Here is a 52,506-nt window from a genome sequence, read left to right on the forward strand (position 1 = left end):
GGTGCTGCACGCGGAGGCTTTGTCGGCCGAGACGGAGGCCGCGTTTGCTCGTGAGTGCGCTTTGCTCGGCGTTGCCCACGTCCCGATCCGCAGCACAACTCGGATGGAGCGCGGCAAGGCGAAGCAACAGGTGAAGCTCAACACGGCGGGCTCGGAGCGGGTGGGAGACGTGTTGAGCGAGGGCGAGTTGCGAGCGTTGGCGTTGGCGACGTTCATGGCGGAGGTGTCGATGGTGCCGGGGCATGGCGCGGTCATTTTTGACGATCCGATGTCGTCATTGGATCACTCGCGCCGAGAGCGGGTCGCCAAACGCCTCGTGTCAGAGGCTGGAACGCGCCAGGTCATCGTCTTCACGCACGACCTCGCATTCGCGAATCATCTGGCCGACGAGGCGGCCCGCCAATCGGTCGACGCCACTGCGATGAGCGTGCGTCGCCAAACGGATAGAGCGGGGGTGATATTTCCCGAGTTGCCGTTTGCGGGGCTGAAGGTTGTCGAGCGCCTTGAACGGATTAAGGCGATGGCCACGGAGGCTGACCGTGCCGCGAGCGCGGGTGAAATCGAGAAGAGCGAAACGATAGTCCGAACGGCTTATGGACGGCTGAGAGAGACGTGGGAGCGCGGAGTTGAAGAAAGCGTGCTCAACGAAACAGTCGTCCGGTTTCGCCCCGGGGTGTCAACCCAACGCTTGCGCGCTGTCGTCGTCGAAGACGCACACTACGAGACCATTCACGAAGCCATGGCGCGATGCTCGCACTTCTCCGCGCATGATACTTCCTCGGACGCGAACACTGCGACGCCGACGAGCGATGAGCTTCGGGCCGACATCGAGGTTGCGAGGAGCTTCTTCGCAGCGAGACGCAAGCTTAACGACGAAACCGACAGGCGCCGCCGAGAGACTATGGAGAGGTCGCCGGCATTCAAGCAACAGTGACTGCGATGCATCTAGGCGTGGATCGCGCCGCGACCCGACAAGTTGTCGCTGTTCCCGGTCATTGCGATAGGGCTGGGACATCCTCGAGCCCTGCGAGATAACGGCGAAACATGGAAATGTCTTCTCTTTTCGTTAAGAGGGCGGAGAGAGGAGCGAGATTGTCGACTGCCAGCAACGCCAGCCCCGCCTGAACAGAAGCCGTCGCTTTGTCCAATTGCAGATCGACGGTGCCGATCCATTTTGCCCATTGATTCAGCTTCGCATGCGAAAGCGTATCGATGTCGAGATCGGAAAACGCCTTGAGGTTCGTGTCCAGATCGATAACTAGAATTTCGCGGAGATCGTTTTCAGTCAGCAGGGCGTCCAGACGTGCGACACGGCCAGCGCTTTCCTGAATATAGTGCGGGCGAGGCAAGCGGCGGCCGGCCAGAGCATCCGCGCGCTCGGCTTCCTCCTTCGTCGCTTCGCGCTGCATCAGCACATCGTTGGAGCCAGTCTTGAGCAACTCGCGGACACGCCAAACTACCGCGTCGGGGCAGCCTTGATTCATGGTCACGAGAGGGCGCGACATTTTGTGAACCCAATCGGCCCCGCGAGCGCCGTTTTCGCCTTTGCGAATTCGTGCGATCGAGCGCGCGATCTCGTCCGTTTTGAACGAAAAGCGCCAGAGCCTTTCGCGGTTTTCCTTCGCCGCGATGTCCTTGTCGAACTGCCTGGACATGGTTTCAAAATCGACACCGAAATAGACGCGACCGCAATCCTTGCCGATATTTGTCAGCCGCCCGTCCTTCGTTGCCACGAGATAACCGCGGCCGTGCAACGTGCGGCAGCTCGACAGTCCGCATGGAATCTTGTCGGCAAAAACGTAGCTTCCAATGATCGCATCAAGCTCATGATCGACTGGGTTAAGTCGTCCGTCGAAGCCGGGCCGCGATTCAACGTCCCCCCAGTTTTCGACCCGAATGAGTTCCTTCTCGCCATTGATGGTAATCACGATGCCTCGCTGCCGGTTTTGGCAATGGATGTGGCGGCGTGTTTCCGGTTAGTAGGCCACCAAACCCAGCTCGTTCAACCGGATTCCCATCGCCGTCGGCGACAGCCCAAAGAAGCGAGCAAGGGAATCGAAGTGTCTGCCATTGAACGCCGTCGCTCGTGCCACAGCGATGGGGAACGCTAGCGAACCGGGCTTGGATGCCATCAAATCCGTCGCCCCTTTGTATCCGGCAACGTGGAAGGCGACGTTTTCGTTGAGGGCAAGAGGAATATTCCCGAACCGCTCTTGGAAGTAATGCTGCACCGTAGGGCCGGGCGCCAACCACACGGCGGCAAAGTAGTCCGCTTCCTCCTCCACCGGATCGCGCGGCCCTCTGTGTTCTCCCGTAACCGGGCGATCGCGATGCTGTCTCATGGTTGGAAGCGATTCGTGAAGAACGAGGTGTCCAAGTTCGTGAGCGGCCGTGAAGCGCTGAGTTTCGAATTGCATGGCGCTTGAGATCATCACGATCTTTTGTTCGGTGTCGATCATCCCGGCCGTTTGAAACTGGCGCCCAGAAAGAGCGCCGGGCATGGATTCTCGGATCTCATACGCATAGCCGTATTTTTCGATCGCGACATCGGGCGAGAACAACTGCGGATACGGCGGCAGCCCACAACGGTACCGAAGCTTCGCGCTTTGAATGATTTCTCGATGCATGCCGCGGACGATCTTTTCGATCTCGGCGCGCCTTTGGGGAGTAGTCATGGGAACCCCGACCTTGAAAGTCGATATGCGTTAGGAGATTAGCATCATCCCAATACTTGGTGTCAACTTTTTATTTGTGCACAACATGTTGTGGTGTCCGCCATCGGGGTCGCAATAAAATATCTGAGATCGCGATCATGCTTCCTGCAAATCCATACACACGCTCAGCGTCCGGCAACGGCCCGCCGAAGCAAATGCGCGGCGCCTGGCTGGGGGCCGCCGCGCCCGCCCAGCGCTGCGCTTGGGGCGTTCACGCCGGCCGCTTCTTGCCTGGCGCCGCGAATCGCCGGTACCCCATTCAGAAGCCGCCGTGAGCGGCTTTGTTCATGCCCACGTCAGGTCTCTCAGCGATTGCGAAGAGACCTGACGTGGGCATCAGCGAGCAAAGCCGGCAAGAGCCGGTTTTTGCGTTTCTTCCCCGCGGCGCCGACCCGGCGGGGGCGCGAGCTTGCCCATAGTCAAGGACGCTTCGCGCTCGGGCTCCCTCGACAGCGACGAGCTCGCCGCGAAAATCCATCGAAACAAACGTTCTAGACCCGAGTGTCGACGTTGGTTTCGGTTTTTATTCGTGGCTATCGAAAAAACGTGTTCGGGTGCGGGCTTCGGCTTTCGAGTTTCGATTCATCGCCGTCTCGCTCCTTTTGTGCTGAGAATGACGACGGTGGGCCGAGGGCAACGGTATTCGGTCGAATATACGGCGCGGCCAGCGTCCGGCGAGATCGTCCGAATGGCTCATCCTTCCACAGCGGGAAGGGGACGGAATGCAGCACTGGCGGTTGCGCGGGTGTTCGAAACGAAGCCGGAAAAACAAGGCCTACATTCTAGGGGAGATGCGGACGATTATTCCGGTTCCACCATATGGGGTGACATCATCGAGGGTTGGCACGGGTAGCCCACTAGTCGTTTCCGCTCGAAGGACCAGAAGTCATCTAAGTCACTTCGAGTCGTAGCGACATGAGCTGCTAAGGTTGATGATTGGCCCTCGCGCATGGATCGGTGATAATCAGCACCTGTCTCGACGCGACCCAGTATTCAAAAAGAAGAAGGAACGAGATGCCGATCCAATGCACATTCAGCTTGAACGGAAAAGAAACATCGCTGTTGTCCTGCCCCGGCGTTGGCGCTATTGCAGCGTTCTCCGGAAGGGGCGTTGGCCGCGACAATCCGGCAGCGGTGGCCAAGGAAGATGTTGGTCCCATTCCGAAGGGGACTTATTACATCATCGATCGCCAGTCCGGCGGACGGCTCGGCGCGCTCCGTGATTTTTGGAACGCCTACGGTGTGGGAACGACAGACCATAAAAAGTGGTTCATGCTCTGGAATTCGCAGACTGGTGACTCGACGATGGTCGACGGGATCAAGCGTGGTTCGTTCCGGCTCCATCCAATGGGCCCAATGGGGCTGAGCGAAGGATGCATCACCGTGGTCAACGGCGATCAATTCAACCGGCTTGCGGACTACTTGCGCTCGCGCGCCCCCGACCTGCCGGTCCCGGGCTCCGGATTCAAGGCCTATGGCACGGTGCAAGTGCAATGAAAAAGGCGGCTTACATCTTGGCCAATGTTCTCGTCGCACTGGTCGGCGGTTGGTGGCTTGCGCACGTCGTCGGCACCTTGCCCTACGAAATGCCATCGTGGCTTGATTCCGCGATCCGTGGAGGCATCCGTCTCTCGGGGAGCGCGCAGTTAGACAACACCGATGACATCGAAACGATTGCGGCCCTCTTGATCTTCGTGGCGTGCACTGCGTTCATCGGGGTTCTGCTCGCGCTCGCAACTTTCGCCGGCCGCCGCTTTTGGACTCGTAGGCATAGGGCGTCCTAGCGGGTTACGCCGAGATCGCAATCTGACCTGATAGCTCGGCCGACGATTCGGCTGCCCGCGATTATTCCCCGATCATCGCGCGTATGTCCACGCGGCGCGCATTGACCGTGCTGCGCCGTTTGGCCAGCCCAATCATCGTGCAGACGAACGTGCCGAACGTCACGATAATCCACTGCACCGGCATATTGGCGCGCAACAGCAGCGCATAAGCGCCGAGCATGAACAGCACCGCGAGGTTTTGGTTGAAGTTCTGCACGGCGATCGAATGGCCCGCCGTGATCAGCGTCGCGCCTCGGTGTTGCAACAGCGCATTCATCGGCACGATGAAATAACCGGCCAGGCCGCCCAGCGCGATCATGATCGGGTAGGCCATGACGATGTACGCCGCGATGAACTGATCGGCGATGCGAATCCCGGCCGCGGGCGGAAACAGCCACTTGCCGTAGAACGCCATCGCACCCGCGACGATGCCCGCGGCGATGCCGACGGGCAGTACCTTCAGCGAGCGCGCGAGCGGCACGAGCGCGGCCGCGGCCGCCGCGCCGAGCGCGATGCCGATGCCCGTTGCCCCTTGCATCAGCGCGGCCTTCGAGAGCGTGAGCCCCAAGTTGACGTTGGCCCACTTGAGCACGAGCAACTGCAGCGTCACCGCGGTGCCCCACATGAGCGTCGTCACCCATAGCGCGATCTGAGCGAGTTCGTCGCGCCAGAGCAAGTTGAAGCAATCGACGAATTCGCCCACAAGCCGCTGCGGCTCGCGCAGGCGGTTCGCATAGCGCGCGCCGGTGTCGGGAATGCCCACGTTGATCAGCGCCGCGAGCGCATAGACGAGCATCACCGCGAACATCGCGAAATAGGGCGCGTCATGCACCAACGGCCAATGTCGCGCGCTCACGAAACGCTGCACGAAAGGGCTGATTAGAGCGCCCCCGAGCGCGGTGCCGGCAATCGTCGAAAGCACGGTCGCGGACTCGAGCCACGCATTGGCCGCGACGAGCCGCGACGCGGGCAGCAACTCGGTCAAGATGCCGTACTTGGCCGGCGAGTACGCGGCCGCGCCGATACCGACGACGCCATAAGCCAGCATGGGGTGAACGTTCGCGAGCATCATCGCGCAGCCGAGCGCCTTCAACGCATTGGCCGCGAACATCACATGGCGCTTTTGGATGGCATCCGCGAAGGCGCCCGCAAACGGCGCCAACACCACGTACGACGTCGTGAACAAAATCTGCAGCAGCGGTGTGAACCAACTGGCCGCATGCATTGCGCCGAGCAGTGCGATCGCGGCGATCAAGAGCGCGTTGTCGGCCAGCGACGAAACGAACTGCGCGGCGATGATCGTGTAAAAGCCTTTTTTCATCCGACGGGTCGAGCCGTGAGCGCGCTCGGAGAAAAGGAACACTCGTAAGGAAAAAGGCGGCCCGAGCCGCCTTTCGTCGTGCGCCGCGCCGCGCGTTGTTTACGCAAACGCGCGGCGGGCGTGGGCCGAGCCCGCTTAGTCCTTCTGTGCGGTGCGGCTGTAGGCGCTCAGAATCGGCACCATCTGCGCATAGATTTTCGGATTGCCGGCGACGATTTCGCCGATTTCCAAAAATTCCGAATCGCCCGTGTAGTTGCCGACGAGGCCGCCCGCCTCGGTGATCAGCAAGCTTCCCGCCGCCATGTCCCAGGGGCTCAAGCCCTGCTCGAAAAAGCCGTCGAGACGGCCGGCCGCGACGTTGGCCAGATCGAGCGCCGCGGCGCCGGGGCGGCGCAGGCCCGTGCACGCGCGCGTCATCTCGGCGAACAGGCGGCAGTAAGCTTCGATCCGATCGTCTTCACGGAAGGGAAAGCCCGTGCCGATCAGCGCGTCGCTGAGGCGATCGCGGCGGCCCACGCGAATGCGGCGGTCGTTCAGATACGCGCCGCGGCCGCGCGAGGCGGTAAACAGATCGTTGCTGTTCGGATCGTAGACGACGGCTTGCGTGACGACGCCGCGGTGCGCCAGCGCGATCGAGACGCCGTAGTAGGGCAGGCCGTGGATGAAGTTGGTCGTGCCGTCGAGCGGATCGATGATCCAGACGTAATCGGATTCGTTTTCGGAGCGGCCCGATTCCTCCGCCAGGATGGCGTGATCGGGATAGGCGGTTTTGAGCGTATCGATGATGGCCGCTTCGGCCGCTTTGTCGACTTCCGTGACGAAATCGTTGTGCTGCTTCTCGCTGACTTGGACGAGTTCCAAGTCGAGCGAGGCGCGATTGATGATTTGTCCGGCGCGGCGGGCGGCCTTGACGGCAATGTTGAGCATCGGGTGCATAAAACGGATTCCTTGTACCGCGGCGGTGCGAGCGCTGCGACGGGTGGGCCAAACCGCCCGGAATGCGCGGGCATTCCGTCGACGAAAGCGAATTGAAGAAGAGCAATGTGCATGCGCGCGGTGGAAATCCACTCGCCCACATGGCACGAATACCGGGATTTTACCCGAGTCCGGGGCTGCTCGGCTCGACCCTCGCGCTGTCGGTATGCTCGCACCGCGCGGCCGGCCCTCGGTCGCCCTCGGCGCCGCGCCGCGAAGAGCGCCGTTCGCATCGGGACGGCAAGCGCGATACCATACCGGCAGATTGCAGTACGTCATTGCTCGTTTCCGTTTTTCATCTAGTTAGTCATCTTGAATCGCTCAACATCGCATTCGCCGTCGGCCACCGTGCATACCTGCGCGTCGGGTCCCCAGGGCGGTTTCACCTCGACGCGGTTCGTGCTCGTCGAGCCCAGCCATCCCGGCAATGTCGGCGCGGCCGCCCGTGCGCTCAAAACGATGGGTTTTTCGCGGCTCGTGCTCGTCGCGCCGCGCCTCGCGCATGTCCAAACCGATCCGGAGGCGATCGCCATGGCGAGCGGCGCGGAAGACGTGTTGGCCTCCGCCCGTATCGTCCCGACGATCGCGGATGCGCTCGCCGGCGTGACATGGTCCGTGGCACTGACGGCGCGCATGCGCGAATACGGACCGCCGCAGCTCGCGCCGCGCGAGGCGGCGAGCGAGGCCCGCCAGTACGCGCAGGGCGGCGACATCGCGTTCGTCTTCGGCAATGAGCGTACCGGGCTGTCTAATGAGCACGTCGAGCGCTGCAGCGCGCTTGCTCACATCCCGGCCAATCCCGCCTACAGCTCGCTCAATCTCGCTCAGGCGGTGCAAGTGCTCGCCTACGAGTTGCGGATCGCCTATCTGGCGGCGGAAGCCTCAGCGGCGATGGGGCAGGCCGCCGAAGCGGACGAATTGGGCAGCACTCGCGCGCCGAACGACGACATCGAACGGATGTACGTTCACCTCGAAAACGCGCTGATCGCGCTCGAATTCCTCGATCCGGCCAATCCGAAGAAACTGATGTCGCGCTTGCGCCGCCTGTTCGCCCGATCCGGCCTCGAGCGAGAGGAAGTCAACATCGTCCGCGGCATCGCCAAGCACATCTTGCTTAAGACGCATGCCCGCGATCGGTCGTCTCCGTCCTGACCCGCCTTCCGGCTGAAAACCACTGGAACTTGGCGCATGCCGCCGCCAATGTCCCTGCTGCGTGCAGGGTGGATCGCTATCCATTCTGCACACTTTCCGTCTTGCTCCTACAATCGAACGGCGCTTCATAAGTAAATCGCGCAACGTCATAACGATCTGCCCGCTGCCCGCGTTCATCCACCGGCCCCTTCATCGAGCGAGCCCCAACATGTTCAAGAGACTTCGCGAAGACATTGCCACCATCCGTGAGCGCGATCCCGCCGCTCGCAGTGCCTGGGAAGTGCTCACCTGTTATCCGGGGCTGCATGCGCTGGTGGCGCACCGGCTGGCGCACGCATGTTGGCGTGCGCGCCGGCGCTGGCTGGCGCGATTCATCTCGCAAGTGGCGCGGTTTCTGACGGGCATCGAAATCCACCCGGGCGCAACGGTCGGGCGGCGCGTGTTCATCGATCACGGCATGGGCGTCGTGGTGGGGGAAACGGCCGAAATAGGCGACGACTGCACGATCTACCAGGGCGTGACGCTCGGCGGAACGCTGCTCACGCGCGGTGCCAAGCGGCATCCGACGCTCGAGCGCGGCGTCATCGTGGGCGCGGGCGCCAAGGTGCTCGGCGGCTTCACGATCGGCGAAAACGCCAAGATCGGGTCGAACGCGGTCGTCGTCAAACCGGTGCCCGCGGGCGCCACGGCGGTCGGCAATCCGGCACGCGTCATCCAACCCGCCGATCGCAAGCGCTCGCCCGAGCACGCGGCGTTTTGCGCCTATGGGATTACGCCGAATGCGGAAGACCCAGTCTCGCTCGCGTTGCACGGTTTGATCGACCATGCCGCGAACGAAAAGCAACGCGTCGATGAGATCGTCGCGGCGCTCGAACGCCTCGGCGCCCGAATCGAGGCGCTGCAAGGCGCCGGTGCGTCGGGCATCGATTTGCAGCGCCTATCGGCGGCAATTCAGGGCGCGGCTCAGACGAGCACCGACGCTCGCGCGGACGTCAGCATGGAAGGACAGGACGTCGTTTAAGCAGGGGAAGTGGAGGGCAACGCAGTCTAGTGTTGCCCTCGATGGGCGACGCCTCAATCGAGCGGAAAAGCGTGGATGCCTTCGGCATCGATACGCAGATAGCCGCCGCGGCGCGCGCCATGATCGAGGTCCCAATCGGGCAACACCCAGCGCGTACCGCTCGTCTCCAGGTGACGGGCGGGCTTGTGCGTGTGCCCGTGGATCATCGTCGTCGTGTGACTCGTGCGAAATAGCGCCTCGACGCCCTGATGCGTTACATCGTAAAGCGGCGACGGCGGCCGTGTGCGGCCTTCCTCGCTCGAGGCGCGCATGCGTTCGGCGAGCGCATGACGCCACCGGAACGGCCAGGCGAGAAACAGCAGTTGCGCGGCGCGCCAGCGTGCAACGCGTCTAAACGTTTGATATTTTCGATCGGCCGTGCATAGCGCATCGCCGTGCGCGAGCACGATGCGCGCGCCGAACGCGGTCATCACGAACGGATCGGGCAGCCAAATCGCGCCGGCTGCCCTCATGAAGCGTTTGCCGAGCAGGAAGTCGCGATTGCCGTGCATCACATACAAGGCGATGCCGCGCTCTGACAACGTATGCAAAATCGACGCGATGCGCGCCGCGAACGGATCGGCCTTCAACATATCGTCGCCGATCCAATATTCGAATAGATCGCCGAGAATGAAGACCGAGTCGGCGCTGTCGGCCGTGACGCGGATGAAATGCTCGAACGCGTCGACCGTACGCGGAATCGACGTGCTCAGATGTAAATCGGAGATGAGCAAGAGCGGCCGCGGCGCGTGAGGGCGCGTGCGGCCATGCTCGTGCGGCACGCTGGCCTCGACGTTGCGAGGCCCCGCGTCCTGCCGCGCCGAGATGCCGGCATCTCGGATGACGCTCGTGTTCAATCGACCACGACCGCTTTCTCGATGACGACGTCATCGAGCGGCACGTCCTGATGAAAGCCCTTCGAACCCGTGCGGACCTTCTTGATCTTCTCGACGACATCGAGCCCTTCGACGACGTTGCCGAACACGGCGTAACCCCAGCCTTGCGGCGTCGGCGACGTGTGATTGAGGAAGTCGTTGTCGTTCACGTTGATGAAGAATTGCGCCGTTGCCGAATGCGGATCGTTCGTGCGTGCCATGGCCACCGAGCCCTTGACGTTCTTCAGGCCGTTGTTCGCCTCGTTGTCGATCGGAGCGTCCGTCGGCTTTTGCTTCATGCCGGGCTCGAAACCGCCGCCTTGGATCATGAAGCCGTCGATCACACGGTGAAATACGGTGTTGTCGTAGTGACCTTTCTTGACGTAGTTGAGGAAATTTTCGACCGTCTTCGGCGCCTTCTCGGCGTCGAGTGCAATCTTGATGACGCCGTGATTCGTATGCAGTTCAACCATGATGAATTCCTTTCCTTTCTAACTTCAAACGACTAAAGGGTCCGGCCAGGCGCCGGAGCGGGTTATTTCGAAACGACGGCGGCCGATTCGATGACGATCGGCTGCTGAGGCACATCGCCCATCGGGCCGCGCGACGTGGTGGGCGTCGCCTCGATCTTCTTTACAACGTCCATGCCCGACACGACCTTGCCGAACACGGCATAACCGTTGCCGTCCGGATTCGGATAGTCGAGCCCGGGGTTGTCGACCGTATTGATGAAGAACTGAGCCGTCGCCGAGTTCGGATCGCTCGTGCGCGCCATCGCGATCGTGCCCAGCGCGTTCTTCAGGCCGTTGCGGCTTTCGAGCGGAATCGGCGCGCGCGTCGGCTTCTCGGCGTAGCTCGCCGTGTAACCGCCCCCTTGAATCATGAAGCCCTTGATCACGCGATGAAAGATCGTGCCGCTGTATTGGCCGGATTTCACGTAGTCGAGGAAATTCGCGACCGTTTTCGGCGCTTGCTCCGGGTAGAGCTCGAGCTTGATATCGCCGTCCGTCGTTTTCAGCAGCACTTGCGGATGCGCGCCAGCAGCGTTCGTTTGCGCGAAAGCCGGTGCGTTCGCGATGAGAGCGGCGCTGCCGAGCGCCAACCAAAAGCTTTTCATGGGTGTCCTCAACGTGGATGAGATCGGAGCGAAAACGCGCTAGTTCGACGGCGCGATGTAAGGCTGAGCGGGGAACGGACCGTTCGAACCGCCGAATTCGACGGCCGGCGAGGTCGCGGGCGGCACGATCGCACCGGGCTGGGGCACGGCCGCCCTCGGCGCGGGAGCCGCACTCGTGCCGGAGCCCGTCGCGGCCGGCGAGACGATTTTCTCGATTTGGGCCACGCGCTGCGCGGCGGCCGGGCTCGCTTGGCCGAGGCTTTGCGCGCGGCGGTACGATTGCTCGGCCAGATGCAGGTACAAGTCGCCCAGATTCTCATAGGCGAGCCCGTAGCTCGGGTTGGCTTGCAGGGCCGTTTCGAGCGCGCCGCGCGCTTCCTGGTAGCGCCCGTGTTTCGCGTAGAGCGTGGCGAGATTGTTATACGGTTCGGGCAGCTCGGGGTAGAGTTCAGTGAGCTCCGTAAACTGACGGATCGCCTCGTCGTCCCGGTTCAACCGGGCGAGTACCGTGCCGCGCTTGAACTTCGCCTGGATATCGCGGGGGTGCGAGGCGATGCGCGCGTCGAGTTCGACGAGCGCCGCGCTCCAGTTTTGCGAGGCGATCGATGCGTCGATTTGCGGCGTGCCGTCGGCCACCGCCGGCGTGGTCTCGGCGCGCGCCCCGACGCTCGCGAAAGCCCCGAGCGTAAGGCTCAAAACGGAGGCGGCGAGGAGGGCCGCGCTGCGGTGCGTGCGGCCGCTGGAAGGTTTCATAGGCTCGTGTCTGGGTGTTATACTCCGGCCCATTCTAACAAAACGTTTGCTGGTTTCCTCCAACGGCAAACGGTCCTCCGCCCGTCGTGGTCGCCTTTCGCGCCGCTCGCTCGAAGCATTCGTCGCGCGAAGACATTCGCACCGCGCAAGCCGTTTGCGCTTCATCGCGAAAGTGCTGCGAAGCGCGCGTCGCCGAGTGCGGATTGCTCAAGGCTCACCCATCGTCTCTATGGAATCACTGCGCATCTACAACACGCTCGCGCGTGACAAGCAATCGTTCGTGCCGCGCCGTGCAGGCGAGGTGCGGATGTACGTCTGCGGGATCACTGTCTACGACTACTGCCACATCGGGCATGCGCGGCTGCTCGTGGTATTCGATCTGGTGCAGCGTTGGCTGCGCGCGCTCGGTTACCGTGTGACGTACGTGCGCAATATTACCGACGTCGATGACAAAATCATTCGGCGCGCCGTTCAAAACGGCGAGACGATCAAAGCCGTCACCGATCGCTATATCGCGGCGATGTACGAAGACGCGGATGCGCTCGGCGTGACGCGCCCCGATATCGAGCCGCGCGCAACGGACTACATTCCCCAAATGCTGGGCATGATCGACAAGCTCGTGGCGAACGGCTACGCGTATCAATCGAAGGACGGCGACGTCAACTACGCCGTGCGCAAATTCGCGCGCTACGGCGCGCTGTCCGGCAAGTCGCTCGAAGATTTGCGCGCGGGCGAGCGCGTCGCGGCAAACGACGCCAAGCAAGATCCGCTCGATTTCGTCTTGTGGAAGCATGCGAAAGAGGGCGAACCGCCCGAGTGCACGTGGGACTCCAATTACGGGCCGGGCCGTCCGGGCTGGCACATCGAGTGTTCGGCGATGGGCTGCGCGTTACTCGGCGAGCATTTCGATCTGCACGGCGGCGGGCAAGATTTGCAGTTTCCGCACCATGAGAACGAGATTGCCCAAAGCGAGGGCGCGACGGGGCAGACGTTCGTCAACTATTGGATGCACAACGGCTTCGTGCAGATCGATAACGAGAAGATGTCGAAATCGCTCGGCAACTTCTTCACGATTCGCGAGGTGCTCGCGAAATACGACCCCGAAGTCGTTCGGTTTTTCCTCGTGCGCGCGCATTATCGTTCGCCGATCAACTATAGCGACGTCCATCTGGACGACGCGCGCGCCGCGCTCACGCGGCTTTATACGTCGCTCAAGGACGTCGTGCCCGATAGCGCGCCGCTCGATTGGAGCGAAGCGCACGCGCGGCGTTTTAGCGAAGCGATGAACGACGACTTCAATACGCCCGTGGCCGTCGCGGTGCTGTTCGAGCTCGCGACCGAGGTCAATCGCACGCGCGATCCGAGCTTGGCACGGCAACTGCGCGCGCTGGCCGGGACATTGGGTTTGCTGGGCCGCGAGCCGCGCGAATTTCTGCACAGGGGAGCGGGCTCGCTCGATGCCGAAGGGCTCGATGCGGCCGCGATCGAAGCGCGGATCGCCGCGCGCGTGGCCGCCAAGCAAGCGAAGAACTACGCCGAGGCAGACCGGATTCGGGCCGAGTTGCTCGATGCCGGTGTTGCGCTTGAAGACAAACCGGGCGGGCTGACCGAATGGCGCCGCGTATGACGATCGTGCATCGCACGTCGCGCTGATCGACTCGCCAGGCAGGAGGCAAGATGGCAACGGCCAGGAAGGCGCCCGCACGCGCCAGTCGCAAGGGCGACACGCGCGCAACCGTGGCGTCGGCACAGATTGACCCCACCGAGAAGGCGGCCGCCAAGCGCGCGGCCGGCACGAAGAAAGAGACCGCGGTCAAGCCGAACGGCGCCGCGGCGCCCGTTCAGATGGGCGCGCTGGAGCCCGCGGTCACTCGACCCGCGTATTGGGACCGCGCGTGCGCGGATCTCGTCAAGCGCGATCGGATCTTAAAGCGGCTCATCCCGAAGTTCGGGCCCGTGCACCTCGTGAACGGCAACGATCCTTTCGTGACGCTCGCGCGCTCGGTCGTGGGGCAGCAGGTATCGGTTCAGGTCGCGCAAGCGGTGTGGGAGCGTATCGAATCGGCTTGCCCGAAACTCTCGCCGCAGCAATTCAAAAAGCTGGGACAGGAGAAGCTCGCCGCGTGCGGGTTGTCCAAGCGCAAGTCCGACTACTTGCTCGACCTCGCGGAGCATTTTTTGTCGGGCGCGCTGCACGTCGACAAATGGATGTCGATGGACGACGAGGCCGTGATCGCCGAGCTCACGCAGATCCGCGGCATCGGCCGTTGGACCGCCGAGATGTTTTTGATTTTCAACTTGTCGCGGCCCGACGTGCTTCCGCTCGACGATTTGGGTTTGATCCGCGCCATCAGCGTGAACTACTTTAGCGGCGAGCCCGTGACGCGCAGCGAAGCGCGCGAAGTCGCGGCCAACTGGGAGCCGTGGCGCACTGTGGCGACGTGGTACATGTGGCGCAGCCTCGACGGGTTGGCTGAATAGCTATCGGTTTGGATTATCGATAGTTTTGCGCGATTCAGAATGCGGCGCGCGCGGTTAGAATACGCGCTGCCGCAGGTTTCTAGGAACGAACATATGAAAACGACCTTTCTGGATTTCGAACAGCCCATCGCGGAGCTCGAAGCGAAAATCGAAGAATTGCGCTTCGTGCAAGACGACTCGGCGGTCGATATTTCGGAAGAGATCGAGCGGTTGTCGAAGAAGAGCCAACAGCTCACCAAAGACCTTTATGCGAATCTGTCCCCGTGGCAGGTATCGCAAATCGCGCGACATCCGCAGCGCCCGTACACGCTCGATTACGTCAATGAGCTGTTCACCGATTTTCACGAGTTGCACGGCGATCGCTCGTTTGCCGACGACTTGTCGATCGTTGGCGGCCTAGCCCGATTCAACGGGCATCCCTGCATGGTCATCGGCCACCAAAAGGGCCGCGACACGAAGGAACGCGCGGCGCGCAACTTCGGCATGCCGCGTCCGGAAGGCTATCGCAAGGCGGAGCGCCTGATGCGCCTCGCCGAGAAGTTCGGCCTGCCGATCTTCACGTTCATCGATACGCCGGGCGCGTACCCCGGCGTCGGCGCCGAGGAGCGCGGGCAGTCGGAGGCCATCGGCCGCAATCTGTACGTCATGGCCGAACTGAAGACGCCCATTATCGCGACGGTGATCGGCGAGGGCGGTTCGGGTGGTGCGCTCGCGATCGCGGTGGCCGATAGTGTGTTGATGCTGCAGTTCTCCACGTACTCGGTGATTTCGCCCGAGGGTTGTGCGTCGATCCTTTGGAAGAGCGCGACGAAGGCGCCGGAGGCGGCCGAGGCGCTCGGTTTGACGGCGCACCGATTGAAGGCGCTTGGCCTCATCGACAAGATCGTCAACGAACCGCTCGGCGGTGCGCATCGCGACGTGAAGGGCATGGCGGCGTTGCTGCGCCGTGCGCTGGCCGACACGCTGCGCCAGTTCCAGGGCATGAGCGTGACCGATTTGCGGCAGCGCCGCTTCGACCGCCTGATGAGCTATGGCAAGTACAAGGAATCTTTCCCGGGGGCGTAAGCCGAGCCCGGGGCCGCGTCCCGCCTGCATGGCGGGGCATCGGTTCCACGCCTGAGCGCTGACGTGACCGTCTCCGTCGATATCGCCGCCGAGCGCATCGTTCTCGATGCCCTCGGCGGTTTGCTTTCCACCGTTGCGCCTGGCGCGACGATCGCCATTGCCTACAGCGGCGGGCTCGACTCCACGGTGCTGCTCGACGCCGCGGTGCGAGTCGCCGGGGCGGCGCGCTGCGTCGCCTTGCACGTGCACCACGGGCTCAGTCCGAATGCCGACCGGTGGCTTTCCCATTGCGAGGCGTCGGCCGCCTCGCTGGGCGTGCGCCTCGATGCCGAGCACGTCCGCGTGCGGCGGGATCACGGCGAGAGCCTCGAGGCCGCGGCGCGCGAAGCACGCTATCGCGCGCTCGACGCGATGTGCGCCCGAAACGGCGCCGCGATGCTTTGGCTGGCCCATCATGCCGACGATCAAGCCGAGACGGTATTGCTTCAACTCCTGCGTGGCGCCGGTGTGGCGGGGCTCGCGGCGATGGCGCCGCAGCGCGTCGACGAGTCGTCCGCCGTGCGGCGCGTGCGTCCCTTTTTGCCCTTGCTACGGGCGCAGCTTCATCGTTACGCGCTGGTGCGCGGCTTGCGCTGGATCGAGGACGAATCGAACGCCGATACGCGATATGCGCGCAATGCGTTGCGTCACGAGGTGATGCCGGCGTTGAGCACGCGCTTCCCCGGTTTTCGCGATGCGCTTGCGCGTACCGCTCGCCATGCCGCCACGGCGCAACGCCTGCTCGACGATTTGGCTCGGATCGACCTGCGCACGGTCGGACGTGACGAGGGCGCCGCGCTCTCGCGCAAAGCGTTGACCGCGCTCGACGATGCGCGCGCAACCAACGTCATGCGCGTCTGGATCCGGTCGGCGGGTTTGCCGGCGCCGTCGGCCGCGCGCTTGGCCGATATGCTGCGTCAGTTGCGGCAGGCGCGCGACGGACACGGACTCAGCGTCATGCACGCCGGAGCTTGCCTGCGGATGTATCGGGACAATATCTATTGGGAGAAGCGCGCGGCCGAGCGCGTGTTGCGTCCTGGGAGACGCGGCGAGCATCGGGGGCGGCGCGCGGGCGAGGGCGAGGGTGATATGCCGCCGCATGCGGCGTCCGAAGGGTTGCCCGATATGAGGGAAGGGGATAAACGCATCGAGCGTCTGGCATGGAGCGGGCAGCAAGTCTGGCACCTGCCGCAATGGCGCGGATCGATCGTTTTCGTGCCGGCGCTCGATGACGATACCGGCCCCGATACGGTGCCCGAGGCGCTGCTCGCGAGCGCGCCGCTCAGCGCGCGTGCGCGCATGGGGGGCGAGCGTGTGCAGCGTACGCCCGGTGGGGCGGCGCGGACGTTGAAGAACTTATTCCAAGAGCTTGGCGTGCCCGCGTGGGAGCGCGATGTGCCGCTTATCTACTTGGGAGAGGCGTTGCTGTTCGTGCCGCGCGTCGGCGTGAACGGCGCCGTCGAGCAATCGGCCTCGCCGTCGCGGCGTCGCGGCGCGCGTTGGCGGCTCGAATGGCGCGAGGATTTGTTGATCGCCTAGGGTTAGGGGCGCCGTCCTGGCGAAGCGGCGCCTCGGCGTCGCGCCCGATTGACGCCGGCGGTTCCCCGCGCTTGTCTTTTCGGCCTCGATCAAGTACGCTCGAAGGCTCGCCCGATCCGCTTTCGCAGCCGTTTGCGCGCGTCTTGCGCATCCGCCGCTCATTTGCCGCGCTACCCGCACCGGCGATGGGCCTTAGCAGCAAGCGCTTCGCATCTGGGCAATCCGCGCACGCTGCGCTCATGCTTTCGCAGCCATCCTTCGTCGTCGTAGTGCTCACGAGGCCGCGAGACCGAACGGCAGTCTTGCGGTTCTGCTCTTGGCGCATCGGCGCGGTTTCTCCTCCAGTTCAGAACGACAATGGCACTCATCGTACATAAATACGGCGGCACCTCGATGGGCTCGGTCGAGCGCATCAAGAACGTCGCCAAGCGCGTCGCGAAATGGCATCAGGCCGGGCACAAGATGGTCGTCGTGCCTTCCGCGATGTCGGGCGAAACCAATCGCTTGCTCGGGCTCGCCAAAGAGATTTCGAGCCAACCGAGCCCGCGCGAACTCGACATGATTGCGTCGACGGGCGAACAAGTCAGCGTTGGATTGCTGTCGATCGCGCTGCAAGAATTCGGCGTCCAGGCCGTGAGTTACGCCGGCTGGCAAGTGCCGATCAAAACCGACAGCGCGTTCACCAAAGCGCGCATCAGCGAGATCGACGACGAGCGCGTGATGCGCGATCTCGACGCCGGCAAGGTCGTGGTCATTACGGGCTTCCAGGGCGTCGATCCCGAAGGGCATATCACGACGCTGGGCCGCGGCGGCTCCGATACGTCGGCGGTGGCCGTGGCCGCCGCGCTCGAAGCGGACGAATGTTTGATTTTCACCGACGTCGACGGCGTCTATACGACCGATCCGCGCGTCGTGGAAGAAGCGCGCCGGCTCGATCGCGTCACGTTCGAGGAGATGCTGGAAATGGCCAGCCTCGGCTCGAAAGTGCTGCAGATCCGCTCGGTCGAATTCGCGGGCAAATACCGTGTGAAAACGCGCGTGCTGTCGAGCCTGACCGACCCGATGATTCCGGTCGAGGAAGAAATGAAATCGGGTACGCTGATCACCTTTGAAGAAGACGAGACCATGGAAAAAGCAGTCATCTCCGGCATCGCGTTCCAACGCGACGAAGCGCGCATCGCCGTGCGCGGCGTGCCCGACAAGCCGGGCATCGCCTACCAGATCCTCGGCCCGGTTGCCGACGCGAATATCGACGTCGACATGATCATCCAAAACCAGAGCGTGCACGGCAAGACCGATTTCACGTTCACGGTGGGCCGCGGCGACTACCAGCGCGCGATGGACATCCTCGTCAATCACGTCAAGGGTCACGTCAACGCCGAGGAAGTGGTGGGCGATCCCCGCGTGTCGAAGGTATCGGTGGTCGGCGTGGGCATGCGTTCGCACGTCGGCATCGCGAGCAAGATGTTCCGGACGTTGTCGGAAGAGGGCATCAACATCCAGATGATCTCGACCTCGGAAATCAAGATCTCGGTGCTGATCGACGAAAAGTACATGGAGCTGGCCGTGCGCGCGCTGCATAAGGCGTTCGAGCTCGAGCAGGCGTAAGACGGTGACCCTGCGGGGGCAAATCGGCGGAGCGGCAAAAAAATGCGCCGCATCATTTGACCTACGTAATCATTCCCGTTAATATCTTGGTCTCGTTGCACTGCCTCCCGGTGCAACGGCGATTTTGGGAGACGTGGCCGAGAGGTCGAAGGCACTCCCCTGCTAAGGGAGCATCTGGGCCAAAACCTGGATCGAGGGTTCGAATCCCTCCGTCTCCGCCAGTAGGCGGTGACAAAGCCCCGCGAGTTCTAGGACTCGTGGGGCTTTTTCTATTGCAGCGCTGTCGGGTGATTCATTAGTGAACCTGGCCGTGCGAATCAGCGGGTGCACAAGAACGTTACGCGTCCGCGAAAGGTCCTGTTGGCTGAGCCTAAGCGGCTAGGTCACGACTCTATCCTGACCGCGAACCTCGATAAGTAGATGGGGCTAAGAGGTCGAAGGCACTCCCCTGCTAAGCGAGATTTCCTTCGCGAGGACGGTTGTCACGACATCCACCGCGGCCTTGGTTGCCGCGTAGGGACCATAGGCCGATGGGAGCGTCGCCGTCGATCCAGACGAAAGATTGATATTCGGCCACCCGGCCGTATGCGTCTGGCCGCCTCACGCAGCGTGTTGAAAACGCCCTTCAGATTGATGGCAATCATGCGGTCGAACGCCGAATCCGTCATTTCGGCCAATGGCGCAAGATTTTGGATGCCGGCGTTATTGACGAGTACGTCGATCCCGCCGAAGCGCGCTTGGACAGCGTCGAACATGCCGCGGACCGCAACCGGATCGCTGACATCAGCCTGTATCGGAAAAAAGCGCCGAATTTCGGTGATCCATCTTGTGCGCTCGCAAGCGCAATACGAGGAAATCCGAGGGCTGGGTCTTGAACACGTCATAACGACGGATGACGAACGGCTCGAGGGCACGCTGGGACGGTTGGCCGAAACTTTAGGAGCCACAGCGGTGTTGGACGGGCTGGGCGGCGCCCTGATTAACCGCATTGCTCCGCATGTGCCGATGAATACCTCGGTCTACATCTATGGAACGCTGGATGGTTCGGTGCCGGTGACGATTCCGTCGCGGCTTTTGCTAAGCAGAAATTTGGCCGTGAGACGATTCAGCAATTTCAACAGCGCAACGGCCAAAGACCCGGCGCGAGTGGCGGCGGCGATGGCGGACCTGCACGATGTCATCGCAGATCCCTTGTTCCGCACCAGCATCGCCAGGGCTTTTCGTTTCGAGGAGATCGATGTCGCTATGGCCTATCGAGGAGCATCCAATGCGAGGGCTGTTCTTGTACCTCCCACGGTTCCGTTGACGCAGTGAGCATCGGATGTACTCGCAAGCTCACGGCGCATCAGAAGCATCCCGGTCCCGATAACGAAACGATCATACGTCGTGCTGTTCGGCTCGACGCATCGCCCACGTGCCTCCAATCAGTGCGGTGAAGGCGAGCACCAGTGCAAACGACGTCCCGGCGGATGCCAATCCCACGTGGTCGATCAGATAGCCGGTCGCGACCGGCAGTAGGCCTGCGGGGATATAGCCACCGATGTTGAGCACGGCATTGGCCTGCGCTCGGTGGGTATCGGGCACGTGCAGGCCGATCAGCGTCAATCCACCCAATTGCCCGAGCCCCTGGCCGGCGCCGGCAAGCAATGCGGATGCGATCAATGCCGGAACCAGCGAAGCGTGAATCGCCAGCACAAGGCACATCATCGACAAGATCGTGGCCACAGCACTCGCGGCAAAGACGCGCGCGACTGGCCATTTCCGTACGGCGAACTGCACGCCGACCGCGGTAAAGAACATCGCGCAGGCCATGCCGCCGGCCAGCAAAGGACTGCGCATTTCGAGCAGCCGGGCAAGCAACGACGGTCCCAATGCCAGCACGAACGACGTCCCGGTGATGCCCGGACCGAACGTGGCGATGCCACCCAGGACGTGGCGGCGGTTCGATACGGCCACGTACGGCAAACGCAAACGAAGCGGACTATCTGCCTCGCGGCGCGCCGGCAAACGCGACGCCACCGCCAGCGCACTGAACAGGACGAGCGCCTCCACAGCGAAGATGGGCGGCACGGGGTGCGCCAGCCACTGGGCTGCTGCGCCCGCGCACAGCGGTCCGAGACCGGCGCCCAGCACCATGGCGATCGAGGCTAACAAGGCGGCCTTCGACTTGCGCTCGGGGCCGCCTGCGTCGGCGACCGCGGCCATGCCCGCCGAGACGATGACCCCCACCGAGACACCCGCCAGCAGTCGACCCACCGCGAGCATGGCGATCGAGCCGGCGCTGGCGAACAGGCCGCAGGCAACGAGCGCGGCCAGCAAGCCGGGCAGCAGCACCGGTCTGCGCCCGTAGTGATCCGACAACTGTCCGGCAACCAGCAGGGTGCCTAGCAAGCCGACTATATAGAGCGCGAAGATCACGGTCAGCATGCCCGACGAAAACCTCAACCGCTCCTGCCAATGGACGTAAAGCGGCGTGGTCGAATTCGACAACATGAAAACGGCTGTGATCATCCAGGCCACTGGCCACATGCGTGCTGGGGATTGAGCGGCAACGCAGGATGAGCGTGCGCAAGCGGAAGCGGAAGCGGAAGAATGCGGCATGACGATCCTCTTGTACGAGTTTTTTCGAACTATACATCAGTTCGAAAAAACTCGTACTAGTGCTATAGTGTGACGCACCATGAGGAAAGAAATCACGAAGGTCCGAGCAGGGACGCCGCCTGTCACGTCGGCCGAACTACCGCCCCCGCTGGACGAGCCGGCCGTCGAAGATCTGCGGCTCGAGAACGTTTTGGCTGCGCTGGCCGATCCGCTGCGACTGTTCATCGTCCACAAGCTGATGGTCGCGTCCGATGCCTACGATCATCCTTGCGGCTGGTTCGGGCTCGATCGACCCAAGTCTTCGTTGACCCACCATTTCAAGGCGCTGCGGGAAGCAGGGGTCATCCGGCAGCGGCAATACGGGCTCGAACGGAGGAGCCGGCTGCGCCGCGAAGATCTCGACGCGCGCTTTCCGGGGTTATTGTTGCTAGTGGAAAACTGGCAGCCGCCCGCCGATGCCTACATGCATCGAGTCATTACCGGGAGCGTCCCGGACGCTTGAATTTCTTGCGCGCTTGTTCGACCTTGCTTCGAATGACGCACTCCGCGACGTGATCGTTGATGAGCCCCATTGCTTGCATGAAGGCGTAGACGGTCGTAGGTCCGACGAACTTCCAGCCGAGCTTCTTGAGCTCCTTCGAAAGCGCAACGGCCTCGGGTGACGTGGTTACCGTTTGCGGATCCGCGAGCTTCGTCGGATGAGGCTCGAACCGCCAAACGAATGCGGCTAGCGAGCCTTCGCGCGCAACGAGTTCCTGTGCGCGTTTCGCGTTGTTGATAACCGCTTCGATTTTGCCGCGATGACGAACGATGCCCTCGTTCTTCAGCAGCCGCTCGACGTCGGGCTCGCCAAAACCGGCAATCTTGTCGAAGTCGAAGCCATGAAAAGCGGCGCGGAAGTTCTCGCGCTTGTCGAGAATCGTGCGCCAACTGAGCCCGGATTGAAACCCTTCGAGGCACAGCTTCTCGAAAAGGCGATGATCGTCCGACACCGGCTGTCCCCACTCGGTGTCGTGATAGGCGAGGAACGAGGGTGCCGCGCTACACCAGCCACAACGCGGTTTGCCGTCCAATGCTACTGCGCTCGCGCTCATCCTTCGCTGTCCAATAATGTCGTGAAGAAAATACGGCGTGCGAACCGTGCTCGCCACGCCAAATCGGGAGACGAGGGCGCTCAGCCGACGAGGAACGCGAGCCGTTGATCGGCCTTCGAAGGCGTCATTTCGATGATCTGCGCCTCGACCACGCGCGCTTTGATGAACGGATCGTCATCCACGCGCTCTTCTAGCTCGGACTTAGACAGACCGTGCGCGAGAATGCCGCCGCCTAGGCCCGGTTGAAGGCTGCCGGCGAGCAGAAACACACCGTCGTCGAAGCCGCGCTTGAGCCACGCGTTGTGTCCGTCCATCCAATCCTTCGCGCTGGATTTATTCTCCGCAAACTTGAGCAGCACGATAAACATGGCGCTTGTTCTCCATTTTTTTGTGTCCATTCGCGTGGGTCGGTGCCGTGGCAGGTGCAATGTCTAGCCGACGCTGCCTACGGCGCGATTCATCTGCGAGGTCAACCAGTCCGACATCAGCTCGACTTCTCGCTTAATGAATTTGTCGTCGTGAAAGGCGTTCGCGAGCGAGGCGATGCCTTGGCTGCGTGCAAGGACATGCATCGCAAGTTCATCGGCTTCGGCCTCGAAGCCGAGCTCATTGAACTGCTCGCGCAACCACGACCGGAAAAGCAGGAACAACTCGTTCGCCCGGCCCCGCGCGGAATGATGCATCTTCGCCAACTCCGCGCATAACGAGCCGACGGGGCAGCCGTACCGCATGATGTCCGGCTGATTCGCGAGCAGGATGCCGATAAAGCTTCTGATTCGGCCGGCCGGTGTTCCGGCTTTCGACTCCCAGGCGTCCAACAGCTTGCGCGTGTGCCTTAGGCGCGCGTCGATGACGGCCTCCAAAATCTCATCTTTCGATTTGAAGTGGTAATAGAAATTACCTCGCGAAATTTTGACGGCGTCGGCAATGTCCGAGAACGATGTGTGTTCATAGCCGCGTTGATAAAACAACCGGTCCGCTGCTTCGACAATTAGCTCGCGCGTTGACTTATCGCTCATAAAGTACCTATCCGATCGATCGCGCTGCGAGCCTGCCCACGCGTTAAGACGCTCCGTTTGCCTCTCCTCGGAGGCAAAACGGATGCCCACCTAGGACAAGTGTCCTATCGAGCGGTGATATTAGGATGGCTGTCCTACGCCGTCAAGCAGGCGCGAGCCGTCTTCCTTATTCAAGACCACCTGGGATATTTGCCGGTTAACGCTCGTCGACGATACGCCGCCAACTCACGGCGCATACCCCACGCGCTCGAACGCCTTCGTGCGCGCGCGCTCGATGCCGTGCACGATCGCGCCGAGCAAGACGGCATCGGTGCCTGTCGTCGAAACGGCGAATCGCGGAAGATCGATCGGCAGCCAGTGCGTCAAATGCTCGGTGACCGCCGGTAGCAAAAGCGATGCGCTGCGGCCGATACCGCCGCCGAACACGACGAGCGCCGGGTCCAGTACAGGAATGATCGAGGCGAGCCCCCAAGCGATTTGCCGCGCTTCCTCGGCAACGCAGGCCAGCGCCGTCGCGTCTCCCGCCTTGGCGGCCGTAAAAACGGCTTCGGACGTATCCACCGTGAGCCCCAGCGCTCGAGCCGATGCCACGATACCTTTCGCGGCGGCCGATGCCTCGAAGTTAGCGGGCGTGGGATCCTTCGACCGACCGTCGCGCGGCGGGGCAGGGGGCATGATCGCTATCTCGCCCGCGAAGCCGCGCGCGCCGCGATAGAGGCGGCCATTGGCGACGATGCCGAGGCCGATGCCCGTACCCACCGACATAAAAACGAAGTTTTGCACGTCACGCCCGACACCATGCGTCTGCTCGCCAAGCGTGGCGAGATTGATATCGTTCTCGAAAACGAGATCCGCGCCGAGCGCCTCGCGCAGCGACCCAATCAGATCGGACCGTTCCCAGTTCGGCAGGTTGGGAGCAAGCCGCAAGCGATTGCTCGCGGCGTCCAGCACCCCGGGCGAGCCCAGCACGGTGACGAGTACGTCATGGCGGGGCGCGCCGGTCTCCGCCAGCGCCGACTCGACGAGTTCGACGATCTTGCCCACCAACTGCGCGGCTCGCGCAGGCGTTCTGCGTTCGACGCGCGCGACGATCGCCGCGGTGAGATCGGCCACCGCAACGCGAATCCACTCGGCGCCCACGTCGACCGCAACGACGAATCCGGCGCGCGCCCGCGGCGCGTAGAGTCGCGGCGAACGGCCGGCATTGCCCGCACGCACGCCCGTTTGTTCGACGAGCCCTAGACGTTCCATGTTGCCGAGCGCCGCGGTCACGGTGACCTTCGACAAGCCGGTGCTTTGCGCGAGTTGGGGGCTCGAAGCAGGGGCGAGCGACAAAAGGTGCCGATAGATCGCCCACTCATTGCCTTGCCGCACGTACGCGGGGCCGCGCGTGACGGTGGCGTAACGAAGGTCGGGCCTGCTCGGGTCGTTCATGCGCGGTGGAGAAACATCGTGGGCTCGACGGAATTTTGACAGAGATTTGTATTCGTAAAGAATCTTTCCTATCATTCGTCTCCAACGGCGGCGCGCAGATCGCCGAAGCCCCAAGCATTCCATCGATGAGCACGCGGCACCGGCCGCATGGAGACATGACATGAGTGACCCCGCACTGACGAATGGGGCGGACGACGTGGGCTCGCGCGCGGCCGGCGCGGACAGCGCCGCCCACTTTCGCCGCTCGATCGGCCTAGCCCCGGCGATCGCGATCAACATGATTCAGATTTGCGGGGTGGGGCCGTTCCTGACCATCCCGACCATCGTTGCCGTGATGAACGGGCCGCTCGCCGTTATCGGTTGGATCCTCGGCGCGGTGCTGGCCATGGCCGATGGTCTCGTGTGGGCCGAACTCGGCGCCGCGATGCCAGGCGCGGGCGGCACCTACCTCTATTTGCGCGAAGCGTTCCAATACCGCACCGGCAAACTCATGCCGTTTCTGTTCGTGTGGACCGCGATGCTCTCGATTCCGCTCATCATGAGCACCGGCATCATCGGCTTCGTTCAATACCTCGGGTTCTTCTTCCCGGGCTTGACCACGCTGCAGACGCATCTGATCGGGCTCGTCGCCGTCGCGTTGGTCGTGCTCGCGCTGTACCGGCGCATCGAGTCGATTCGCGCGCTTAGTACCGTTCTATGGATCGTGATGGTGCTCGCGGTCGGGCTCACGACAGCGGCGGCCTATTCCGACTATCACCTCGATCTAGCGATGTCGCTGCCCGCGCAATCGGGCGGCATCGGCAAGTTCTTCACCGGGCTCGGCGCCGGGCTCATCATCGCGATCTACGACTACGCCGGCTACAACACGACGGCCTACATGGGCGACGAACTAAAGAACCCGGGCCGCGTCATGCCGCGCTCGATCATCGTTTCGATCCTAGCGATGATGGTGTTCTATCTGGCGATGAACATCGGCGTGATCGGCACGGTGCCATGGCAGGAGGTGGCGAAGTCGACGTCCGTCGCATCGCTCGTGGTGTCGCGCAACTGGGGGCACACGGCTGCCTCGATCGTCACCGCGCTCATCTTGGTAGCCGCGTTCGCATCGGTGTTCGCGGGGCTGCTCGGCGGCTCGCGCGTGCCGTTCTATGCGGCGCGCGACGGCGTATTCCTATCGGCGTTCGGCAAGCTGCACCCGAAACATAATTTTCCGCACGTCGCGTTGTTGGCGATGGGACTCGTCACCGCCGCGGGCACGTTCTTCGATCTGACGACCGTGATCAATATGCTCGTGGCCGTTTCGGTGCTGCTGCAATCGGTCGCGCAGATCGCGGCGCTGACGGTCTTGCGCAGGCGTCAACCGAGGCTCGCTCGGCCCTATCGTCAATGGCTCTATCCGGTACCGAGCTTGATTGCGCTGGTCGGGTGGCTCTACGTGTTGTATGCCACGGACCGGCAATCGCAACTGTTGTCGAGCGCATGGCTGGCGCTCGGACTCGCGGCGTTTGTTCTCTGGGCGCGTGTCCAGCGTCAATGGCCGTTCGGCCCGAGGGAGATTCGCGAGGTTTTCGTCGAACGCCAAGATGCGAGTCAACGTTAAGGCCGATGCGGACGATGGATCGATTCGAACTTCGACCGTCTCCCGACGCCGAGCGGGCCGGCGCCGGCTCGAATGGATGTTTGCTCGCGATCGATTTCGGCGGCACGAAGATCGCCATGGCAACTGCGAATCTGGCCGGCGACGTGCTCCTTGAGTCGCAGATCCCAACCCACGCGCACGAGGGAGCGGACGCCGTCATCTCGCGGATGTTCGACGCCGCTCGCGCACTGATCTCGAAGACGGTAGCCCAAACCGGCGCACCGCTCGTCTCGGTAGCGGCCGTTACGCCGGGGATCGTCGAGGCGCAGGGCATCAAGCTCGCGCCGAACAATCCGGGATGGGAGCGACTGCCGCTGGCCGATGTGCTGCGCCAGGGATTCGATGTGCGCTGCATCTGCGTGGAGACCGACGTGAAGGCCGCCGCGTTGGCGGAAGCGCGCAAGGGCGCGCTGGCCGGCGTCGATTGCGGGCTCTATCTGAATCTGGGAACGGGCCTAGCCGCCGCAGCCGTGCTCGATGGCAAGGTGCTTCGCGGCGCGCACGGCGCCGCGGGCGAGATCGCGTATCAATTGCGCGGCACAGCGGGGGAGGTGCCGTTCGCGCAAGGAGGCGCGCCCTTCGAGGATTTGGCATCGGGCCGCGCGATCGGCGATCGGGCGAGCGCGATGCTCGGCCGGCCCGTCACCACGGCCGAGGCGTTCGAGCTCGGTCTCGACGACGCGCGCATCGCCGCGCTCATCGACGAAACACTGGCCTACCTCGGCGTTCAGGTGGCGAATATGGCGCTGTTGCTCGACCCCTCGCGCATCGTGATCGGCGGGGGCATGTCGCATATCGCGCGTATCCACGGAGCTATTCGTTCGACGCTGGCCGAGGCGGTGCCGTATCCCCCCGAAGTGCGGCGCTCCAGCTTCGGTCCTGGCGCCGCCTTGCAAGGCGCGCTGATTCTCGCCGGCGAACGGTGGGGGCGCGGCGTGTATTCAAGCGGCGAATAGGGGCATCGCAACAATCGATTTTATTCATAGCGGTTGTAACGGTAAGGTGAACGCACGTTCGAATCAATCGAGCGTTGCCAACCACCAATTGCCGATGCTATGAAAACGAACTCGGATCGAGTTGACCCAACGACGCCCTCGCGCGCGGGCCCTACCTCGCCACGCGGCGGAGAAGCGCCGGCGGCGGGCGGGCGCCTGCCGGCCACGCTGATGGGCCCGATCGTGCTCGGCACGCTGCTCAACGCGCTGAACTCGTCGATGATCGCGCTCGCGCTCGTGAGCATCCAGCAAACGTTCGTCGCGCGGGGGGCCGCGCATGAACGCATCGATACGATGTGGCTCGTCTCGGGCCTCTACCTCGCGACGGCCGTGGGTCAGCCGACGATGGGACGGCTCGCCGATCACTTCGGGGCCAAGCGGATCTTCTGCATCGGTCTTGCGATCGTGCTGGTCTCGTCGGCGCTCGCGCCGTTCGCGCCGTCGCTCGGGTGGCTGATCGCGTCGCGCATCGTACTGGGCATCGGTACCTCGGCCGCGTATCCGGCCGGCATGGCAATGATCCGTGCCTGGTCACAGCAGCACGCGAATGGTAGGACGCCGACGGGCGGCCTCGGCGCCATTTCGATCGCGGCGCAGGTGGCCGTTGCGTTCGGCCCGCCGCTCGGCGGCGCCCTCGTGCAGTTCGCCGGCTGGCGCGCCATCTTCTGGATCAACGTGCCGATCGTGCTGACGGCGCTCCTGTTCGCATGGCTCTGGATTCCGGCCGACGCAGCCGACGCGGTCGATGGCGGCGCAGCCCGCCGCACGTCGCGCGATACGCTAAAGCAACTCGACCTGCCGGGCGTCGCGTTGTTCGTGCTGACGCTTGCCAACTTGCTGCTGTTCATGCAATCGGTGTCCCGCGAACCCGACTGGTTGCTGCTGGCCGCGACGCTCGTGCTCGCCGCGCTGCTGATCCGTCGCGAGCGGCTGGCCGCCACGCCGCTGATCGACATTCGCATGCTTGCCGAGAATCATCCGCTGCTCGGGACTTATCTGCGCTGCATCGCGACCTATGCGGTCTTCTACGCGATCTTTTACGCGCTGCCGATTTGGCTGCAGGAGGCTAGGGGCCTCTCGGCGGCCGATGCGGGCCTCGTGATGCTGCCGGTCGCCGGCATCGGCACGGTCACTACGATGCTTGCGACCCGCATTGCACACCGTCGCGGCGCGCGCCCGGTACTCGTCATCGGCTCCGTGATGCTGTGCGTCGGCAGCCTCGTGATGAGCCTGATGACGAGCAGCTTGCCGATCGCGGCGATCGTGATGCTCTCGATCGTCTTCGGCGTGCCCAACGGTTTCAACAATCTCGGCAACCAGGCCACGCTTTATCAGAACGCGCCCCACGACCGGATCGGCACGGCCGCGGGGCTGTACCGCACCGCGCAGTACGTCGGGGGCAGCCTGTCGTTCGCGCTGGTCGGTCTCGCGCTCGGGCATCCGGCAAGCGACCGCGGGTTGCGCGAGCTTGCCTTCGTCCTGACGATCGTCAGCGCCGCGCTGTTGCTCAACGCCGTCTCGAGCCGGCACCTCGCTGCCGCCGTCGCTCCCGTTCCACAACGAAAGTGAGGGTGATATCCATGTCCATTCCGACGCTCAATCGTACCGCCGCGCTGGTTGCCATCGATCTGCAGAACGGCATCGTCTCGCTGCCTGTCGTGCCTTTTACGGGCGCGCAGGTCGTCGCGAAGACGGTCGAGCTCGCGGCTGCGTTCCGCGCGCTCGGGCTGCCCGTGATCTATGTGCACACGAGCTACCAGCCTGACGGCGGCGTTGCGCTGAAGGTTAAGACGGACGTGCCGTCGCCGCCGCCGAATCTCGATCCCGAATGGAGCGCGTTCGCCCAAGCGCTCGGCGTGCAATCGTCCGACATCGTCGTAACGAAGCACCAGTGGGGCGCGTTCACCGGCACCGACTTGGACGTGCAACTGCGCCGCCGCGGGATCACCGACGTGGTGCTGACCGGCATCGCAACGAATATCGGCGTCGAATCGACGGCGCGCCAAGCGTATGAGAACGACTACAACGTCATCGTCGTGAGCGATGCGGTCAGCACGTTCTCGGCCGATGCGCAGACGTTCGCGCTGACCCAGATCTTCCCGAGGCTCGGGCAGGTCGCCGTGGCGGCCGACGTGGAGGAGGCACTGGAGCAAGGCGAGTCGCGCCGGGGTGGAGCGCACGCATGAGCGCGCCCGCCTCGATTGACGCACCGGCCACCGCGGGCAAGGGCGCGCCGCCGGACGGCATTGTCGGGGCGCTCGGCCGCTTCGCTGCGACTGCGCGCGCCGAGGGCCTCGCGCGCACGCTGCGCGTCGAGGCGGCCGGCCGCGTGCTCGACTTGATCGGCAACAGCCTGATCGCGCATGCCGAACCCGTCGCGCAATCCGTGCTGCAGGTCGCTCGCCGCTGGGCAGGGACCGGCCGCGCGAGCGTGATCGGCGCCCCCGACCGTTTGCCGGCCACGAGTGCCGCGTTGGTCAACGGCACGCTCGCGCATGCGATGGATTTCGACGATTCGCACATGCTGTCGGTGCTGCATCCGAGCGCGTCGGTGATTCCCGCGGCGCTGGCTGCCGCGCAGGCGAGCGGCGCATCGGGCACGGCCTTGCTCGATGCGATCACGGTCGGCACCGAAATTTGCATTCGGCTTGGCGTAGCCGCCTACAACGAGCGCATCGGCAATTCGGTGTTCTTCGACCGAGGCCAGCATGCGACCTCGATCTGCGGAACGGTAGGCGCGGCGGCGGCCGCGGCGATGTTGTTCGGGCTCGACGACGCCCGGATCGCCGCCGCGCTCGGGATCGCCGCCAGCATGGGCGCCGGCCTGCTCGAAGCGAATCGTACCGGCGGCTCGGTGAAGCGTATCCACTGCGGCTGGGCCGCCCATGCGGGCGTGAGCGCGGCCGAACTGGCGAGCGCGGGTGTGACGGCGCCGCCCACCGCGCTCGAAGGCCGCTTCGGCTTCTTCCACGCGTGGTGCGGCGAGCTGGCCGACGCGGACGCAGTGCTGCGCAACCTCGGCGAGAACTGGGAGACGAGCCGGATCATCTTTAAGCCGTATCCGTGCAATCACTTCACGCATCCGGGCATCGACGCGGCGTTGCAGTTGAAGGCACAAGGCGTAACGGCCGACGACGTGGAGTCCGCGGAGCTGCGCGTGGCAAGCTCGACGCTGCGCACGATCGGAGAGCCGGCGGCGCTGAAAGCCAATCCGCCGAATGGCTATGCGGCCGCGTTCTCGGGGCCGTACACGGTCGCGGCGGCGCTGCTTGGCGGCGGCGGGCTGGGGCTTTGGTTCGACGATTTCGACGATGCGCTCGTCCATGAACCGGCTCGTCGCGCGCTCGCCGCGAAGATACGTTGCGTCGCCGATCCATGGTGCGACGAGCGATTCCCGCGCTTGCTGCCCGCCATCCTGCGCGTGCGGTTACGCGACGGGCAAGTGCGCGAGGCGCGGATCGAGTCCAGCAAGGGTACCAATGCGCGGCCCCTGACCGAGCAAGAACTCGTCGTGAAGTTCGTGATGGGGGCGAGTTCGATCATCGGCATGCCGAACGCGCAAGCGCTGCGCGGCGCGATTGACGCTCTCGTCGACAACGCACCGCTCGATGCGCTCGCGGCGCTGACATCGGGGGCGCATCCGAACTCGAAAGGAGGGTATTCATCTTGAACGCGCGACGCTGGAGTAAGCGCCCGCCCGGCTCGAACTGGGGCGATTTCGGTCCCGACGACCAGAAGGGAAGGCTGAACTGGCTGACCCCGGACAAGGTGCGGCAAGGTGCCGCCGAGGTGCGGGAAGGTCTGTCGTTCTCGCTGAGTCTGCCGCTCGACGTGCCGCGCGGCGGCGGGCTGAACGCGCGGCGCCGTCCGCCGGCGGTCATGCCGGCGCTGCTGGGCGGCAAGCCGTATTTCGGCTACCGGGCCGACGAACAAGTTGCGAATGCAACCGACGTGGTCTGCGACGATTCGTTCTGCATGCATTCGCAGTTCTCGACGCAATGGGACGCTCTTGCGCATGTCGGCGGCGTATTCGATGCGAACGGCGACGGCGTGCCCGAAGTCGTGTTCTATAACGGCTTCCGCATGGGCGAGCATCTACGCGTGCCGCAGGAGGGCGACGCCATCGGCGGCGCGCGTGCGCTCGGCATCGAGGTCATGGCGCAGACCGGCGTGCAAGGGCGTGGCGTGCTGATCGATTTGCGTCACCACTTCGGCGACGCCCGCACGAAAGTCGGCTACTCACAACTCATGCGTGTCATGGAGGACGACGGGGTGAAGGTCGAGCGGGGCGACATCGTTTGCCTCCATACGGGCTTCGCCGATCTGCTGTTGAACGACGAGACCGGATCGCCGGCCACCGTCGCGAGCGCGTGCGTGCTCGACAGCGGCGATACCCGGCTGCTGCGGTGGATCGACGAGTCGGGGCTCGCGGCGCTGGTCGCCGACAACCACGCGATCGAGGAGCGGCCGCAAAATGCGCAGGCGCTCGCACAACCGGGCGCGCTGATGCCGCTGCACGAGCTGTGCCTGTTCAAGCTCGGCATTCATCTGGGCGAGCTGTGGCATCTGACGCCGCTCGCGAACTGGCTGCGTGCTCATCGGCGCAACAGGTTCTTCTTGACCGCGCCGCCGTTGCATATCCGGGGCTTGGTCGGTGCGCCGGTGAATCCTGTCGCAACGGTCTGAACGCGCGCACGGCGGCGGGTCAACCCACGACGAGCAGCGGCGGCAGCGTCGCGACGTCTGATTGATCGTCGAGCCGCCAGAGGTAATCGAGTGCGGCGCGCATCCGCGTCGCGCTCCAGTGCTGCCGGCAATTCTTCATGAACTTCGCTTCGAAGTCGTCGCGCTGCATCGGTTGCGCCGGCGAACCGGGTAGATCGTCCACCTCTTTCCTATAAATCGCACCGTCCTCGCAGACGGCGGTGACGCGATTCGCCGCGTGCGCGGGATAGCGCGCCGTCAGCGCCGGATCCGCGCTGACGGTGATTTTGCCGATCAGCGCGTGCAATGCCGGGTCGCTCAGCGCGGCGCTCGAGTAGCTTGCGGTCGTGATGTCGCCGTCGAGCATGGCCCGCGCGACGATGTAGGGCAGGCTGTGGTCGGCGGTCTCGTGCGTCGAGGGCGCCCACTTCTCGGGATCCCGGCCGGCCGTTACGTAGCCGGTCTCGGTGGTATGGATCTCGATGCGACGGATGCGTCGCAGGTCGCCGACCTGCGCGGCAACCGCGAGCGCGGCGGGAATCGCCGTTTGCGTCAGCCCTTGTGCCGGATAGAACTTCACGAAGCACTTGTTGATCCTGAACGAGCCGCCGCGGCCGCCGAATCCGGCGGTGTCGATGTCGAACGGTCCCGATACCTGCGCGAAGAATCCGGCTGTTCCCTCGAAGATCGGCGCCGGGCCGGTGAGTCCGGCGCGGGCGAGTTCGGTCGAGAAGACCGCGTTGCGCGCGGCGTCCGCGTCGGCGAGCGCCTTCCAGTTGGACAACTGCTGCACCCGCGTCTGGTTTACCGCGAGATGGCTGTTGATCGACAGGTTGACGGCTTGCACGAGTTGCGTCGTAGGCAGGCGCATCAGTTTGCCGGCGGCGAGCGCGACGGCGGGTAGGCTGTAGCACGTATGGTCCCAGCCACGCGGGCTGATCGCGGCGGCGTCCATCAACCGGCACGCGATTTCGTACGCGATCGCGATCGATAGGATCAGGTCGCGGCCGCTCGCGTGCTGCGCTTCGGCGACGGCGAGACATGCGGACACGTTATCGCTCGGATGACCGGTCTCCTTGCCTGCATACGCATCGTTGAAATCGAAGTAGCGCAGGGCGGTGCCCGTCGCGAACGTGGCGAGGTCGGCCCGCGTGCGCACGTTCGTCCCGATCACGGTGGCGACGCCGCCGGGCGAGGCGAGCGCGGCATCGCGCGCGATGCGCACTGGCGGCTCCTCATACGCGGCGATCGCGCAGCCCAGTGCGTCGATCAGATGCGCCTTGATCGTCTCGACGGTTGCGGTGTCCAGATCGCGATACTGCAAAGCGGCCGCATAGTCGGCGAGCTGCCGGGCGAGTTCGGGCTGGCCGGCATCGCCTGTTTCCACCGGTGCGGCGGTGCCCGCCGCGAGCGCCACGGCGGCGCTGGCGCGACCGAGCGGCAACGCGACGGCGGCGCCCGTCAAAGCGGAAAGGAAGATGCGTCGATTCATGGGGTCGTCTCCTGGTTTGTGATTTTGATTCGCCATGCGCGCCCTGCGGTTCGGGCGGCGCGGCGCCGCTATCCGGGGCGGACGGCAAACGGGCAATGCCGTGTCGGTTCATCGACCGGGTGGGGAGACGAGATCATCGGCTTCGCTAAAAAATGAAAGTAGGTTTCATTTTCGTGATCAATGGGGGCATTCGTCAAGATTATGGTTAACGCCTACATTCGTGGAATGTCGATAAGAGACGGGTAGATGAGGTCTGAGGGTTCATGCTGATGTCATAGGTTTTCGTTGTAAAACGAAAACGAATTTCATTTTGGTTGCCGTTCGCCGCGATGAAGCCGCGGCGAACGGCGGAGCACTAGACTTGGCTTAGCGGGCCAGCGCTGCGGCTTGAATGGCACCGCCTAGTGCGGCGTTGTCGTAGGCTTGTCCTCCGATGCCCCAAGCGCCGTCGGCGGCATAAACGACATTGACCCACACGCGTTCGGGCACAATTCGGCCACCGGACGCCTGCGCGACGATCCGTGTCGCCCGTTCGACGAACCGGCGTTTCGAATCGGGCGACGCGAGGGCTACGGCGGGCAGCTTCAGCTCGACAAATGCCGCGAGCGCGGCAGCCCCGCCCGAGAAGATCCGGTTACGAGGCAGGGTGTGCAACGTTCCGACGACATTGGGGACCATGAACGCGTTATCTTGCAGCCCCTCGATGTCAAGCAAGGCATCCGTCAGTTCGGCAAATACCTTCGCCTCGGCCGCGGGATCGAGAATATTTTCGGGAACGGTGAGCGTGATCGGCATGGCAATACCTCCAGTTGGGTTGACTGAGACATGTTATAAATAGCGATCGCTCTCTATAAGATACATACCGATTGCTCTCTATTCAATAGAGAGCATGTACTCCGTAAGGTTTTTCATGCGCTATTCGATCGAACACAAGCACGAGACCCGCGAGCGGATTTTGGATGCCGCCGCCCGGCTGTTTCGCCGCGAGGGCTATGGCGGAGCCGGCATAGGCCCGTTGACGAAGGAGGCCGGTGTCACCAACGGCGCGTTCTATAGCCACTTCAAGTCGAAGAGCGAGGCGTTTCGCGCCGTGGTGCTATCGGGTATGGCGCAGTTGAAAGACGCGATCGTGTCGCTCAAAGCGGAGCAGGGCGCGCGCTGGCGGCGTTCGTTCGTGAGCTTCTATCTCGGCCAGCGGCGCACCTGCGAGCTTGGCGAGAGTTGCGCGCTGCAGAGTTTGACGCCCGAGGTGATGCGAGCCGACGATGAGACGCGCGAGGCCTATGAGAAAATATTGTCGGCGGTCATCGACGAAGTTTCATCGGGACTGAGCGACCTTCCCGGCGCCGATCATGGCGACCGCGCCATCGCGCTCCTTTCGTTGCTCGCGGGCGGAGTGACGCTCGCGCGGGCCGTGCGCGATCCGGCGGTGTCCGAGCGCATTGCGAATGCGGTTAGCCGTTACGCCACGGCTTTGGTCGACGCGCCGCCGCGTCGTGACTGACGCGGCGAGGCACCACGGCTTTCACTCCCTATCACGACTACGAGAACAAAAAGAAAGCGCTATGAAACGATCGCTCTGCATCCTTCTAAGCCTGCTCACCTCCTGCGTGGCCGGCGCGGTGCTCGGCGCGCCGGCCCTATCGTCGGATGTTGCGTTGGATGTGTCGCAGCCCTTCAGCGCACGCGCCATCGCTGCTGTCGGCGCTGAGCAGTATTGCGTGACGGGCGCTGTTTATCACGATGAGATCCCGAACGACAGCGCGATGGCTATGCTCGTCGATAGCCGGCGGCATCGCGTTTTATGGAAGGCGGACATCCCTTTTGCGAAGGATCATTTCGAGAACGTCGCGACAGCGTGTTTGCGCGATGGGGATGCCTACTATGTGCTTACCGAGGAACACACGGATTCCGTCGCGAACCGCAACCGAACCGAACTCGTCGTGAATCAGCTCTCGGCAACGGGAAAGCTCATCAAGCAACGGCGTATCGATATCGACGCGAACGTATGGGCGAATCGGTTCGAGGCGAGCCCCGACGGATTGTCGATCGTGGGAGGAACGAGCACGCAATCGCTCGAGCAGGGCGGCAAACGAAGCGTGTTTCGGGCCGTGTTCGATCGCGATCTTACGCGCAGGCAATTGACGGTTTTGCCCACCGGCGCGTTCTCGAGCGACGCGAGCGCGAAGCTCGACGGCGACAGCCTTCGAATCGCGGGGCAATTCCTGCCGAACGAGGGCACGGCCGCCTCGTCGAACGACGGATATGCCGCCTCGAAAATCGATCTTCGCAAGGAGCGATATGTTTGGTCGACACCGGTCTATCCGTTGAAGACCGAAGCGGCGGATGCGATCTTTCTGCCGGACGGCCGTACGGCGTTCGTAGGCCTGAACGATCGACAGCAAATCGTTTCGCTGCTCGATTCGTCGGGGCACGTGGCAAACCGGTTTGCCAAGCCGAAAGCGATCTGCGGTGTCGACGCGCTTGGAATCAAAGGCGGGGCGATTCTTCAAGTCGTAGGAAAGTCGTGCAAGGACGACCATGCCACGTCGATGCTCGACATCGATTTGGCAACCGGCGATGTCACATCGCTGCGACAGGTAGGGGAAAACGCAAGCGGGACGCTGTTCGAGGACGATGCGCTCGTGATCGTCTCCGCGCCCGCGCGCGGCGGTGCGGTATTGCACCGCACGGCGCGTTGAGGGCCCGCCAGAGGCGCGTTTCGCGGCGAGGGGCCGTCGGGGATCTTCTGCAGCAACAGTTACAAGTTTGAAATACGCCTATCGAAGCGCGCGCGCTATAGTCTGTCCCAACCACGCTACGTATTCGAAGGTGAAACCATGAAATCGCTTGTCCGTATCGTTTCGCTCGCCGCCGGCGCGCTTGCCGTCGGCGCTTCCACCTCGGCGATGGCGCGGGTGGACATCGGGGTTAACATCGGCATTCCCGCACCGGTCTACGTTGCGCCTGCCCCGGTTTACGCACCGCCGCCTCCGCCGCCGGTCGTCTATCAACCGGCTCCCGTGTACGTCGCGCCGGCCGTCGTGATCGGTTGGCATGGGGATCGGTACTGGGACGGCCGCCGGTGGTGGGATCGCGATGAATGGCGTCACCACGGCGGATGGGATCACGGGCGCGGCCACGGCTGGGGCCATGATCACGGCCATGGTTGGGACCATTGAGATCGTTTGACGATCGATCAGGACACCTAACCTAACGAGGGGCAATCGGCAAAGCGCCGCTTAAAGCTACGAGACGACAAACAAAAACCGCCTGCCGGCATTTGCCGCAAGGCGGTTTTTTGTTGCCGGTGTCCCGGCGAGGGCGCGCCGTTTCCGGCGAGCCGCGTGAGGCGGTTTACTCGGCCGCTTCGGGCACCATTCCGCCGACGACCGTGCTGAAGCCGCTATCGACGTGCATGACTTCGGCCGTCACGCCGCTTGCCAAATCCGACAGCAGGAACGCCGCCGCATTGCCCACTTGCTCGATCGTCACGTTGCGCTTGAGCGGTGCGTTCGCTTCGACGAAATCGAGGATTTTGCCGAAGCCCTTGATGCCGCTCGCGGCCAACGTCTTGATCGGACCGGCCGAGATCGCGTTCACGCGCATCCCCTTGGGGCCGACCGAGGTGGCCATGTAGCGCACGCAGGCTTCGAGCGCGGCCTTTGCCACGCCCATCGTGTTGTAGTTCGGGATGACCTTTTCCGCGCCGAGGTACGACAGCGTGAGCAGCGATGCGCTATCCGACAGCAGCGGCAGGGCGGCCTTGGCGAGGGCGGCGAAGCTATAAGCGGAGATGTCGTGGGCGATGCGGAAGTTTTCGCGCGTCATGCCTTCGAGGAAATCGCCTGCGATCGCCTCGCGCGGCGCGAAGCCGATCGAGTGCACGAGGCCGTCGAACTTCGGCCAGTGCTGGCCCAGCGAGGCGAACAGCGCTTCGATTTGCGCGTCGTCGGCGACGTCGCACGGAAACACGAGTTCGCTGCCGAATTCCGCGGCGAATTCGGTGATGCGGTCTTTGAAGCGATCGCCGACATACGTGAAAGCGAGCTCGGCGCCTTCGCGCTTGCATGCTTGCGCGATGCCGTAGGCGATCGAGCGGTTCGAGAGCAGACCGGTCAGCAAAATACGTTTTCCAGCGAGAAAGCCCATGAATTCTCCTAGCGTTATCGGTGCCTCGCGCCGTGCGCGGATACGCGGCACGCCGGTGGCGGGTACGGGTTTGGGTAGAATTCTCTCACATTGCCACTTCCAAACTCCCGATGAAGGCGACGACGATTGCCCGACGCTCACCCGCGCCGCGCCGAGAGCGTAAGCTCGGCGCCCGGCACGCTCTCTTGCTCTGCTGTCTCGCCTGGTTGCTCGGCGTTAGCGCGCCGGCCCACGCCGTTTATGCGATCGCGCAGTTCGGCGAGCCGAAATATCCGCCCGATTTCAAGCATTTCGACTATGTGAACCCCGATGCGCCCAAAGGCGGCACGCTCGTGCTCGCCAATCCGAGCCGGCTCACGAGCTTCGACAAGTTCAATCCGTTCACGATGCGAGGCAATACGGCGCCTGGCATCGACTTGCTGTTCGAAAGCTTGACGACGGGCAGCAGCGACGAGGTCGCCTCGGCTTACGGACTCTTGGCCGACGATATCCGGATCGCGCCGGACCGGCTGTCCGCGACGTTTCATATCAATCCGCGCGCGCGCTTTTCGAATGGCGACGCGGTGACGGCCGGCGACGTCAAATACTCGTTCGATACGCTCAAAAGCCCGCAAGCCGCGCCGCAGTTCGCCGCGTTCTATAGCGAGATCGAACGCGCGGTCGTCGTCGATCCGGCCACAATCCGCTTTGATTTCCGGCAGCCGAACCGCGAGCTGCCCTTGATCGCGGGCGCGATTCCGGTTTTCTCGCGCAAATGGGGCCTCAAACCGGACGGCACGCATGTGCCGCTCGATCAATTGGCATTTCAGGAGCCGATCGGCAGCGGCCCTTATCTGATCGACCGGTACGACGGCGGCCATACGATCACCTATCGCCGCAACCCGTCGTATTGGGGCGCGTCGTTGCCGGTGCGCGTCGGCACCGATAACTTCGACTACATTACCTACAAGCTCTACGCCGATAGCACGGCGCGGCTCGAGGGGTTCAAGGCGGGCGAGTACGACGCGCTCGTCGAATATGTCGCGCGTAATTGGGCCCGGCGCGACGTGGGCAAGCGTTTCGACGACGGCGAGCTGATCAAGCACGAGTTTCGCCAGCACAACGGCGCGGGCATGCAGGGTCTCGTGATGAACCTGCGCCGCCCGCTGTTCAAGGACGTGCGCGTGCGCAAGGCGCTCGACCTCGCTTTCGACTTCGAGTGGCTGAACCGGCAACTGTTTTTCGGCGCCTATACACGGCTCGACAGTTACTTCGCCGATAGCCCGCTGCAAGCCACGGGGATGCCGAGCGCGGGTGAGCTGGCGATATTGAACCCGCTGCGCGCCCAACTCGATCCGGCCGTGTTCGGGCCCATGACCGTGCAGCCCAATACGGATCCGCCGGGCTCGCTGCGCGCCAATCTTCTGCAAGCGCGACAGTTGCTGGAGCAGGCCGGCTGGCATTACCGCGACGGCGCGCTGCGCAACGCGCAAGGACAGCCGTTTCGCTTCGAGATCCTCGACGACTCCGGGCAAAGCGCAGCCACCGCCCCGATCATGAGCGCCTATATTCGCAATCTGAGCAAACTCGGTATCGAAGCCTCTTATCGCGCGGTCGATTTCGCGTTGATCCAAAAGCGCTACGACGCGTTCGAATTCGATATGACGATGCTGCGTTACCCCGGCGTGCAGGTGCCGGGCACCGAACAGGTGTCGCGCTTCGGCAGTCAATCGGCAGACCAGCAAGGTTCGGACAATCTGATGGGCGTGAAGTCGCCGGCCATCGACGCGATCTTGCGCTCGCTCGTTCACGCTCAGACGAAGGAGCAACTCGTCGATACGGCGCGCGCGCTCGACCGTGTGCTCATGCACGGCTATTACGTCGTGCCGCAGTGGTACAGCGCCACGCATCGCATTGCCTATAAACGCGCGTTGCGCTACCCGGCCACGCTGCCGCTGTACTATTCGGCGGAAGATTGGATCGTCTCGACGTGGTGGTTCGCGCCGTCTCCGGGCGGTGGCGCGGCAGCGCGTTGATCGGGGGCTGCGGCGCGTCGCGTTGCCGCCTCGCTAGATATTTGCTCATCCACGGGTGTTCGATTATGTGGAGCTACATCCTCAAACGATTGCTGCTGATGATTCCGACGCTGCTCGGCGTGCTGACGGTGACGTTCGTCGTCATTCAGTTCGTGCCGGGCGGGCCCGTCGAGCAAGCGGCCTACGAGTTGCGCAAGGGCACGCAGATGGAAGGGCAGGCGCCGCCCTTCGGCTTGCGCGCGCATTCTGGGGTCGACGCTCAGCAGCTCGCGCAACTGAAGGCGCTGTACGGCTTCGATAAGCCGCCGCTGACACGCTATGGGCTCATGCTGTCGCGGTTCGCCCGCTTCGATCTGGGGCAGAGCTACTTTCATCATCAGAGCGTCTGGTCGCTCGTCGTCTCGAAGCTGCCCGTCTCGATCAGCATCGGATTGTGGACGTTCTTTCTGACCTATCTGATCTCCGTGCCGCTCGGAATCGCCAAGGCGATTCGTAACGGCTCGCCGTTCGACGTCGCGACGAGCCTCGTCGTGCTCGTCGGTTATGCGATTCCCGGTTTCGTGCTGGGCGTGTTGCTGCTCGTGCTGTTCGGCGGCGGCACGTTCTTGCAGATTTTCCCGCTGCGCGGCTTGGTTTCGGACAACTTCGCGCAGTTGAGCGTGCCGGGCAAGATCGTCGATTACCTATGGCACATCGCACTGCCCGTGACCGCCTCGGTCGTCGGCAGCTTCGCCGTGGTGACGATGTTGACCAAGAACGCCTTTCTCGACGAGATCAAGAAGCAATACGTGCTGACCGCACGCGCCAAAGGCTTGAGCGAAAAGCGCGTGCTATGGAAGCACGTGTTCCGCAATGCGATGCTGCCGCTCGTGGTCGGCTTTCCGGCCGCGTTCATCGGCGCGTTTTTCACGGGGAGCCTACTGATCGAGACGCTGTTTTCGCTCGATGGTCTCGGCCTGCTTTCGTACGAATCGGTCGTGCGCCGCGACTATCCCGTCGTGCTCGGCACACTGTATCTCTTCACGCTGATCGGGCTCGCGACGAAGCTCATTTCCGACTTGTGCTACGTCTGGGTCGATCCGCGCATTCAATTCGAACGACTGGAGCGCTAACGTTGAGTCAAGCCCGCCCTCGTACCGAGGCCGATGCCGTGGCGCGTAGCGCGCGGCCTAGCGTCCTCGCCTCGCGCTCGCCGATGCGGCGCGTTTGGCAACGCTTCAAGGCGCAACGTCTCGGTTATTGGAGCTTCGTGCTGTTCGTGCTCGCCTTCGCCGCGAGTTTGGCCGGCCCGCTATGGTCCAACGACAAGCCGCTCGTCGTTCGTTACGACGGCCACTACTATTTTCCGATCGTGAAAACCTACGCCGAGACCGCGTTCGGCGGGGATTTCCCGACGCCGGCCGATTACCTCGATCCATATGTGCGGCAGCGCCTCGCATCGCCGGGCAACTTCGCGATCTATCCGCCGAACCATTACTACTACGACACGCTGAACTACTTCTCGCGCGAAGCCAATCCGGCGCCGCCCTCGCGTGAGAATTGGCTCGGCACCGACGCCCAAGGGCGCGACGTGTTCGCGCGACTTCTATACGGCTTCCGCGTATCGGTGGAGTTCGCGCTCGTGCTGACGCTGATCGGAAGCGTACTCGGCATCGCGGCGGGCGCCGTGCAGGGCTACTTCGGCGGCCGCATCGATATCGTGGGGCAACGCCTGATCGAGATCTGGAGCGCATTGCCCGAACTGTATCTGCTCATCATCTTCGCCTCGATCTTCGAGCCGAGTTTGCTGCTGCTCGTCGTCTTGTTGTCGCTGTTCGGGTGGATCGGCTTGTCCGATTACGTGCGCGCCGAATGCCTGCGCAACCGATCGCAGGACTACGTGCGCGCCGCGCGTGCGATCGGCCTGTCGAATTGGCAGATCATCTGGCGCCACGTCTTGCCGAACAGCATGACGCCGGTCATCACGTTCCTGCCGTTCCGCATGAGCGGATCGATTCTCGCTCTCACGAGCCTCGACTTCCTCGGCTTGGGGGTACCGGCGCCCACGCCGAGCCTCGGGGAGTTGCTCTCCGAGGGAAAGGCGAACCTCGATGCGTGGTGGATCTCGCTGTCGACGTTCGGCGTACTGGTCGCCACTTTACTGCTGCTGACGTTCATGGGCGATGCGCTGCGCAACGCGCTGGATACGCGTATTGCGCAAGCGATGCGCGCGGGAGGCAATCAATGAGTACGCAGGCGACGACGCAAGAGGCGCACGGTACCGCGGGCGCCGCGCTGCTCGAACTGGAGCATCTGCGCGTGACGTTCGGCGAGACGGTGGCCGTCGACGACCTGACGTTCTCGATCGGGCAGGGCGAGCGCGTCGCGCTCGTGGGCGAGTCGGGGTCGGGCAAGACCGTCACGGCGCTCGCGATCCTGCGGCTGCTCAGCGAGGCCCGCGTGACGGGGGCGATCCGGTTCGCGGGGGAGGACGTGCTCGGCAAGAGCGAGCGGGCGATGCAGGGCCTGCGCGGCTCGGACATCGCGATGATCTTTCAGGAGCCGATGACGGCGCTCAATCCGCTGTTTACGATCGGCGAGCAGATTGCCGAGACGATCGTCGCGCACGAGGGCGTCTCGCCGCAGGAAGGCCGCCTGCGCGCCGTGGCGCTGCTGGCCCGAACCGGCGTGACGGAGCCCGAAAAGCGGGTGCTGAGCTATCCGCACCAGCTCTCGGGCGGTCAGCGCCAACGGGCGATGATCGCGATGGCCCTCGCTTGCCGTCCGCGTCTATTGCTCGCCGACGAGCCCACCACGGCGCTCGACGTCACGATTCGCGCGCAAATCGTCGATTTGCTCCTCGAAATCCAGCGCGACGAAGCGAAAAAACGCGGCATGGCCGTGCTCTTGATTACGCACGATCTCAATTTGGTCCGGCGGTTCGCCCAGCGCGTGGCGGTGATGGAGCACGGCGTACTCGTGGAAAGCGGCCCGGTGGAGCGCATCTTCGAAGCGCCGCAGCACCCGTACACGCAACGGCTCATTGCGAGCCGGCCCCGTCGTCAGGTCACGCCGGTACTGCCGATCGCCCCCGTGCTGCTCGATGCGCGCGAGGTATCGGTGTCGTTCCCGGCGAAAGCGGCCGGTATTCGCGGCTGGTTTCGGCCGGAGCGTTTCGAAGCGGTCTCGAAAGCCTCGCTCGATGTGCGGCAAGGCGAGACGCTCGGCGTAGTGGGCGAGTCGGGCTCGGGCAAATCGACGCTGGCAATGGCGCTGCTCGGTCTGCAACGCACGGTGGGCGGCTCGATCGAGTTCCAAGGGCGGCCGCTTTCGAGCTACCGGGGACGTGAGCAGACCGCGTTGCGCTCGAACATGCAGGTCGTGTTTCAAGACCCGTTCAGTTCGCTCTCGCCCCGGCAGACGATCGAGCGCATCGTGGGCGAGGGGCTCGCGCTGCATCGGCCCGAACTCGATGCGGCAGCCCGGCGCGAGAAGGTCATCGCGGTGCTGCGCGAAGTGGGGATCGACCGCACGGCGCTCGCGCGGTACCCGCATGAGTTCTCGGGCGGCCAGCGGCAACGGATCGCGATTGCGCGCGCCCTGGTGCTGGAGCCGCGTCTATTGGTGTTGGATGAGCCGACGAGCGCGCTCGACGTCTCGATTCAGCAGCAGGTTCTGACCCTGCTCTCATCGCTTCAACACAAATACAACCTCGGTTTCGTATTCATCAGTCATGACTTGGCGGTGATCGGGGCCATGGCTCATCGCGTTGCGGTGATGCAAAACGGGGTCATCGTCGAAACGGGCGACGTGGAAAAAATTTTCTCCAATGCGGCCCATCCGTATACGCGAAAACTCTTGGATGCGAGCTTGCAAGGGTGAATAACGGCAATTATGACGGTACCCCGATTGTTTTTTTTAATTTGTTTTGACAATCGGTTACATCGTGGCTAGTATCGTCCAAACTTTTCGCAGTTCTCTGATTCTTAAGCAAAACCTACCGACCAATGCAGCACCGATATTTTGCCCAGGCTTGCACGCGCGTCGTCGCCGGGATGTTCATTGGCGTGTTGATGACGGCAACTGCCGCCGCGTTCGCAGACGAAACGAGCAGTTCCCAGCAGATCGCTTCCCCCATTCCGGCTCACCTCGAGTCGGATGTCTCGTCCTCCTCTCTCGCTTCAAGCACGAGTAACGTCCAAGCCGCGGATACGTCCACGAGCGGCCGCGCCAGGGCATTCCTGTCGGGTGTCGCGGGCAAGGCCGGCGACGTCGTCGTCGGCGCGCTCAATATGATCGGCGTGCGTTACCGCTGGGGCGGCAGCTCGCCCGATTCGGGGCTCGACTGCAGCGGCTTCGTGCGCTACGTATTTCAAGATACGCTCGGACTGGCGCTGCCGCGCCGCGCCGAAGAGATGAGCCGGGTGGGCGAAAAGGTCCGGATGGCCGATCTGAAACCGGGCGATCTCGTCTTCTTCAACACGATGCGCCGCACGTTCTCGCACGTCGGCATCTACATCGGCGGCAACAAGTTCGTGCATTCGCCCTCGACGGGCAGCACGATCCGTGTCGACGATCTCGATGACGGCTATTGGGAAAAGCGCTTCACGGGCGCGCGCCGGATCGAAACGCAGTTTCCGATGAAGGCCGAGGATCTGCGCAAACGCGTGAGCGCGACGATCGGCGGCGACGCGTCCGGCGGCGGCGACGCCGGCGGTATCGGCGCCAACTGACGCTCGAATTACCAAGCGAATCTCCAAGCATCCCCGCGCTTGGCTAGCGAAGCCCGGTTCCGCGGCTCGCATAAAGGAAAGCCCGCTCGTGAAGCGGGCTTTCGCTTTTAATGCTTTTGATGCGTTTGCAACGGATTCCTGTCCCGCCGGCCGTTCGTGTTTCGATGCACAGGCGAGGTGTGGCCTGACGATCGGCTGCCTTCAGGCTGTCGCCGCCACGCCCGCGCGGCGCTCGGCCAACTTGCGTTGCAAATCCCCATAAAGCCGGGCAACAGCCGCCTCGCCGGCCAAGATGGCTTCGTTGCGCTGACCGAAATTGCTGCCGCTCATGGCGGCCAAGTTCGGGCGGATGACGAAGTCGGCGTACTTCTCGAGCTCGTACGTTTTGATCGTCTGTCCCATGATCGTGAACGTCTGCAGAAGCACGTCGAACGAACTTTGGGTCAGCGCCGTTTCGGGATTGGCCGAGATATCGACGGCAATCACGAAGTCCGCCCCCATCTTGCGCGCGAACGAAGCCGGCACGGGGCTGACGAGGCCGCCGTCGACATATTCGTGCCCGGCGATCTTGACCGGCTCGAAAATCGACGGGACGCTGCATGACGCGCGCACGGCTATGCCCGTATCGCCGCGCTGGAACAAGATCGGCTGCCCGGTGCGAAGATCGGTGGCGACGATGCCGAGCGGCTTGGCCATCTTTTCGATCGGCCGGTGCTGCAGCGTCGTATTGACGTAGTTTTGCAGCGCGAGGCCTTGCAGGAATCCACGTGTGCGAAACGGCATGGCCCAATCGCTGATCGACGCTTCATCCATCGTCAGCGCGAGCTTGTTGATTTGCAGGCCGCTCATCCCGGAGGCATAAAGCGCCCCGACGACCGAACCCGCGCTCGTCCCGCAGACGATATCGATTTGCAGCCCGCGTGCTTCGAGCGCTTTGATGACGCCGATATGAGAGAAGCCCCGTGCCGCGCCGCCGCCTAGCGCGAGCCCGATCCGCAGCGGCTTGGGTGGCGCGGCCGGCGGCGGGCTCGGCGTGGCGCTCGATTCGTTCGTGCGGGTGGCGGGCGATGCGCAGGCCGCGAGCAGCGCCGATGCGCATGCGATCGAAAAGCCGCGGCGGGTGAGGCGAGGGGAAGACGGTTTCAACGATATCTCCAGCGGCGCGCCGGAATCGGCGCGCATCGATCGCCGGACTGGGACCTTTGCAGCACCGGCACGCCGCGCGAGGAAGCGGCGCGCGCACATCATACGGCAAAGCGCTGGAGCGCGGCTGCGCCCTCCCTTGACGACAGGTAAGCGGGACGAGGCGCCGGGTATAGCCGGGTATAATTGCGCTCTATTTCTGTTTCGCTCGACGGCATGCCGCGCACGTACACGCCATCGAATCATCGACGCTACCTATGACCACCGTCCGTACCCGCTTCGCTCCGAGCCCCACCGGCTTCATCCACCTCGGCAACATCCGCTCCGCGCTTTACCCTTGGGCGTTCGCGCGCAAGATGCAAGGCACGTTCATCCTGCGCATCGAGGATACGGACGTCGAGCGTTCGACGCCCGAGGCGGTGACTGCGATTCTCGAAGGGATGTCCTGGCTCGGCCTCGATTTCGACGAAGGTCCTTTCTATCAAATGCAGCGCATGGACCGGTATCGCGAGGTCATCGCACAGATGCTCGATCAAGGGCTCGCCTATCCTTGCTACATGTCGATGGAAGAGCTCGAGGCTGTCCGCGAGCGCCAGCGCGCCGCGGGCGAAAAGCCGCGTTACGACGGCACGTGGCGTCCGGAGCCGGGCAAGACGTTGCCGACGCCGCCGGCCGGTGTCGACCCGGTCATCCGCTTCAAGAATCCATTGACCGGCACGGTGGCTTGGGACGATGCGGTCAAGGGTCGCGTGGAGATTTCGAACGAGGAACTCGACGATCTCGTGATCGCGCGCCCCGACGGCACGCCGATCTACAACTTCTGCGTCGTCGTCGACGATCTGGACATGGGAATCACGCACGTGATTCGCGGGGACGATCACGTCAACAACACGCCGCGGCAGATCAATATCTTGCGCGCGCTCGGGGGCCAGCCGCCGGTGTACGCCCACCTGCCCACGGTGCTGAACGAGGCGGGCGAGAAGATGAGCAAGCGGCACGGCGCGATGAGCGTGATGGCCTATCGCGATGCGGGCTACCTGCCTGAAGCGGTGCTCAACTACTTGGCGCGTCTCGGCTGGTCGCACGGCGACGCCGAAATCTTTTCGCGCGAGCAATTCGTCGAGTGGTTCGATCTCGAGCATTTGGGCAAGTCGCCGGCTCAGTACGACCATAGCAAGCTGAACTGGCTCAACAATCACTACATCAAAGAGGCGGACAACGCGCGGCTGGCGGAACTGGCCAAGCCGTTCTTCGCGGAACTCGGCATCGACGAGGCCGCGCTGGGGGCGGGACCCGATGTAGCCTCGGTCATCGCACTGATGAAGGACCGTGCGACGACGGTCAAGGAGATCGCCGAAACGTCGGCGATGTTCTATCGCACCCCGGCGCCGGAACCCGAAGCGCTGGCCCAGCACGTGACCGATGCCGTGCGGCCGGCCCTCGCCGAATTGGCAGCGTCCCTGCGCACGTGCGAATGGACGAAGGAGGGTGTCAGCGCGGCGCTGAAAGCGACGCTCGCCGCGCACAAGCTCAAGATGCCGCAATTGGCGATGCCCGTGCGCTTGTTCGTGGCCGGCACGACGCATACGCCGTCCATCGACGCGGTGCTCGTTCTGTTCGGGCGCGACCGGGTAGTGCAGCGTATCGAGGCGGGCTTGTCCGCCTGAGCGCGGGCCCGCGTTTCGTAGGCTCTCGCGATCGATTCGTCGAAAAATGCAAAAAGTTCGACGAAGGGTATTTACAAGACGTAAAAGGGTCCATATAATCTCATTTCTGTTCTGCAAGGGGGTATAGCTCAGCTGGGAGAGCGCTTGCATGGCATGCAAGAGGTCAGCGGTTCGATCCCGCTTACCTCCACCAAACACTGCAGACAGAATCAAAGAAAAGCTCTGGTTTCCAGGGCTTTTTCTTTTTCTACGATCCGCCGCGGCATATCTCCCCGATTCACTCGTATCCGATGGCGTGCTAGCTAGCGTCACGTCGACGCCCCAGCACTATCGGAAGCACCAAGTCCGGCATCTTCGGTTACGTCTATTTTTAGTTGAAGTCATGTGCGGATCGGGTCGGTGCTCGGATGAGCCTCGAGGGAGTGCCATGATGAGCGTATTCGGGTTCACGGGTGAGGCCCCGGCCGGACTAGGGCGACGAGAAAATCGCTTGCGCGGGCGTACGACGTGTGCGTATAATGCGAGGCTCTGCTGTTCGAGGTCTCGCGTGTAGTTGGATATTGCGCGATTCAGTCGGCAGGCGATTGTGAAGTGCTTTCGAAGCACAGCGACTGAAAGAAAAAACTTCACAAACGCCAATCGACGAGTTAGAATAGCGTTCTTCGCTGTTGACGAAAGTTAAGAGCGAAATGCGGTAGTGAAAAGATTTTGTCCCCTTCGTCTAGAGGCCTAGGACATCACCCTTTCACGGTGAGTACAGGGGTTCGAATCCCCTAGGGGACGCCAAACATCGCACTGCTTCCCAAGTGAAGCAGCGCAGCTTACGAGACAAAACCGACGCTCGTGAGTATGATGGGCAAGCTATGGAGTGGTAGTTCAGTCGGTTAGAATACCGGCCTGTCACGCCGGGGGTCGCGGGTTCGAGTCCCGTCCACTCCGCCAGACAAAGCCCGTTCAGGGTATCTTGAACGGGCTTTTTTAATAAAAGTGTAAGCAGTACCTGTTGTCCCCTTCGTCTAGAGGCCTAGGACATCACCCTTTCACGGTGAGTACAGGGGTTCGAATCCCCTAGGGGACGCCAAAACATCGGCGGTGCTTCGTGATCGAAGCGCCGCGGTTCGCGGAAACAACCGACGTCCGCGAGCGAAGATGCAAGACTGCGGTGCTTCGTGATCGAAGCGCCGCGGTTCGCGGAAACAACCGACGTCCGCGAGCGAAGATGCAAGACTGGAGTGGTAGTTCAGTCGGTTAGAATACCGGCCTGTCACGCCGGGGGTCGCGGGTTCGAGTCCCGTCCACTCCGCCAAAATAAGAAGCCCGTTCGAAGCGAATTCGAACGGGCTTTTTTCTTGCGCGCTTCCTTGTCGTCTCAGCGGTACGCTTCGCATCTGCGGTTCTCTATTCGTACGGGCTCAGATAATCCGCCATTGCAAGTCGTACGATGCTGCCTTACTGTGATCAAGGTTTCTCTTCGTTCCGGCTACGATGTTCGATCCGACCGACGCGCCTTCGCGCCACGCGCCATCGCCGTTCCAACTGCGTCAAGCGTCAATGAGCGATTTCGCCTTTGCGGAGGCGTTGACCCGCACCAACATGGGCCGCTACTACGAGCGCCACCACTTGGCTTGGCGGGCCGATCTATTTCTGGCGAGCTGGCAGGAGTCCGAGAACTTCATCCTCGAGATCGACAATGAGCCGATCGGCGTTTTGCGGCTGACCGAGGAGGGCGATTCGCTGCATATTCGCGACGTGCAGATCGCCGAAGGACATCGCGGCGTGGGCGCGGGGACGTTTCTGCTCGAGACGTCGCATCGCTGGGCGCGCGAACGAGGGCTGCGTGAATTGCAACTGCGCGTATTCGTCGACAATCCCGCCGCGCGTTTGTACTTGCGAATGGGCTATCGCGTGGCAGGGCCCAGGCTTGCGCAACTGGGCGCCATCCGCCATATGACGCGCCGCGTTTGACTCCGCCCCGGCGCGTTCACGCGTCCGCGTCCGGTTAGGCAGCGCCGTCGACGTCGTCGTCCGTGCCGGACCGTTCAGGCGCTGCTTCGCCGTCACGCATCATGAATGCGCGCGGACTTTGGCCGAACGCGCGGCGGAACATGGCCGAAAACGCACTTTGGCTTTGGTAGCCTAATTCATGCGCTATTTGCGATAACGCGCGGCCTCGATTGAGCAGCGGGATCGCACGCGCGAGCACCGCTTGCTGGCGCCATTGCGAAAAGCTCATACCGAGCTCTTGCCGGAACAGCCGCGCAATCGTGCGCGTGCTGGCGCCGACGCTCGCGGCCCAATACTCGAGCGAGTCGGTATTGCCCGGATCCTTCAATAGCGCATCGCATAGCGTGCGCAGGCGCTTTTCCGTCGGCATGGGCACGGAGAGCGGCAGCGGTTCCGAGCGTGTGATTTCATCGAGCGCGAGCGCGCCGAGCAGCCGCTCGCGGGTGCTGTCCAAGTCGGCGGCATCGAGCGCGGCGATCGACTCCCGCAGCAGCCCCGAGACATCGACGACGCGGCAAGCATCCAGGCCCGCGGGCACGACCGATTCGTCGATATAGAGCGTGCGCAAGTACGCATCCTCGACGATGACCACTTCATGCGGCACGCGCGGCGGGACCCAAATGGCGCGAGACGGTGGAACCATCCACGTACAGCTTTCGACCGCGACGCGCATGACGCCGCGCGAGGCATACGCGAGCTGCGCCCATGCGTGCAGATGCAGCGCAATGCGCTCTCCCGCCGGCATCGGACGAGCGCGCACGCGAATCGGATGCGTGGCGGTAGGCGCGACCGAGGCGGGGATGTCGATCAGGCGCACGCGCGCGGTAGACGTCGGCACGGCGAGTTCATTCGAGTTCACGGCGGCGCTCTGTCAGCGAAGTGAAAGATGCAATGCTGCCCGCGTATTGGCGAGCGGGAAGATCGATATTGTAGGTGCGTCCCGCTCGGCGCCGCTTGCGCGCCTCACTCGCAGACCGCTTATTCCCCATGCATAATGCGCTTGCCGACCCGGTGCGGGGATGAAATCGAGTTACCGCATCACGCCGGCGCCAAGCGTTCGCCGGCGAAGTCCAAAGCATAGAACCGAGCCATGCAACCGGCGACGTGCATATCCACACTACAAAAGGACGAGGGCAAATGCGATACGTATTCGTGTACGGCACGCTGCGAGCGGGCGAAATCAACGACATCGGGGCGGCGGCCGCACGCAACGGTATAGGCGCGCCGAGGCTGATCGGGCGCGCAGCCGTGACGGGGCGGTTATACGACCTTGGCGATTATCCGGGGCTCGTGCAAGACGAGTCGGCAGGGCCGGTACGCGGGGATGTCTATGAGATCGACGAAGCGCTGGTGCCGGTACTGGACCGGATCGAAGGCGTGGAGCCGGGCGTCGACAGCGTCTTCAAGTCGCGCGAGTTGACGGTGACGGTTGCGGGGCGCGAACTGCGTTGCTTTTTCTACCCGGTGGACGACGTATCCGTGAAGGGGCGTACCCGCATCGAGGCCGGCGATTGGATCAGTTACCGCCTCGCGCGCGACTCCGTCGCGCTGCTCGAATGCGGCCGGTAAGCGGCCAAGCCTAGAACGGCCGGGCCGCGAGGGCCCGGCTAGGGCGGCCGAGGCCGCCTTTTTTGTCGGCTATTTAGACTTCTTCATAAAGCGGAAGCGTGAGGAAGTCCGTGAACGTCTCCGAGGTCGACATCTTTTCGAAGATGGTTCCGGCGCGATCGTACGACTCGGTGTTGCCGCCGGCCGCCTGCTTGACCTTCGGCAGTTCTTCGGCAATCAGCGCACGCACGAGCTCGGCCGTTACCTTGCGACCGTCCTCGAGCTTGCCCTTCGGCGAGCGAATCCACTGCCACACTTGCGAGCGCGAAATCTCCGCCGTGGCCGCGTCCTCCATCAAATTGTGGATCGGCACGCAGCCGTTGCCCGCGAGCCACGAGCCGAGGTAGTGAATCCCGACGTTGATGTTGTTGCGCAGGCCTGCTTCGGTGATCGGCGTTTCGGGGCGGAAGTCGAGCAAATCCTTCGCCGTGACTTGCACGTCGTCGCGCTGCTTGCCGATTTGATTCGGCTTGTCGCCGAGGACGCTCACGAACTCTTCCATCGCCACGGGCACCAAGCCGGGGTGGGCCACCCAGCCGCCGTCGTAACCGTCGGTTGCATCGCGCTTCTTGTCCGAACGCACGCCGGCCATGGCCTTCTCATTGGCGGCCGCATCGTTCTTGTTCGGGATCAGTGCGCTCATGCCGCCGATCGCGGGCGCATTGCGCTTGTGGCAGGTCTTGAGCAGATGCAGTGCGTATGCACGCATGAACGGAACCGTCATCGTGATTTGCGCACGATCGGCAAGGCAAAAGTCCTTGTCGTTCTTGAACTTCTTGATCGCCGAAAAGATGTAATCCCACCGGCCCGCGTTCAATCCCGCGCTGTGTTCTCGCAGTTCGTACAGGATTTCGTCCATCTCGAACGCGGCGAGAATCGTCTCGATCAGTACCGTCGCGCGGATCGTTCCGCGCGGCACGCCGACCGCCTCTTGGGCCGCCACGAAGATGTCGTTCCACAGCCGCGCCTCGAGGTGGCTCTCCATCTTCGGCAGATAGAAGTAAGGGCCGCTTCCGCGTTCGAGCAACTCCTTCGCGTTATGGAACAGGAACAGCGCGAAATCGAAAATGCCGCCCGATACGCGCTGTCCGTCCACCGTCACATGCTTTTCGTCGAGATGCCAACCGCGCGGACGCACGAGTAGCGTCGCGATTTTCTCGTTCAGCTTGTACGTCTTGCCGTTTTGCTCGAACGAGATCGTGCGGCGCACGGCATCCCTCACGTTCAATTGGCCCGTGATTTGATTGTGCCAGTTGGGCGTGTTCGAATCCTCGAAGTCGGTCATGTACGAGTCCGCGCCCGAGTTCAGCGCATTGATGATCATCTTGCGCTCGACCGGGCCGGTGATTTCGACGCGGCGGCATTCGAGGTCTTTCGGCAGCGGCGCGATCTTCCAATCGCCTTCGCGCACGGCCTTCGTCTGCGCCAGGAAGTCCGGGCGCTCGCCGGCATCGAGCCGCCGCGTGCGCTCGGCGCGCGCTTGCAGCAACTCGCGACGGCGCGGCTCGAACGTGCGATGCAAGTCGGCGACGAGCGCCAGCGCCTCGGGCGTGAGGATCGTCTCGAAGCCGGGCTCGATCGCACCGGTGATTTGCATGCCTTGGGGCAAGGACAACGTGTTCGCCATGGAAAGTCTCCTTTTGGTCGGTCAGATGGCAAGGTCAAATGGCAACGATAGGCGCGCCTCGCCCGCCCATCGGGGCGG

At 63.3% G+C, this 52,506-nt stretch carries 48 protein-coding genes, 6 tRNA genes and 1 pseudogene (1 of these 55 running past the window's edge); 35 read left to right on the plus strand and 20 right to left on the minus strand.

Annotated elements, in window-relative coordinates; genetic code table 11:
• On the plus strand, positions 1 to 934 hold the final stretch of the coding sequence (locus DXT59_RS05710; RefSeq protein WP_116135958.1) for an AAA family ATPase. The gene continues 1,724 nt to the left of window position 1, outside the view; only the last 934 of its 2,658 coding nucleotides appear in the window; the start codon falls outside the window, past its left edge; its stop codon occupies positions 932 to 934.
• 58 nt (positions 935 to 992) lie between these two features.
• Here the strand turns inward: DXT59_RS05710 and DXT59_RS05715 are convergent, their stop codons facing one another.
• Complete coding sequence (locus DXT59_RS05715; protein ID WP_116135959.1) at positions 993 to 1,928, minus strand: hypothetical protein; 936 nt, start codon at positions 1,926 to 1,928, stop codon at positions 993 to 995.
• Between the two features lie 48 nt (positions 1,929 to 1,976).
• Complete coding sequence (locus DXT59_RS05720; protein WP_116136005.1) at positions 1,977 to 2,627, minus strand: ImmA/IrrE family metallo-endopeptidase; 651 nt, start codon at positions 2,625 to 2,627, stop codon at positions 1,977 to 1,979.
• Between the two features lie 1,101 nt (positions 2,628 to 3,728).
• Between DXT59_RS05720 and DXT59_RS05725 the strand changes: the two genes are divergently transcribed.
• Together DXT59_RS05725 and DXT59_RS05730 are read left to right on the plus strand one after the other, a co-directional pair.
• The gene (locus DXT59_RS05725; protein WP_116135960.1) at positions 3,729 to 4,211 is read left to right on the plus strand and encodes a DUF2778 domain-containing protein; all 483 of its coding nucleotides are present in this window, start codon (positions 3,729 to 3,731) and stop codon (positions 4,209 to 4,211) included.
• A complete protein-coding gene (locus tag DXT59_RS05730) occupies positions 4,208 to 4,498 on the plus strand; it encodes a hypothetical protein (protein WP_116135961.1) in 291 nt (96 codons plus the stop codon). The genes DXT59_RS05725 and DXT59_RS05730 overlap by 4 nt, the downstream gene beginning before the upstream one ends.
• A gap of 61 nt (positions 4,499 to 4,559) precedes the next feature.
• On the opposite strand, the gene lplT is transcribed toward DXT59_RS05730, so the two are convergent.
• On the minus strand, positions 4,560 to 5,858 hold the full coding sequence (gene lplT / locus DXT59_RS05735) for a lysophospholipid transporter LplT (RefSeq protein WP_116135962.1): 1,299 nt from the start codon (positions 5,856 to 5,858) through the stop codon (positions 4,560 to 4,562).
• 135 nt (positions 5,859 to 5,993) lie between these two features.
• Positions 5,994 to 6,794, minus strand: coding sequence for an inositol monophosphatase family protein (locus DXT59_RS05740; protein WP_116135963.1), 801 nt, complete (start codon positions 6,792 to 6,794; stop codon positions 5,994 to 5,996).
• A 351-nt stretch (positions 6,795 to 7,145) separates the two neighbouring features.
• On the opposite strand from DXT59_RS05740, the gene DXT59_RS05745 reads away from it, so the two are divergent.
• On the plus strand, positions 7,146 to 7,985 hold the full coding sequence (locus DXT59_RS05745; RefSeq protein ID WP_420823361.1) for an RNA methyltransferase: 840 nt from the start codon (positions 7,146 to 7,148) through the stop codon (positions 7,983 to 7,985).
• A gap of 175 nt (positions 7,986 to 8,160) precedes the next feature.
• Complete coding sequence (cysE, locus tag DXT59_RS05750) at positions 8,161 to 9,006, plus strand: serine O-acetyltransferase (RefSeq protein WP_420823362.1); 846 nt, start codon at positions 8,161 to 8,163, stop codon at positions 9,004 to 9,006.
• 53 nt (positions 9,007 to 9,059) lie between these two features.
• On the opposite strand, the gene DXT59_RS05755 is transcribed toward cysE, so the two are convergent.
• From DXT59_RS05755 to DXT59_RS05770, 4 genes are all read right to left on the minus strand, one after another.
• Complete coding sequence (locus DXT59_RS05755) at positions 9,060 to 9,872, minus strand: UDP-2,3-diacylglucosamine diphosphatase (protein WP_162877965.1); 813 nt, start codon at positions 9,870 to 9,872, stop codon at positions 9,060 to 9,062.
• Between the two features lie 26 nt (positions 9,873 to 9,898).
• Entirely contained in the window at positions 9,899 to 10,393 is a 495-nt protein-coding gene (locus DXT59_RS05760) for a peptidylprolyl isomerase (RefSeq protein WP_116135966.1), read from the minus strand.
• Between the two features lie 62 nt (positions 10,394 to 10,455).
• Complete coding sequence (locus DXT59_RS05765) at positions 10,456 to 11,037, minus strand: peptidylprolyl isomerase (protein WP_116135967.1); 582 nt, start codon at positions 11,035 to 11,037, stop codon at positions 10,456 to 10,458.
• A 39-nt stretch (positions 11,038 to 11,076) separates the two neighbouring features.
• On the minus strand, positions 11,077 to 11,790 hold the full coding sequence (locus tag DXT59_RS05770; protein WP_162877961.1) for a tetratricopeptide repeat protein: 714 nt from the start codon (positions 11,788 to 11,790) through the stop codon (positions 11,077 to 11,079).
• Between the two features lie 229 nt (positions 11,791 to 12,019).
• On the opposite strand from DXT59_RS05770, the gene cysS reads away from it, so the two are divergent.
• From cysS to DXT59_RS05805, 6 genes and pseudogenes are all read left to right on the plus strand, one after another.
• Positions 12,020 to 13,417 carry a cysteine--tRNA ligase gene (cysS, locus tag DXT59_RS05780; protein ID WP_116135970.1) on the plus strand — a complete coding sequence of 466 codons (1,398 nt, stop codon included), beginning with the start codon at positions 12,020 to 12,022 and terminating at the stop codon, positions 13,415 to 13,417.
• Positions 13,418 to 13,620: 203 nt separating this feature from the next.
• Positions 13,621 to 14,271 (plus strand): annotated as a pseudogene (locus DXT59_RS05785) (DNA-3-methyladenine glycosylase family protein); the annotation flags it as partial.
• Between the two features lie 93 nt (positions 14,272 to 14,364).
• Positions 14,365 to 15,336 carry an acetyl-CoA carboxylase carboxyltransferase subunit alpha gene (locus DXT59_RS05790; RefSeq protein WP_116135972.1) on the plus strand — a complete coding sequence of 324 codons (972 nt, stop codon included), beginning with the start codon at positions 14,365 to 14,367 and terminating at the stop codon, positions 15,334 to 15,336.
• A gap of 63 nt (positions 15,337 to 15,399) precedes the next feature.
• Complete coding sequence (gene tilS, locus DXT59_RS05795; protein ID WP_116135973.1) at positions 15,400 to 16,914, plus strand: tRNA lysidine(34) synthetase TilS; 1,515 nt, start codon at positions 15,400 to 15,402, stop codon at positions 16,912 to 16,914.
• Positions 16,915 to 17,271: 357 nt separating this feature from the next.
• The gene (locus DXT59_RS05800) at positions 17,272 to 18,522 is read left to right on the plus strand and encodes an aspartate kinase (protein ID WP_116135974.1); all 1,251 of its coding nucleotides are present in this window, start codon (positions 17,272 to 17,274) and stop codon (positions 18,520 to 18,522) included.
• A 127-nt stretch (positions 18,523 to 18,649) separates the two neighbouring features.
• Positions 18,650 to 18,743: transfer RNA gene (locus DXT59_RS05805), tRNA-Ser, on the plus strand.
• Between the two features lie 261 nt (positions 18,744 to 19,004).
• On the opposite strand, the gene DXT59_RS31540 is transcribed toward DXT59_RS05805, so the two are convergent.
• Positions 19,005 to 19,511 carry an SDR family NAD(P)-dependent oxidoreductase gene (locus tag DXT59_RS31540; RefSeq protein ID WP_205417373.1) on the minus strand — a complete coding sequence of 169 codons (507 nt, stop codon included), beginning with the start codon at positions 19,509 to 19,511 and terminating at the stop codon, positions 19,005 to 19,007.
• A gap of 16 nt (positions 19,512 to 19,527) precedes the next feature.
• On the opposite strand from DXT59_RS31540, the gene DXT59_RS31545 reads away from it, so the two are divergent.
• The gene (locus tag DXT59_RS31545) at positions 19,528 to 19,836 is read left to right on the plus strand and encodes an MDR/zinc-dependent alcohol dehydrogenase-like family protein (RefSeq protein ID WP_162877962.1); all 309 of its coding nucleotides are present in this window, start codon (positions 19,528 to 19,530) and stop codon (positions 19,834 to 19,836) included.
• 63 nt (positions 19,837 to 19,899) lie between these two features.
• On the opposite strand, the gene DXT59_RS05820 is transcribed toward DXT59_RS31545, so the two are convergent.
• Complete coding sequence (locus DXT59_RS05820) at positions 19,900 to 21,033, minus strand: MFS transporter (RefSeq protein ID WP_205417374.1); 1,134 nt, start codon at positions 21,031 to 21,033, stop codon at positions 19,900 to 19,902.
• Positions 21,034 to 21,202: 169 nt separating this feature from the next.
• Between DXT59_RS05820 and DXT59_RS05825 the strand changes: the two genes are divergently transcribed.
• The gene (locus DXT59_RS05825) at positions 21,203 to 21,625 is read left to right on the plus strand and encodes an ArsR/SmtB family transcription factor (RefSeq protein ID WP_205417375.1); all 423 of its coding nucleotides are present in this window, start codon (positions 21,203 to 21,205) and stop codon (positions 21,623 to 21,625) included.
• Here DXT59_RS05825 and DXT59_RS05830 read toward each other — a convergent pair.
• The 4 genes from DXT59_RS05830 to DXT59_RS05845 all read right to left on the minus strand — a co-directional run bounded on the left by DXT59_RS05830 (position 21,600) and on the right by DXT59_RS05845 (position 24,670).
• A complete protein-coding gene (locus tag DXT59_RS05830) occupies positions 21,600 to 22,217 on the minus strand; it encodes a DNA-3-methyladenine glycosylase I (RefSeq protein WP_116135977.1) in 618 nt (205 codons plus the stop codon). The genes DXT59_RS05825 and DXT59_RS05830 overlap by 26 nt on opposite strands.
• Before the next feature lie 80 nt (positions 22,218 to 22,297).
• Entirely contained in the window at positions 22,298 to 22,585 is a 288-nt protein-coding gene (locus tag DXT59_RS05835; RefSeq protein ID WP_116135978.1) for a YciI family protein, read from the minus strand.
• Between the two features lie 63 nt (positions 22,586 to 22,648).
• Positions 22,649 to 23,236: a TetR/AcrR family transcriptional regulator gene (locus DXT59_RS05840; protein WP_116135979.1), complete on the minus strand. Its 588-nt coding sequence runs from the start codon at positions 23,234 to 23,236 to the stop codon at positions 22,649 to 22,651.
• Between the two features lie 225 nt (positions 23,237 to 23,461).
• Positions 23,462 to 24,670, minus strand: coding sequence for an ROK family transcriptional regulator (locus DXT59_RS05845; RefSeq protein ID WP_162877963.1), 1,209 nt, complete (start codon positions 24,668 to 24,670; stop codon positions 23,462 to 23,464).
• 160 nt (positions 24,671 to 24,830) lie between these two features.
• On the opposite strand from DXT59_RS05845, the gene DXT59_RS05850 reads away from it, so the two are divergent.
• The 6 genes from DXT59_RS05850 to DXT59_RS05875 all read left to right on the plus strand — a co-directional run bounded on the left by DXT59_RS05850 (position 24,831) and on the right by DXT59_RS05875 (position 31,990).
• Positions 24,831 to 26,270 (plus strand): APC family permease, encoded by a 1,440-nt coding sequence (locus tag DXT59_RS05850; protein ID WP_116135980.1) that lies wholly within the window; start codon positions 24,831 to 24,833, stop codon positions 26,268 to 26,270.
• A 14-nt stretch (positions 26,271 to 26,284) separates the two neighbouring features.
• Positions 26,285 to 27,265: an ROK family protein gene (locus DXT59_RS05855; RefSeq protein WP_116136009.1), complete on the plus strand. Its 981-nt coding sequence runs from the start codon at positions 26,285 to 26,287 to the stop codon at positions 27,263 to 27,265.
• Positions 27,266 to 27,475: 210 nt separating this feature from the next.
• Complete coding sequence (locus tag DXT59_RS05860) at positions 27,476 to 28,873, plus strand: MFS transporter (protein ID WP_420823363.1); 1,398 nt, start codon at positions 27,476 to 27,478, stop codon at positions 28,871 to 28,873.
• Positions 28,874 to 28,884: 11 nt separating this feature from the next.
• Entirely contained in the window at positions 28,885 to 29,490 is a 606-nt protein-coding gene (locus DXT59_RS05865) for a hydrolase (protein ID WP_116135982.1), read from the plus strand.
• Positions 29,487 to 30,974 carry an MmgE/PrpD family protein gene (locus tag DXT59_RS05870; RefSeq protein ID WP_116135983.1) on the plus strand — a complete coding sequence of 496 codons (1,488 nt, stop codon included), beginning with the start codon at positions 29,487 to 29,489 and terminating at the stop codon, positions 30,972 to 30,974. Before DXT59_RS05865 ends, DXT59_RS05870 begins: the two co-directional genes overlap by 4 nt.
• On the plus strand, positions 30,971 to 31,990 hold the full coding sequence (locus tag DXT59_RS05875; RefSeq protein WP_116135984.1) for a cyclase family protein: 1,020 nt from the start codon (positions 30,971 to 30,973) through the stop codon (positions 31,988 to 31,990). The genes DXT59_RS05870 and DXT59_RS05875 overlap by 4 nt, the downstream gene beginning before the upstream one ends.
• Positions 31,991 to 32,009: 19 nt before the next feature.
• Here the strand turns inward: DXT59_RS05875 and DXT59_RS05880 are convergent, their stop codons facing one another.
• Together DXT59_RS05880 and DXT59_RS05885 are read right to left on the minus strand one after the other, a co-directional pair.
• Positions 32,010 to 33,500, minus strand: coding sequence for an MmgE/PrpD family protein (locus DXT59_RS05880; RefSeq protein ID WP_116135985.1), 1,491 nt, complete (start codon positions 33,498 to 33,500; stop codon positions 32,010 to 32,012).
• 366 nt (positions 33,501 to 33,866) lie between these two features.
• Positions 33,867 to 34,295: a tautomerase family protein gene (locus DXT59_RS05885; protein ID WP_116135986.1), complete on the minus strand. Its 429-nt coding sequence runs from the start codon at positions 34,293 to 34,295 to the stop codon at positions 33,867 to 33,869.
• Between the two features lie 115 nt (positions 34,296 to 34,410).
• On the opposite strand from DXT59_RS05885, the gene DXT59_RS05890 reads away from it, so the two are divergent.
• From DXT59_RS05890 to DXT59_RS05900, 3 genes are all read left to right on the plus strand, one after another.
• The gene (locus tag DXT59_RS05890) at positions 34,411 to 35,004 is read left to right on the plus strand and encodes a TetR/AcrR family transcriptional regulator (RefSeq protein ID WP_116135987.1); all 594 of its coding nucleotides are present in this window, start codon (positions 34,411 to 34,413) and stop codon (positions 35,002 to 35,004) included.
• Between the two features lie 61 nt (positions 35,005 to 35,065).
• Complete coding sequence (locus DXT59_RS05895) at positions 35,066 to 36,202, plus strand: hypothetical protein (RefSeq protein WP_162877964.1); 1,137 nt, start codon at positions 35,066 to 35,068, stop codon at positions 36,200 to 36,202.
• A 138-nt stretch (positions 36,203 to 36,340) separates the two neighbouring features.
• A complete protein-coding gene (locus DXT59_RS05900; protein WP_116135989.1) occupies positions 36,341 to 36,682 on the plus strand; it encodes a hypothetical protein in 342 nt (113 codons plus the stop codon).
• A 175-nt stretch (positions 36,683 to 36,857) separates the two neighbouring features.
• On the opposite strand, the gene fabI is transcribed toward DXT59_RS05900, so the two are convergent.
• A complete protein-coding gene (gene fabI, locus DXT59_RS05905) occupies positions 36,858 to 37,652 on the minus strand; it encodes an enoyl-ACP reductase FabI (protein WP_116135990.1) in 795 nt (264 codons plus the stop codon).
• Positions 37,653 to 37,762: 110 nt separating this feature from the next.
• On the opposite strand from fabI, the gene DXT59_RS05910 reads away from it, so the two are divergent.
• From DXT59_RS05910 to DXT59_RS05930, 5 genes are all read left to right on the plus strand, one after another.
• Entirely contained in the window at positions 37,763 to 39,667 is a 1,905-nt protein-coding gene (locus tag DXT59_RS05910) for an extracellular solute-binding protein (protein ID WP_116135991.1), read from the plus strand.
• 65 nt (positions 39,668 to 39,732) lie between these two features.
• Positions 39,733 to 40,779, plus strand: a complete 1,047-nt coding sequence (locus DXT59_RS05915) for a microcin C ABC transporter permease YejB (protein ID WP_116135992.1) — start codon at positions 39,733 to 39,735, stop codon at positions 40,777 to 40,779.
• An 83-nt stretch (positions 40,780 to 40,862) separates the two neighbouring features.
• Entirely contained in the window at positions 40,863 to 41,894 is a 1,032-nt protein-coding gene (locus tag DXT59_RS05920; RefSeq protein ID WP_116136010.1) for an ABC transporter permease, read from the plus strand.
• On the plus strand, positions 41,891 to 43,528 hold the full coding sequence (locus tag DXT59_RS05925; protein WP_116135993.1) for an ABC transporter ATP-binding protein: 1,638 nt from the start codon (positions 41,891 to 41,893) through the stop codon (positions 43,526 to 43,528). Before DXT59_RS05920 ends, DXT59_RS05925 begins: the two co-directional genes overlap by 4 nt.
• 125 nt (positions 43,529 to 43,653) lie before the next feature.
• Entirely contained in the window at positions 43,654 to 44,379 is a 726-nt protein-coding gene (locus DXT59_RS05930; protein ID WP_116135994.1) for a C40 family peptidase, read from the plus strand.
• 201 nt (positions 44,380 to 44,580) lie between these two features.
• Here DXT59_RS05930 and DXT59_RS05935 read toward each other — a convergent pair whose 3' ends face one another.
• Complete coding sequence (locus DXT59_RS05935) at positions 44,581 to 45,627, minus strand: patatin-like phospholipase family protein (RefSeq protein ID WP_116135995.1); 1,047 nt, start codon at positions 45,625 to 45,627, stop codon at positions 44,581 to 44,583.
• A gap of 152 nt (positions 45,628 to 45,779) precedes the next feature.
• On the opposite strand from DXT59_RS05935, the gene gltX reads away from it, so the two are divergent.
• The 7 genes from gltX (at position 45,780) to DXT59_RS05970 (ending at position 49,154) form a co-directional block, all read left to right on the plus strand.
• Positions 45,780 to 47,189, plus strand: a complete 1,410-nt coding sequence (gene gltX, locus DXT59_RS05940; protein ID WP_116135996.1) for a glutamate--tRNA ligase — start codon at positions 45,780 to 45,782, stop codon at positions 47,187 to 47,189.
• A 117-nt stretch (positions 47,190 to 47,306) separates the two neighbouring features.
• Positions 47,307 to 47,382, plus strand: a tRNA-Ala gene (locus DXT59_RS05945).
• A gap of 517 nt (positions 47,383 to 47,899) precedes the next feature.
• Positions 47,900 to 47,975 (plus strand) — tRNA-Glu (locus DXT59_RS05950).
• Between the two features lie 79 nt (positions 47,976 to 48,054).
• Positions 48,055 to 48,131, plus strand: a tRNA-Asp gene (locus tag DXT59_RS05955).
• Positions 48,132 to 48,194: 63 nt separating this feature from the next.
• Positions 48,195 to 48,270: transfer RNA gene (locus DXT59_RS05960), tRNA-Glu, on the plus strand.
• Between the two features lie 148 nt (positions 48,271 to 48,418).
• Positions 48,419 to 48,495 (plus strand) — tRNA-Asp (locus DXT59_RS05965).
• 179 nt (positions 48,496 to 48,674) lie between these two features.
• Complete coding sequence (locus DXT59_RS05970) at positions 48,675 to 49,154, plus strand: GNAT family N-acetyltransferase (protein WP_116135997.1); 480 nt, start codon at positions 48,675 to 48,677, stop codon at positions 49,152 to 49,154.
• Positions 49,155 to 49,188: 34 nt separating this feature from the next.
• Here DXT59_RS05970 and DXT59_RS05975 read toward each other — a convergent pair whose 3' ends face one another.
• Entirely contained in the window at positions 49,189 to 50,031 is an 843-nt protein-coding gene (locus DXT59_RS05975) for an AraC family transcriptional regulator (protein ID WP_116136011.1), read from the minus strand.
• 299 nt (positions 50,032 to 50,330) lie between these two features.
• On the opposite strand from DXT59_RS05975, the gene DXT59_RS05980 reads away from it, so the two are divergent.
• A complete protein-coding gene (locus DXT59_RS05980; protein WP_116135998.1) occupies positions 50,331 to 50,762 on the plus strand; it encodes a gamma-glutamylcyclotransferase family protein in 432 nt (143 codons plus the stop codon).
• Between the two features lie 73 nt (positions 50,763 to 50,835).
• Here DXT59_RS05980 and aceB read toward each other — a convergent pair whose 3' ends face one another.
• Positions 50,836 to 52,428 (minus strand): malate synthase A, encoded by a 1,593-nt coding sequence (gene aceB, locus DXT59_RS05985; protein WP_116135999.1) that lies wholly within the window; start codon positions 52,426 to 52,428, stop codon positions 50,836 to 50,838.
• Between the last annotated feature and the right edge of the window lie 78 nt (positions 52,429 to 52,506).

The organism is Trinickia diaoshuihuensis (assembly GCF_003390925.1).
GTDB classification, from domain to species: domain Bacteria; phylum Pseudomonadota; class Gammaproteobacteria; order Burkholderiales; family Burkholderiaceae; genus Trinickia; species Trinickia diaoshuihuensis.

Excerpts from the sequence above, each read along its gene's own strand:
- DXT59_RS05720 (WP_116136005.1), bottom strand. The coding sequence starts at position 2,627 with ATGCATCGAGAAATCATTCAAAGCGCGAAGCTTCGGTACCGTTGTGGG.
- DXT59_RS05725 (WP_116135960.1), top strand. The coding sequence starts at position 3,729 with ATGCCGATCCAATGCACATTCAGCTTGAACGGAAAAGAAACATCGCTG.
- DXT59_RS05730 (WP_116135961.1), top strand. The coding sequence starts at position 4,208 with ATGAAAAAGGCGGCTTACATCTTGGCCAATGTTCTCGTCGCACTGGTC.
- lplT (WP_116135962.1), bottom strand. The coding sequence starts at position 5,858 with ATGAAAAAAGGCTTTTACACGATCATCGCCGCGCAGTTCGTTTCGTCG.
- DXT59_RS05740 (WP_116135963.1), bottom strand. The coding sequence starts at position 6,794 with ATGCACCCGATGCTCAACATTGCCGTCAAGGCCGCCCGCCGCGCCGGA.
- DXT59_RS05760 (WP_116135966.1), bottom strand. The coding sequence starts at position 10,393 with ATGGTTGAACTGCATACGAATCACGGCGTCATCAAGATTGCACTCGAC.
- DXT59_RS05765 (WP_116135967.1), bottom strand. The coding sequence starts at position 11,037 with ATGAAAAGCTTTTGGTTGGCGCTCGGCAGCGCCGCTCTCATCGCGAAC.
- DXT59_RS05770 (WP_162877961.1), bottom strand. The coding sequence starts at position 11,790 with ATGAAACCTTCCAGCGGCCGCACGCACCGCAGCGCGGCCCTCCTCGCC.
- cysS (WP_116135970.1), top strand. The coding sequence starts at position 12,020 with ATGGAATCACTGCGCATCTACAACACGCTCGCGCGTGACAAGCAATCG.
- DXT59_RS05790 (WP_116135972.1), top strand. The coding sequence starts at position 14,365 with ATGAAAACGACCTTTCTGGATTTCGAACAGCCCATCGCGGAGCTCGAA.
- DXT59_RS05800 (WP_116135974.1), top strand. The coding sequence starts at position 17,272 with ATGGCACTCATCGTACATAAATACGGCGGCACCTCGATGGGCTCGGTC.
- DXT59_RS31540 (WP_205417373.1), bottom strand. The coding sequence starts at position 19,511 with ATGCGGTTAATCAGGGCGCCGCCCAGCCCGTCCAACACCGCTGTGGCT.
- DXT59_RS31545 (WP_162877962.1), top strand. The coding sequence starts at position 19,528 with ATGAATACCTCGGTCTACATCTATGGAACGCTGGATGGTTCGGTGCCG.
- DXT59_RS05820 (WP_205417374.1), bottom strand. The coding sequence starts at position 21,033 with ATGATCACAGCCGTTTTCATGTTGTCGAATTCGACCACGCCGCTTTAC.
- DXT59_RS05825 (WP_205417375.1), top strand. The coding sequence starts at position 21,203 with ATGAGGAAAGAAATCACGAAGGTCCGAGCAGGGACGCCGCCTGTCACG.
- DXT59_RS05830 (WP_116135977.1), bottom strand. The coding sequence starts at position 22,217 with ATGAGCGCGAGCGCAGTAGCATTGGACGGCAAACCGCGTTGTGGCTGG.
- DXT59_RS05835 (WP_116135978.1), bottom strand. The coding sequence starts at position 22,585 with ATGTTTATCGTGCTGCTCAAGTTTGCGGAGAATAAATCCAGCGCGAAG.
- DXT59_RS05840 (WP_116135979.1), bottom strand. The coding sequence starts at position 23,236 with ATGAGCGATAAGTCAACGCGCGAGCTAATTGTCGAAGCAGCGGACCGG.
- DXT59_RS05845 (WP_162877963.1), bottom strand. The coding sequence starts at position 24,670 with ATGAACGACCCGAGCAGGCCCGACCTTCGTTACGCCACCGTCACGCGC.
- DXT59_RS05850 (WP_116135980.1), top strand. The coding sequence starts at position 24,831 with ATGAGTGACCCCGCACTGACGAATGGGGCGGACGACGTGGGCTCGCGC.
- DXT59_RS05855 (WP_116136009.1), top strand. The coding sequence starts at position 26,285 with ATGGATCGATTCGAACTTCGACCGTCTCCCGACGCCGAGCGGGCCGGC.
- DXT59_RS05860 (WP_420823363.1), top strand. The coding sequence starts at position 27,476 with ATGGGCCCGATCGTGCTCGGCACGCTGCTCAACGCGCTGAACTCGTCG.
- DXT59_RS05865 (WP_116135982.1), top strand. The coding sequence starts at position 28,885 with ATGTCCATTCCGACGCTCAATCGTACCGCCGCGCTGGTTGCCATCGAT.
- DXT59_RS05870 (WP_116135983.1), top strand. The coding sequence starts at position 29,487 with ATGAGCGCGCCCGCCTCGATTGACGCACCGGCCACCGCGGGCAAGGGC.
- DXT59_RS05880 (WP_116135985.1), bottom strand. The coding sequence starts at position 33,500 with ATGAATCGACGCATCTTCCTTTCCGCTTTGACGGGCGCCGCCGTCGCG.
- DXT59_RS05885 (WP_116135986.1), bottom strand. The coding sequence starts at position 34,295 with ATGCCGATCACGCTCACCGTTCCCGAAAATATTCTCGATCCCGCGGCC.
- DXT59_RS05890 (WP_116135987.1), top strand. The coding sequence starts at position 34,411 with ATGCGCTATTCGATCGAACACAAGCACGAGACCCGCGAGCGGATTTTG.
- DXT59_RS05895 (WP_162877964.1), top strand. The coding sequence starts at position 35,066 with ATGAAACGATCGCTCTGCATCCTTCTAAGCCTGCTCACCTCCTGCGTG.
- DXT59_RS05900 (WP_116135989.1), top strand. The coding sequence starts at position 36,341 with ATGAAATCGCTTGTCCGTATCGTTTCGCTCGCCGCCGGCGCGCTTGCC.
- fabI (WP_116135990.1), bottom strand. The coding sequence starts at position 37,652 with ATGGGCTTTCTCGCTGGAAAACGTATTTTGCTGACCGGTCTGCTCTCG.
- DXT59_RS05910 (WP_116135991.1), top strand. The coding sequence starts at position 37,763 with ATGAAGGCGACGACGATTGCCCGACGCTCACCCGCGCCGCGCCGAGAG.
- DXT59_RS05915 (WP_116135992.1), top strand. The coding sequence starts at position 39,733 with ATGTGGAGCTACATCCTCAAACGATTGCTGCTGATGATTCCGACGCTG.
- DXT59_RS05920 (WP_116136010.1), top strand. The coding sequence starts at position 40,863 with ATGCGGCGCGTTTGGCAACGCTTCAAGGCGCAACGTCTCGGTTATTGG.
- DXT59_RS05925 (WP_116135993.1), top strand. The coding sequence starts at position 41,891 with ATGAGTACGCAGGCGACGACGCAAGAGGCGCACGGTACCGCGGGCGCC.
- DXT59_RS05930 (WP_116135994.1), top strand. The coding sequence starts at position 43,654 with ATGCAGCACCGATATTTTGCCCAGGCTTGCACGCGCGTCGTCGCCGGG.
- DXT59_RS05935 (WP_116135995.1), bottom strand. The coding sequence starts at position 45,627 with ATGATGTGCGCGCGCCGCTTCCTCGCGCGGCGTGCCGGTGCTGCAAAG.
- gltX (WP_116135996.1), top strand. The coding sequence starts at position 45,780 with ATGACCACCGTCCGTACCCGCTTCGCTCCGAGCCCCACCGGCTTCATC.
- DXT59_RS05970 (WP_116135997.1), top strand. The coding sequence starts at position 48,675 with ATGTTCGATCCGACCGACGCGCCTTCGCGCCACGCGCCATCGCCGTTC.
- DXT59_RS05980 (WP_116135998.1), top strand. The coding sequence starts at position 50,331 with ATGCGATACGTATTCGTGTACGGCACGCTGCGAGCGGGCGAAATCAAC.
- aceB (WP_116135999.1), bottom strand. The coding sequence starts at position 52,428 with ATGGCGAACACGTTGTCCTTGCCCCAAGGCATGCAAATCACCGGTGCG.